Origin of the sequence: Streptomyces sp. IBSBF 2435, assembly GCF_036815005.1 — a bacterium.
Lineage (GTDB): Bacteria > Actinomycetota > Actinomycetes > Streptomycetales > Streptomycetaceae > Actinacidiphila.
Window position 1 is genome coordinate 1 of record NZ_JAJSYW010000006.1, and the last position, 54,697, is coordinate 54,697.

38 protein-coding genes are annotated in these 54,697 nt (G+C 72.4%); 19 read left to right on the forward strand and 19 right to left on the reverse strand.

Annotated features, from left to right (window positions below; translation table 11 throughout):
• Nucleotides 1-939: 939 nt before the first annotated feature.
• Nucleotides 940-1,791, reverse strand: a complete 852-nt coding sequence (locus tag V7E46_RS02290) for an alpha/beta fold hydrolase (RefSeq protein ID WP_333766818.1) — start codon at nt 1,789-1,791, stop codon at nt 940-942.
• Nucleotides 1,792-1,892: 101 nt separating this feature from the next.
• Between V7E46_RS02290 and V7E46_RS02295 the strand changes: the two genes are divergently transcribed.
• Nucleotides 1,893-2,294 carry a winged helix-turn-helix transcriptional regulator gene (locus V7E46_RS02295; RefSeq protein WP_333766819.1) on the forward strand — a complete coding sequence of 134 codons (402 nt, stop codon included), beginning with the start codon at nt 1,893-1,895 and terminating at the stop codon, nt 2,292-2,294.
• Nucleotides 2,295-2,543: 249 nt separating this feature from the next.
• On the opposite strand, the gene V7E46_RS02300 is transcribed toward V7E46_RS02295, so the two are convergent.
• Together V7E46_RS02300 and V7E46_RS02305 are read right to left on the reverse strand one after the other, a co-directional pair.
• Nucleotides 2,544-3,257 (reverse strand): G1 family glutamic endopeptidase, encoded by a 714-nt coding sequence (locus V7E46_RS02300; RefSeq protein ID WP_333766820.1) that lies wholly within the window; start codon nt 3,255-3,257, stop codon nt 2,544-2,546.
• Nucleotides 3,258-3,757: 500 nt separating this feature from the next.
• On the reverse strand, nt 3,758-4,891 hold the full coding sequence (locus V7E46_RS02305) for an NADH:flavin oxidoreductase (RefSeq protein WP_333766821.1): 1,134 nt from the start codon (nt 4,889-4,891) through the stop codon (nt 3,758-3,760).
• Between the two features lie 1,222 nt (nt 4,892-6,113).
• Between V7E46_RS02305 and V7E46_RS02310 the strand changes: the two genes are divergently transcribed.
• Together V7E46_RS02310 and V7E46_RS02315 are read left to right on the forward strand one after the other, a co-directional pair.
• Nucleotides 6,114-7,469 carry a CBM35 domain-containing protein gene (locus tag V7E46_RS02310; RefSeq protein WP_333766822.1) on the forward strand — a complete coding sequence of 452 codons (1,356 nt, stop codon included), beginning with the start codon at nt 6,114-6,116 and terminating at the stop codon, nt 7,467-7,469.
• Between the two features lie 95 nt (nt 7,470-7,564).
• Entirely contained in the window at nt 7,565-8,761 is a 1,197-nt protein-coding gene (locus V7E46_RS02315) for a glycoside hydrolase family 75 protein (protein WP_333766823.1), read from the forward strand.
• A 104-nt stretch (nt 8,762-8,865) separates the two neighbouring features.
• Here the strand turns inward: V7E46_RS02315 and V7E46_RS02320 are convergent, their stop codons facing one another.
• The 3 genes from V7E46_RS02320 to V7E46_RS02330 all read right to left on the reverse strand — a co-directional run bounded on the left by V7E46_RS02320 (nt 8,866) and on the right by V7E46_RS02330 (nt 12,295).
• On the reverse strand, nt 8,866-9,927 hold the full coding sequence (locus V7E46_RS02320) for an aldo/keto reductase (protein ID WP_333766824.1): 1,062 nt from the start codon (nt 9,925-9,927) through the stop codon (nt 8,866-8,868).
• Nucleotides 9,928-10,193: 266 nt separating this feature from the next.
• Nucleotides 10,194-10,970 (reverse strand): polysaccharide lyase family 7 protein, encoded by a 777-nt coding sequence (locus tag V7E46_RS02325; protein ID WP_333766825.1) that lies wholly within the window; start codon nt 10,968-10,970, stop codon nt 10,194-10,196.
• Nucleotides 10,971-11,053: 83 nt separating this feature from the next.
• Nucleotides 11,054-12,295 carry an alginate lyase family protein gene (locus V7E46_RS02330; protein WP_333766826.1) on the reverse strand — a complete coding sequence of 414 codons (1,242 nt, stop codon included), beginning with the start codon at nt 12,293-12,295 and terminating at the stop codon, nt 11,054-11,056.
• A gap of 367 nt (nt 12,296-12,662) precedes the next feature.
• Here V7E46_RS02330 and V7E46_RS02335 point away from each other — a divergent pair, with 367 nt between their 5' ends.
• Nucleotides 12,663-14,363 (forward strand): serine/threonine-protein kinase, encoded by a 1,701-nt coding sequence (locus V7E46_RS02335; protein WP_333766827.1) that lies wholly within the window; start codon nt 12,663-12,665, stop codon nt 14,361-14,363.
• A gap of 499 nt (nt 14,364-14,862) precedes the next feature.
• Nucleotides 14,863-16,056, forward strand: coding sequence for a spore photoproduct lyase family protein (locus V7E46_RS02340; RefSeq protein ID WP_333766828.1), 1,194 nt, complete (start codon nt 14,863-14,865; stop codon nt 16,054-16,056).
• Between the two features lie 288 nt (nt 16,057-16,344).
• Here the strand turns inward: V7E46_RS02340 and V7E46_RS02345 are convergent, their stop codons facing one another.
• From V7E46_RS02345 to V7E46_RS02365, 5 genes are all read right to left on the reverse strand, one after another.
• The gene (locus tag V7E46_RS02345) at nt 16,345-17,406 is read right to left on the reverse strand and encodes an LLM class flavin-dependent oxidoreductase (RefSeq protein ID WP_333766829.1); all 1,062 of its coding nucleotides are present in this window, start codon (nt 17,404-17,406) and stop codon (nt 16,345-16,347) included.
• A gap of 62 nt (nt 17,407-17,468) precedes the next feature.
• Nucleotides 17,469-18,581 carry an ABC transporter substrate-binding protein gene (locus tag V7E46_RS02350; RefSeq protein WP_333766830.1) on the reverse strand — a complete coding sequence of 371 codons (1,113 nt, stop codon included), beginning with the start codon at nt 18,579-18,581 and terminating at the stop codon, nt 17,469-17,471.
• 117 nt (nt 18,582-18,698) lie between these two features.
• A complete protein-coding gene (locus tag V7E46_RS02355) occupies nt 18,699-19,553 on the reverse strand; it encodes an ABC transporter permease (protein WP_333766831.1) in 855 nt (284 codons plus the stop codon).
• A 16-nt stretch (nt 19,554-19,569) separates the two neighbouring features.
• Complete coding sequence (locus V7E46_RS02360; RefSeq protein WP_333766859.1) at nt 19,570-20,400, reverse strand: ABC transporter ATP-binding protein; 831 nt, start codon at nt 20,398-20,400, stop codon at nt 19,570-19,572.
• A gap of 376 nt (nt 20,401-20,776) precedes the next feature.
• Nucleotides 20,777-21,310, reverse strand: coding sequence for a TerD family protein (locus tag V7E46_RS02365; protein ID WP_333766832.1), 534 nt, complete (start codon nt 21,308-21,310; stop codon nt 20,777-20,779).
• 244 nt (nt 21,311-21,554) lie between these two features.
• Here V7E46_RS02365 and V7E46_RS02370 point away from each other — a divergent pair, with 244 nt between their 5' ends.
• Nucleotides 21,555-22,172, forward strand: a complete 618-nt coding sequence (locus tag V7E46_RS02370) for a TOPRIM nucleotidyl transferase/hydrolase domain-containing protein (protein ID WP_333766833.1) — start codon at nt 21,555-21,557, stop codon at nt 22,170-22,172.
• 102 nt (nt 22,173-22,274) lie between these two features.
• On the opposite strand, the gene V7E46_RS02375 is transcribed toward V7E46_RS02370, so the two are convergent.
• Nucleotides 22,275-23,156, reverse strand: a complete 882-nt coding sequence (locus tag V7E46_RS02375; protein ID WP_333766834.1) for an LLM class F420-dependent oxidoreductase — start codon at nt 23,154-23,156, stop codon at nt 22,275-22,277.
• A gap of 256 nt (nt 23,157-23,412) precedes the next feature.
• The gene (locus V7E46_RS02380) at nt 23,413-24,249 is read right to left on the reverse strand and encodes a PHP domain-containing protein (protein WP_333766835.1); all 837 of its coding nucleotides are present in this window, start codon (nt 24,247-24,249) and stop codon (nt 23,413-23,415) included.
• A 234-nt stretch (nt 24,250-24,483) separates the two neighbouring features.
• Between V7E46_RS02380 and V7E46_RS02385 the strand changes: the two genes are divergently transcribed.
• Nucleotides 24,484-25,320 carry a macrolide 2'-phosphotransferase gene (locus tag V7E46_RS02385; RefSeq protein ID WP_333766836.1) on the forward strand — a complete coding sequence of 279 codons (837 nt, stop codon included), beginning with the start codon at nt 24,484-24,486 and terminating at the stop codon, nt 25,318-25,320.
• Nucleotides 25,321-25,340: 20 nt separating this feature from the next.
• Here the strand turns inward: V7E46_RS02385 and V7E46_RS02390 are convergent, their stop codons facing one another.
• The 4 genes from V7E46_RS02390 to V7E46_RS02405 are packed head-to-tail and all read right to left on the reverse strand — an operon-like array spanning nt 25,341 to nt 33,613.
• Nucleotides 25,341-26,156 (reverse strand): hypothetical protein, encoded by an 816-nt coding sequence (locus V7E46_RS02390; RefSeq protein ID WP_333766837.1) that lies wholly within the window; start codon nt 26,154-26,156, stop codon nt 25,341-25,343.
• 6 nt (nt 26,157-26,162) lie between these two features.
• Complete coding sequence (locus V7E46_RS02395) at nt 26,163-27,809, reverse strand: hypothetical protein (RefSeq protein WP_333766838.1); 1,647 nt, start codon at nt 27,807-27,809, stop codon at nt 26,163-26,165.
• A complete protein-coding gene (locus V7E46_RS02400) occupies nt 27,802-30,516 on the reverse strand; it encodes a helix-turn-helix transcriptional regulator (RefSeq protein WP_333766839.1) in 2,715 nt (904 codons plus the stop codon). Before V7E46_RS02400 ends, V7E46_RS02395 begins: the two co-directional genes overlap by 8 nt.
• Nucleotides 30,517-30,562: 46 nt before the next feature.
• A complete protein-coding gene (locus V7E46_RS02405; RefSeq protein WP_333766840.1) occupies nt 30,563-33,613 on the reverse strand; it encodes a CHAT domain-containing protein in 3,051 nt (1,016 codons plus the stop codon).
• A 158-nt stretch (nt 33,614-33,771) separates the two neighbouring features.
• Between V7E46_RS02405 and V7E46_RS02410 the strand changes: the two genes are divergently transcribed.
• From V7E46_RS02410 to V7E46_RS02435, 6 genes are read left to right on the forward strand one after another with little or no spacing between them, the layout of a single operon-like run.
• Nucleotides 33,772-34,839, forward strand: a complete 1,068-nt coding sequence (locus V7E46_RS02410; RefSeq protein WP_333766841.1) for a lysine-2,3-aminomutase-like protein — start codon at nt 33,772-33,774, stop codon at nt 34,837-34,839.
• Nucleotides 34,836-36,020, forward strand: a complete 1,185-nt coding sequence (locus V7E46_RS02415) for a hypothetical protein (protein ID WP_333766842.1) — start codon at nt 34,836-34,838, stop codon at nt 36,018-36,020. Before V7E46_RS02410 ends, V7E46_RS02415 begins: the two co-directional genes overlap by 4 nt.
• Nucleotides 36,017-36,754 carry a class I SAM-dependent methyltransferase gene (locus V7E46_RS02420; protein ID WP_333766843.1) on the forward strand — a complete coding sequence of 246 codons (738 nt, stop codon included), beginning with the start codon at nt 36,017-36,019 and terminating at the stop codon, nt 36,752-36,754. The genes V7E46_RS02415 and V7E46_RS02420 overlap by 4 nt, the downstream gene beginning before the upstream one ends.
• Nucleotides 36,751-38,016, forward strand: a complete 1,266-nt coding sequence (locus V7E46_RS02425; protein ID WP_333766844.1) for a hypothetical protein — start codon at nt 36,751-36,753, stop codon at nt 38,014-38,016. Before V7E46_RS02420 ends, V7E46_RS02425 begins: the two co-directional genes overlap by 4 nt.
• Nucleotides 38,016-38,579, forward strand: coding sequence for an SET domain-containing protein-lysine N-methyltransferase (locus V7E46_RS02430; protein WP_329172997.1), 564 nt, complete (start codon nt 38,016-38,018; stop codon nt 38,577-38,579). Before V7E46_RS02425 ends, V7E46_RS02430 begins: the two co-directional genes overlap by 1 nt.
• A 10-nt stretch (nt 38,580-38,589) precedes the next feature.
• Nucleotides 38,590-40,374, forward strand: coding sequence for a hypothetical protein (locus tag V7E46_RS02435; RefSeq protein ID WP_333766845.1), 1,785 nt, complete (start codon nt 38,590-38,592; stop codon nt 40,372-40,374).
• Here the strand turns inward: V7E46_RS02435 and V7E46_RS02440 are convergent.
• Nucleotides 40,337-41,062, reverse strand: a complete 726-nt coding sequence (locus V7E46_RS02440) for an alpha/beta fold hydrolase (RefSeq protein ID WP_333766846.1) — start codon at nt 41,060-41,062, stop codon at nt 40,337-40,339. The genes V7E46_RS02435 and V7E46_RS02440 overlap by 38 nt on opposite strands.
• A gap of 112 nt (nt 41,063-41,174) precedes the next feature.
• On the opposite strand from V7E46_RS02440, the gene V7E46_RS02445 reads away from it, so the two are divergent.
• Nucleotides 41,175-41,639, forward strand: a complete 465-nt coding sequence (locus V7E46_RS02445; protein ID WP_333766847.1) for a hypothetical protein — start codon at nt 41,175-41,177, stop codon at nt 41,637-41,639.
• A gap of 50 nt (nt 41,640-41,689) precedes the next feature.
• On the opposite strand, the gene V7E46_RS02450 is transcribed toward V7E46_RS02445, so the two are convergent.
• Nucleotides 41,690-42,337: a TetR/AcrR family transcriptional regulator gene (locus V7E46_RS02450; RefSeq protein WP_333766860.1), complete on the reverse strand. Its 648-nt coding sequence runs from the start codon at nt 42,335-42,337 to the stop codon at nt 41,690-41,692.
• Nucleotides 42,338-42,493: 156 nt separating this feature from the next.
• On the opposite strand from V7E46_RS02450, the gene V7E46_RS02455 reads away from it, so the two are divergent.
• From V7E46_RS02455 to V7E46_RS02475, 5 genes are all read left to right on the forward strand, one after another.
• On the forward strand, nt 42,494-44,011 hold the full coding sequence (locus V7E46_RS02455) for an MFS transporter (protein WP_333766848.1): 1,518 nt from the start codon (nt 42,494-42,496) through the stop codon (nt 44,009-44,011).
• A gap of 1,002 nt (nt 44,012-45,013) precedes the next feature.
• Nucleotides 45,014-48,967, forward strand: coding sequence for a type VII secretion protein EccCa (eccCa, locus tag V7E46_RS02460; RefSeq protein WP_333766861.1), 3,954 nt, complete (start codon nt 45,014-45,016; stop codon nt 48,965-48,967).
• A 196-nt stretch (nt 48,968-49,163) separates the two neighbouring features.
• Entirely contained in the window at nt 49,164-50,564 is a 1,401-nt protein-coding gene (gene eccD, locus V7E46_RS02465) for a type VII secretion integral membrane protein EccD (protein ID WP_333766849.1), read from the forward strand.
• A gap of 28 nt (nt 50,565-50,592) precedes the next feature.
• A complete protein-coding gene (gene eccB / locus V7E46_RS02470) occupies nt 50,593-51,933 on the forward strand; it encodes a type VII secretion protein EccB (RefSeq protein WP_333766850.1) in 1,341 nt (446 codons plus the stop codon).
• On the forward strand, nt 51,926-54,697 hold a 2,772-nt coding region (locus V7E46_RS02475), incomplete at its 3' end, for a hypothetical protein (protein ID WP_333766851.1). The genes eccB and V7E46_RS02475, both read left to right, overlap by 8 nt.

Below are 54,697 nucleotides of genomic sequence, written 5' to 3' on the forward strand. Positions count from 1 at the left end.
CTATCGATGTCCTGCGGTACCCGGGCTCAAGACGTCCGCCCGGGCGATCCTGATGGCGCTTGGGCTCCTCCGTTCTTCCCTCTGGGATCACTCACTTGTCCAACTCGTACTGTTCGGTGGCCTGTGGAAGCACCACTCTCCGGCAGCCAGCCCCGTCGCCCGTCCTGCGTCTGCTCTGGCTTGGAACCCCACTGCCGAACCTCCCGGTGCGCGCGTCCGCAGCCGACGCCTTCACCGAGGTGCTGCTCACGTGACTTCACTGCTGGGTACTGCGCACTGCACTTGCGGATACTGCACCTGCGGTACTGCTCACGGCGGCCCCTGATCACTGCGGGCCACCCGGTCCGGTCGTCAGTCCCGTCGCCGTCCTGCAACAACCCTGGCTCCGCAACTCCACCACCGTACCGCCCTGCGAACTGCGACTACCTGTACTGCTGCCCGGCAGTTCGTCTCTGCCAGGCCCTGCTGTCCTTCTGGCTACGAGAGAAACCATACCCACACCAGAACCCAATGTCTACTCCAGTCGACATAGATTTCCGCGCGCTGGAGACGGAGGTAACCTCCACCGAAAGCTGAGGGGAGGTGCCCTCTCCTCCAGGACCCGGCCCTCCTCCCACAGGCAGCCGGGCGGCGATCCGCCAGCTTTCGAATTCGTCACGCGCCGGCAACCCCCTGGTCGGCTATCAGGGACGGTGCCGGGATCTGCCCGCCGCCGCCAACAGCGACGCCACCCCTCTCGACGCAGTTCGTCGCATGGTCGCTGGACAGGGCGAACACGCCGGCGGCCAGCGCCGACGGCGGGAAGAGGACGGCGGACAGGACGCCCCATGACCCGACCCGCCGTCGGACTGCGGCAACGCCAGCGACCCCGACGGCACGCAGAGCGCCGGCCGCATGGCCGACCTCAACTTCGCCGCCGACGCCCGGCGGCCGGCCCGGTCACGCTGCCATCGCGTCCCCACTGGCCAGGAACGGATGCAACAGCGTGAGCAGGGCGCGCGGTCGGTGCAGGGGAATGATGTGGCCGCAGTCCTCGATGACGTGTCCTGTGAGGTCGTCGGCGACGGGGCGGAGCTGGCGTTCCAGCGCAGCGCCGACAGGGTGTGCGCCCAGCGCCATTGTCGGCACCGCCAGGCGGGCGGTGGTGACGGCCCGCGAGATCTGCAGCGCGCTTTCGGGCAGAGCCCGGTAGTACGAGAACGCGCGGCTCAACGCGTGAGTGCCCGTGTACGCGTGGACAAAGGCGTCCCGGATGGCGGGGGGCACTCCGTCGCCGAGCGTGCCGGTGTGCAGGAACCAGTCGATGTAGGCGGCCTCGTGGCCTTCCAGCACGGTCTCGGCGAGGCCGGGCGCGGCGGTATGGAAGCCGAACCACCACGGCGGCCCGCCGGCAAGGAAGTCCTCGGCCCCGGGCAGTCCGCCCAGCACGGACTCCATGAGGACCAGGCGTCGGACGAGGCCGGGGTGGCGCAGGGCGAGGAGGAAGGCCGCCGGGGCACCCGCGTCGATACCCACGACGGCGGCCGGGGACACGCCGAGTTCGGTGAGAAGCGCTGCGGCATCCTCGGCCAGGGTGCCGGCGTCGTACCCGGAGGCAGCCGGGCTGCTCGCGCCGAATCCGCGCAGGTCCGGCGCGATGACGCGGTAGCGGTCGGACAGGTCGGCCATGATGTCCGTCCACAGCTCCCAGGTGTGCGGAAAGCCGTGCAGCAGCAAGACGGCCGGGCCGGATCCGGCGAGGGCGACGTTGAGTTCGACACCGTTGAGGGGGACACGCCGCAGTTCGGGCACGGAAGGACTCCGGGAGTGGTGAGGAATGGTGACAGGGTCACGCTAGGGAACTAGCCTGGTCCTTCCAAGACGGCACTTTCCCCTCAGGTGGTGAGCCCCGGGTGACCACGTCCGTGCCCGGCGAACCCGGTCGGCGGCCGGGTGAGCGCGGTGATCTGCTGGACCCGAGCTGCCCGACCCGCCGGTTGCTCGACCGTATCGGCACCAAGTGGACGTCGATGGTGGTCAAGGTGCTGGCCGAGACGGATCCCGGCGAACTCCGGTTCGCGGAACTTCGGCGACGCGTTCCGGGCATCTCGCAGAAGATGCTGTCTGTCACGCTGCAGAGTCTGGTCCGTGACGGCCTGGTCGCGCGCCGCGTGGAGCCCACGGTGCCGCCCGCCGTCCACTATCGGCTCACCGAGCTCGGCCTGTCCCTCGAGAGCCCGCTCTCCGCCCTGCGGGTCTGGGCCGAGACGCACATGCCCGAGATCGACCGCAACAACCGGCTCGCCGGGGCCTGACTTCCTCGCCGGGAGGAGCGACGGTCACGGCCGCTTGCCGAATGCGGGACACGCGAACATCCTCAGCACGGGTCCGAACCGCGCGAGTCGCCGCCCTGCCGCCACCACGATCGACCCGGCCTGCTGGCCCTGCTCACCAGCATGGTGCGGCTCGGTGGTGAATCCGCCGCGCCCCCCGGCCGTCCCGGCCGCCGTGCGGTACGGAGCCCGCGTGCGCTGGGGCGTGCGGGCGCCCCAGCGCCGGTGCGGCTACTCCCGCAGGTACGTTTCGCTGAAGCTGGTGCCGCCGGAGCCGAGCGCGCCGGTCCGGGCCTCGTAGGCGCCGTTCGACGGGTCGAGCGCGACCGGGCCGAAGGATCCGAGAGAGCTTCCGTTGATAGTGGCCGAGGTGAAGTTGAGGGTGCCGAAGTTCGGGTAGGCCCCGGTCGGCGACTCGATGATGACCTCGGCGCTGGTCCGCTGGGAGGAGAGGGACTTGGACGTGCTGTAGGTCCAGCCACGCGAGGAGGTCAGTTTCAGGGTGTACTTGCTGCTTCCGGCGTAGGTCACCGAGGCGGTGATGCGGTCGCCGGCCGACACCGGGTACGAACTGCGGCTCAGGTAGACCGGGTTCGCCGGGTACATCTCGTACCAGGCCTGGTGCACGGGACTGCCGCTGGAGCAGTCGGTCGCCACCCCGGTCTGCTCCACGGTAGACGAGCCGTACCCGTCGATGCCGACCCAGGGCGCGTAGAGGTCGTCGGTGGAGTTGCAGGTCGCGTTCGCTTCGGTCCAGGCCGCCGAGACCGAGGTGAAGCCGCTGCCCGTGGCGGCGTACCCGCCCCAGTTGTAGCCGTTGGTGTTGTAGTGCAGAGGGCGGAAGGACAGTCCCGGTGCAGCCGCCGCGCCGGCCGGCACGGCGGGAGCGGCAAGGGCCGCCACCGCTACCGCAACGGGGGCGACACGGGTCAGGAATCTGCGCATGCTGGCTCCTTCGTGGGGGAACAGAATGCTCGATGCGCCGACCCTGGCCCGTGTGGGGAACTTGGGGCGGCAGTACAGAATCACTGACCGCCATGAACCTGTCAATAAGGCGATGCGGGGCGGCGCGCGCGCAGCTGAACCGCCGTGCCCGAAAGAGACCTTGACACCGACCCCGGACGCTGTCGGTGCCGGACACGGCATCCGGGCGGGGGTGGATGGACGGGACTTCCCCGTCAAACGGGCTCAACCCTCCGGCCGTACCGACCACTTACGCGAATAGCGCTCGTGAACGTCCGCGCAGCGCGGGCCCCGGATGGCCCCCGACGCTCACGGGACCCTCGCCCGAATCGACGCCCCGGCGGGGACCGCCCGCCCCACGGTACGGAAACGCGACCGGGACGATGGCATGATCCACGGGTATCAACATGCCACATGCCCTGCCCGGATGGGGCGTTCGGCCCCCGCCGGATTGCCCGCGGAGGAGGGAGGGGGCCGCCCGCTCAGGTCAGGGTCTTCAGGGCGGAGCCGTCGTAGGGCTGGAGCTCGTCGAAGCGGCCGGCGAGGACCTTCGCCGCCCACTGGGGGTCCTGGAGGAGGGCGCGGCCGACAGCGACGAGATCGAACTCGTCGGATTCGAGGCGGTCCAGGAGGTCGTCGATGCCCTTGACGGGGGCGCCCTCGCCCGCGAAGGCGCGGATGAACTCGCCGTCGAGGCCGACGGAGCCGACGGTGATGGAGGTCTTCCCGGTGAGCTTCTTGGTCCAGCCCGCGAGGTTGAGGCCGGAGCCGGCGAACTCGGAGAGCCAGTAGCGGCGGGTGGAGGCGTGGAAGGCGTCGACGCCGGCGTCGGCGAGCGGGGTGAGGACGGCCGCGAGCTGCTCGGGGGTGTCGGCGAGCCGTGCGTCGTAAGCGCCCGACTTCCACTGGGAGTAGCGGAAGATGACGGGGAAGGCCGGAGAGACCGCGTCCCGCACGGCCGCGACGATCTCGGCGGCGAACTTCGTGCGGGCGACCGGGTCGCCGCCGTACGCGTCGGTGCGTCGGTTGGTGCCGGACCACAGGAACTGGTCAATCAAGTAGCCGTGGGCACCGTGGAGTTCGACGCCGTCGAAGCCGATCCGCTCGGCAGCGGCCGCCGCTCGGGCGAAGGCGGCGATCACGTCGTCGAGGTCTCCCCGCGTCATGGCCGTACCGTGCTCCTCGTCGCCGTCGAGTCGGACGCTCGGGCCGACGGAGGGCGCGTCGGCGAACGGCGGCTCGCCGGCCCTGCGTACGAGGCCGATGTGCCACAGCTGGGGCACGATGGTCCCGCCCGCCGCGTGCACCCCCTCTGCGACCTTCGCCCAGCCCGCCAGCTGCTGTTCGCCGTCGAAGCGCGGCACCCGGTCGCTGTTGCCCGCCGACGCGTGCCCGACGTATGTCCCCTCGGTGACGATCAGTCCCACGCCGGCCGCCGCCCGCCGTGCGTAGTACGAGACCACGTCCTCGCCCGGCACCCCGCCCGGTGAGAACTGCCGGGTCATCGGGGCCATCGCGATGCGGTTCGGCACGGTCAGCCCGTTGATCGCGACCGGCCGCGACAGGATCTGCGCGGCGCGTGACGCAGAGGGAGACTGGGATGCGGCGGGGACCATACGCGGAGCTCCTGGACGTTGACAGACGGGACCCATTGACACATGCACGCGCATTGAACAGCGCGCGTGCGTCAACCCCTCGCGCCGCCGTCGCATTCCGCCGGCGCACCGCGCCGTGGTGTGATCCCGGCCACTCCGCCGTAAAGGCCGCGCCCACGGCGAAGACGGCGGCGGGCACCCCGCCCCGCCCGATGTCGGTGCGTACCAGCAGGCTGCCCGGACCTGACCACGGACAGGACGAGGCTGCCGTCGGTCTGCGTGGTCGGCCGGACGCCGCTGGGGGCCAGGCCTGCCCCGACTTCAGACCGGCGCGGGAGGCGAGGATCCCGGCGGCCCGCGGCACCAGGTCGACGACTTCGAAGTCGCCTGGGACGGCTGGGAGGCGACCGGCTCACCCGGGCTCCACGGCTACGGGATCGCAGTCATGCCCGACACCCAGTGCGCATGGGCGCATGACCCTGTCACAGGCTGTGTCAGCTCCTCGGGGTAGGAGGTGGGATCGCGATTGGCCCCGCACGTGCCCCGGACGAGACGCCCGGGCAACGGTAAGGAAACTTTCCTGTCGTGTTCGCCGCCCAGGATCTTCCCGAGCCCCTGGTGCGGTCAAGGGGCTGAGTGAACTTCATCCGCATGAACGAACTCTCCGCGGTGCTCGCCGGTCGTCCTGCCGTGGATGCGACTCCCGCCGGAGGTTCTGTGGCGGACGCGGGAGCCGGACCCAGGTCGAGGATCAGCCGCCCGGAGTCCCGGCCGGCCGACCGGCGCTTTCCGTACGCCCTCCTGCCTGCGGAATCCGGGGAGCCGCGGCGTACTCCCGGCGACCACAGGCATCCGCCCTCAAGGGCCGCGTCGGGTCGAGGCGCCCTCGGGTCGCAGTGGTGGGGCAAAGACTATTAGGAAACTTTCCTTCCCAACTTCTTGACGGGTGCTGCCCGGGAGGGATTGACTGCGGGCGCCGCGGGGTCAACTCCGCAACGCCCGGCCCCGCGTTGCTTCCTGCGCACACGTCAGCTCGACTCGGCTCAAGACGCTCTCCCGAACTCCGTGCGACAGCTCAACGGCTCCGTCGAGGCGCCGGATCCTGCAGTTCCCCCCACGTCGGCACACTGCCTCCCGCCGGCTCCCCCGGATCGTCCGCACCGCACAGCTCCGGACCCCGCGACACGCCCCGGGAGCCGGCCCCCGGGGCGTGCCCCGTCCCGACCTCACCTGGAGGACATCTGTGAGATGGTCACGACTCACCAAGGGGCTTGTCGCCACCGCGCTGCCGGTAGCAGCGGTGGCGATGGGCATCAACGCGACCGCCAGCGCCAGTTCACAGGCAGCGAACGCGTTCCCGGCCCACTACGCCGCACCGTACCTGGAGCTTTCCAGCGGCACCGCCGGTGACATGGCGGCCGACATGAAGGCCACCGGGCTGAAGGACTACACCCTGGCCTTCCTCATCCCCAAGTCCGGCTGTACTCCGCAGTGGGAGGCCGGCAACAGCGCCCTGGGGGCATTCACCTCTCAGGTCAACACCCTGAAGGCCGCCGGCGGCAACGTCATCATCTCCTTCGGCGGCGCGGAGGGCGGAGAACTGGCCCAGACGTGCACGTCCGTCTCGTCGCTGACCGCCGCCTACGCCAGTGTGGTCGACACCTACGGCATCACCCGGCTCGACTTCGACATCGAAGGCGGCACTCTCGGCAACACCGCGGCCAACGCCCGGCGCAACCAGGCTCTGGCGGCCCTCCAGGCCCAGAACCCGAACGTCGAAGTCGACTACACCCTCGCCGTCGACCCGTCCGGCCTGGAATCCGACACGCTGAACCTGCTCAAGGACGCCAAGAGCAAGGGCGTCAAGGTCAACCTCGTCAACATCATGACCATGGACTTCGGGGACGGCGAGAACGCCCTCAACGACGCCCTGTCCGCGGCCAAGGGCACCGCGACGCAGCTCGCGAGCCTGTACGGCATCTCCACCGCACAGGCGTACGCACGCATCGGCCTCACCCCGATCGCCGGCAAGAACGACGACAACGAGAACTTCACCCAGGCCAACGCCACCACGCTGGAGACCTTCGCCGCCGCCAACGGGGTCCAGGAGCTGTCCTTCTGGGAGGTCGACAGCTACGACAAGGGCACCGGATACGCCTACTCCCGGATCTTCAACAAGATCACCGGCGGTACGACCACGCCGCCGACGACGCCTCCGCCGAGTGGCGGGAACACGTCGTACGAGGCCGAGGCGGCGACTCTGGCCGGTGGTACGACGGTCACCAGTTGCGCGCACTGCTCGGGTGGTAAGAAGCTCAGCTATCTGGGCAACGGTGGTACGGCGACGTTCACCAACGTCTCCGAGCCGGCGGCGGGCAGCTACACCATGAGCGTCTCCTTCATGAGTGTGGGCCAGGCCCGTACCGCCGTCGTCACCGTCAACGGCACCGCGCAGACCGTCAGCTTCCCCGAGACACCGGACTACAACACCGTCGTGACCAAGGCGGTCACCGTCACCCTCAAGGCCGGCTCCGGGAACACCATCCAGTTCTCCAACCCGTCCGCCGGAGCGCCCAATCTGGACCGCATCGTCGTCTGACAACGACGTCGGCCTCGGCTCCGCGCCACGCGGGTCATCGCCGCGTCGATCTGTTAAGAAGCTTTACTAACGACAAAAGGAGAACCCCGCCCACCATGAGATCGAACCACGTGCGCCTCGCCATGGCAGCCGCCGCGGCTCTCGCGCTCGCCGTCCCGCTCGCCATAGGGAACGCCGACGCCGCAACGAAGCCCGCCGCTGCCACGCCGGGTTCGGCTGCCGCGACCTCGTACACGCCCGCCCAGGTACTGGCCGGCATCCAGGCGAAATCCACGGCCGCGAACCAGGTCAACACCAAACCCCACATCAACACCATGACGCGCGCGCAGAACGTCAACGTGTACCAGGTCGCGCCGGGCGTCTACTCCTACAGCTCCGGTATGGCCATCGACACCGACGGCAGCGACTCCGATCCCGATCCCGACCACCAGGGCGAGACGACCTGGGAAGACAGCAACGGCAAGGCCCTGGGCGCGCACCATGTGCCGTTCTACGTGCTGGGCGACGACTGCTGGGACCGTACGTCGCCCTGCCCGCACTTCTTCTACAAGGAACACGGCATGTCCGGCCGGCAGTTCGCGCTGATGTTCTACAACGGCAACGTCATCGGCTCGATCTTCGGCGACACGCAGACCGCGAACGACCAGACCACCTCGGACAACGACTCCCGTGAACTGGGCGAGGCGTCCGTGAAGGCGGCCCAGCTGCTCGGCATCCCCAGCAGCGGCACCACCGGCGGCGTGGACAACGGCGTGACCGTGGTGATGTTCTCCGGTTCGTCCTGGGTCGTGAACGGCACGAACGCCAACCTCAACGACAACACCCAGGCCCTGGTCCAGACGGCCCTGGACAGCCTCGGCGCAAGCCTGAACGGGGGCACTCCTCCGACGAGTCCGCCGCCGACGACGCCTCCGCCGAGTGGCGGGAACACGTCGTACGAGGCCGAGGCGGCGACTCTGGCCGGTGGTACGACGGTCACCAGTTGCGCGCACTGCTCGGGTGGTAAGAAGCTCAGCTATCTGGGCAACGGTGGTACGGCGACGTTCACCAACGTCTCCGAGCCGGCGGCGGGCAGCTACACCATGAGCGTCTCCTTCATGAGTGTGGGCCAGGCCCGTACCGCCGTCGTCACCGTCAACGGCACCGCGCAGACCGTCAGCTTCCCCGAGACACCGGACTACAACACCGTGGTCACCAAGAACGTCACCGTCAAGCTCAAGGCCGGCAGCAACACCATCAAGTTCTCCAACCCCTCGGCCGGAGCGCCCAACCTCGACCGCATCGTCCTCTGAGGACCGACTGCCCGGGGGGGGGGGGGGGGGGGGGGGGGGGGGGGGGGGGGGGGGGGGGGGGGGGGGGGCCCCCCCCCCCCCCCCCATCACCCCGGAGGCGCCGGTCAGGGGCGCGCGAACGGCTCGGACGCGACGCCGTTGACAGTCGTTCCGCCCTGCTGCCACGAGACCGCGACGCCGCTGACGAAATCGGCGGGGAAGTCGAGCTTCGGCGCGGTCAGCGCGGTGAGTTCGGTGAGCTGCTCGTCCGGGACGGTGACATCCAGGGACGCCAGGTTGGCGTCGAGCTGCTCGACCGTGCGGGCGCCGATGATGGTGGACGTGACCTCCGCCCGAGCCCGTACCCATGCGAGCGCCACGGCGGCGACGGAGGCCTTCAGGTCGGAGGCGATGCGCTGCAGGACGTCCAGCAGCGAGAAGGTGGACTCGTTGAGGTGGGCGGCGGCCGATTGCGCGCGGCCCGATCCCTCCGGCGCGGAATTCTCACGCGAGTACTTGCCCGAGAGCACTCCGCCGGCCAGCGGGCTCCAGGGGGTGACGCCGAGGCCCAGCTCGCGGGCGACGCCGAAGAGTTCGCCTTCGACGGTGCGCTGCAGCAGGGAGTACTCGACCTGGATGGCGGCCACCGGTGACCAGCCGCGGAATTCGGCGATGGTGCCGGCCCGGGCGACCTCCCAGGCGAAGGTGTCGGAGAGCCCGATGTAGCGGATCTTGCCCGCGCGCACCAGGTCGTCCAGGGTCGACATCGTCTCCTCGATCGAGGTGTGACGGTCGAAGTTGTGCTGCCAGTAGAGGTCGATGTAGTCGGTGCCGAGACGGCGCAGTGACGCCTCGACCTGCTGCATGATCGCTTTGCGGCCGGCGCCGCCGCCGTTGGGGTCGCCGGGGAACATGTTCCCCCCGAACTTCGTGGCCAGGACCAGGCGGTCCCGCAGGCCGGGGTGCAGGGCGAGGTAGCCGGCGATGGTCTCCTCGGACTTGCCCTCGTTGTACCCGTTGGCGCTGTCGAGGAAGTTCCCGCCCGCTTCCAGGTAGCGGTCGATGATGCTGTGCGAGGTCTCGGTGTCGGCGCCCCAGCTGGCGTCGCCGAACGTCATCGCGCCCAAGGCGAGCGGGCTGACCCGCAGACCGGAACGGCCCAGGGTGCGGTAGGAGTCGAGTCCCACGTCTTCTGCCTTCTTCCGTATACCGACTGATCCCTGGGAAACCTACCTCTGACGCCCCGTCGAATCATGACCGCCCACCGGCGAGCCGTGGCCCGGGCGGCGGAGAGCACCGTCGGCCGCGTGCCCGGCGGGGAGAGTTGCCTGCCGCATCACGCCGGGGCTCGTTCTGCGGGCAGGGGCGCTCGCCAGGCCCGAACCGGCTGAGGGGACGGACGTCCCAGGGCCCTTGTGCGCGGGGACGTCCGTCCGTGGCGGCGGCTGGTCGTTCAGCTGTGGGCGACCGTCAGACCGTAGAAGGCGACGCGCGCGCCCTTGGTGGTGCTGTCCGAGGAGGACTGGTTGTACGAGCCGGCCTTGAAGTACTGCTTGTAGGCCTTGAAGCCCGACGCGATCGGGTAGTGCGTGACGCTGCCGTTGACCGTCACGTCGATCGACGCGCCGGCCGAGACGGCAATCGTGTACGTCCACGTCTTGCCGATCGCGACGTGGCCCACGGTGTGGGTGGTCTGGCCGCCGTCCGGCGAGTTTTCGACGCCCGCGACGATGTCGCCGTTGGAGTGGTAGTACAGCTCGATCAGCGGCTTGGTGGAGGAGCCGCCCGAGCCCAGGTGGATCTGGCCGACACAGACGTTGGAGGTCACCGACACCACGCGCAGGGTCGCGCTCATCTTGTGGCTGCCGCTGAGCGACCAGTCGGCCGCGCTGCCGCTGCGGTTCATCTCCCGCAGTTCGGACCGCGCGTAGTTGGAGTTGGGCGTGGTGACGCCCTTCTCGGGTGCCCAGAACGTCATCGCGCCGTCGCGGGTGTCGGTGTAGAAGTACGAGTCCTGGAAGCCGTCGGCGCCCTGGAGGCGGGACGAGGAGATCGTGGTGGGCGAGCCGGGGGAGCCGACCGGCTCCTGCAACTGCCACACGCCGAGGTCGAAGTTCCCGCCGGGCGCCTTCGTCGGATCGGCGGCCTGGGCGGTGCCGCCCAGCAGGCCGACCGTGGCGGATATGCCCACCGCGGTGGCGGCCGCGAGCACTTTGGAACGGATCTTCATGGGGGTGCCCTTCCGATCTGAGTTCACCAGTGTGAACCAGACCTGCGTCAGATGAGTGCGGGATCGTGCCGGCTGGTCGCGGATCAGTTGGGGTTCTGCGCGTTGGTGAGGGTCTCCCAGGCGACGAACAGGTTGTTGCTGCCCGAAGGGCGCTGCTGTTCGGTCAGCGTCTGGGTGTTGGCCATCGCGACCCCGTGCAGGGTGTTGAGGGTGTTGAACCCGACCTCGGTGATCGGGCCGAGTCCGCGCGTGACGCTCCCGCCGCACACGCTGGACGGGACGGCCGCGCCGAGCTCGTACTTCGACTGGAAGCCCAGCGCCTGCCGCAGTCGTTCGCCGACCTGGGGGTAGAGGTCCTGGCCTTGGATGCGGGCGGTCTCCAGTACGTGCGAGATGGAGGAGATGCCGTATCCGGTGTGGGTGAAGTCCCGGCAGGTCTCCTGGGTGATGCCGGTGGTGAACGTGCCGGCGCCGAACCAGAAGCCGACGATCTGGTCCCTCGTGGTGAGGTGCTGGCTGGCCACGGTCTTGGGCAGTGCCCCGTCCGAGGAGAGGTAGACGAAGGCGGGTACGCGCTCCAGGTAGTGGCCGATCGCCGTGTCGTAGCCGGCGTGGTCGTCCAGGAAGACGGAGATGCTGACCGCCGCCTCCAGCATGGTGAGATCCCAGTTGCCGGTCCGGTTGGACCCGTTGACGACCAGCGGGAGGTAGACGGTGCGGAGCATGGTCGAAAAGCGGGCGGACTCGGCCCAGTTGCCGTGCACGGTTTTGATGATCTCCGCGGCCTTGGGCCACGAGGAGCCCGACCAGCCGGTCTGGAGCGGGGCGTTGTCGTTGGTGTGGTTCTTGATGGTCGCGGACCAGGCGTCCATGATCTGAATGGACTTCTGGGCGTAGCGGTCGTCGCGGTTGATGTACCAGGCGAGCGCGTCGGTGTACGCGGCGATGGCGTCCTCGCGCTCGTCCGTGCAGCCGAGGTTCGGGTTGGAGGTGGGGCCGCACTCGACGGTCGCGCGGGGCTTGGGGGTTCGGGACAGTGAGGCGTACGAGCTCGCCGTCATCGCGTCGTACGCGGCCTTCCAGGGCTGCGCGCCGGCCTGGACCTTGGCGCGTACGAAGTCGAGTTGCGCGGTGCTGAGGTTCACCCCCGGGTGGCTGAAGACGGCGGGTGAGGGGGCGACGGCCGCGGCCTTTGCGGTGGACCGGACAGCGGCATTCGGCGTGGGGGCCGGTGAAGCGGACGCCGGCGCCGTGACGACAGCGGCGCTCACCGCACCGAGGGCGGCGGACAGGCTTACTAGACGGGGTAGGGCTCCAAGGCGCATGGGGGGATGCCTTCCGTTGGTCGATCTTCACGCGGAATCGCATATGTGAACGACGGTCCAGGTTGTGAAGACGTTGGTCCGGACGGTACGGTCACAGCTGAGCGCTCGTCAAGGTCTAGACCAGAGATGGCAAGCACCCACCGGTACTCGGCCGGAGCAGGCGAGCGGCCCGCCGGAGGAACCGGCGGGCCGTCGAGCGGGGCCGGGGCTGGCGGAGGGCCCGCCGGTGGCCTGAGGGTGCGCCGCTGCTCGCAGGCGGCCCGGATCATCCGGCCCAGCCCCGTCAGGAGAGGAGTCGTCCTCCCGGCGAGCCGCCGGATGCGGGTAGCGGGCTCCTCGGCAGGGCCGGCCCTCGTAGACTTCGGCCATGGAGAGCCTGGAGGCGACCGATCCTGCGTCGGTCGGGGGGTACCCGCTGCTGCGACGGCTGGGGGCCGGGGGCATGGGCCAGGTGTACCTGTCGCATACCCGGGCCGGACGGCCGATCGCCCTGAAGACCGTGCGGTCCGAGTTAGGGCTCGACCCGGCTTTCGGGGAGCGCTTCGCCCGCGAGATCCGGCACGCCGACCGGGTGCGCTCGCCCTGGACGGTCACAGTGGTCGACTTCTCGCCGGCCGGCGCCCGCCCGCCGTGGCTGGCCACCGAGTACGTGGCCGCGCCGTCGCTGGCCGATTGGGTGGCCGGGCACGGACCGCTGCCCCCGGAGAGCCTGACGGCACTGGCCGCCGAGCTGTGCGGGGCGCTCCAGGCGGTGCACCAGACGGGCCTGGCCCACCGGGACGTCAAGCCCTCCAACGTGCTGCTGGCTGCAACCCGGCCGCTGCTCATCGACTTCGGCATCGCCCGCGCCGCGGAGGACTCCCGGCTCACCAGTACCGGCGGCGTGATCGGCTCGCCGGGCTACATGGCGCCCGAGCAGGCCACCGAGGGCATGTCGACGGAGTCCGGTGACGTCTTCGCGCTGGGCGCCGTCCTGGTCTACGCGGCCACCGGACGCGGTCCGTTCAGCCGGCCTGGTGAGAACGCCTCGGCGGCGCTGCTGTACCGCGTGGTCCACGAGGAACCCGGCCTGGACGGGGTGCCTGAGGCGCTGCTGCCGTTGATGCGGGCCTGTCTGGCCAAACGGCCCGAGGACCGCCCGACGGCCCGGGCTGCCGCGGAGCTGCTCGCCGGGCCGAACCTGTCGGCGGCACTCTGGGCGCAACGGCAGCCTCCGGGCCTCCCGGCGGAACTGGCGCTGCGGGAGGCGGACATGTTGGCGGCGCTGGGCGACACGGGCGTCGTGTCCCCGGCACCTTCCGCCAGGGTCGTCACCCGGCACGACACGCCGCGTCGGCCAACCGGCGTCCCGCTGGTTCCGTCCCCGGACGCCGTGACACGGACCGCCCGCGACTCCCCGGCCCGCCGGGGAGGACCCGTTCCGACAGCGGGTCCGGATCCTGCGTCGGAGGACGACCTCGCCGGCCGGGACACGGCAGGGCCGGTGCTGCCGCCGAAGCTGCGGTGGCCGGCCCGGCGCGGGATCGTGCCGTTCGCCGCGGTGGGTGTGCTGGCCGCTGCCGCGCTGACGGGGCTCCTGGTACATCTGCTGGGAGCCGGCTCGGACCACGCCGGTTCGAGCGGCGGCACCGGGGCCTCGGGTTCCCCGTCCGCTGACGGCCGGAACAGCGATCCGAGTGCACTGCCCGCCTCCTGGGTGGGCACCTGGGCCGGGACCGGCCCGGGCAACCCGAACGGCAACTACTCCCTCGCACAGCACACTGACAGCTACAAGATCACCCTGACGCTGCACGCGGGCCGGCTCAACGAATTGGTCGGCCGGCAGGTGAGCGACGTCCACGATCAGGACACCGGCGAGAACGACGGCTGCACGGAGGACCTGTGGCTGAAGACGATGGACGCAGGCACCATGACGTTCGCCGCGGGCAACCCGCGCCCGACGGACCCGGACTCCTCGCAGGTCTGCCGGATCAACCACTCCTATGTACTGAGCATGGCCGGCGGCACGCTCCAGCTCCTCCCCGGCTCGCAGGGCCTCGGGGCTCCCACCACCCTCACCCGGCGGTAGCAGACGGGCGGAGGTCACCGAGGACGCGGTCCGTCGTCTTCCGGCCACCTGGCCACAGGGGCAGGACGGCCGGCGCAGCTCCTGTCAGGCCACCGGCCCGCGGCAGCAGCCGCTGCAACCGGCCCGGGAACGCCTCCCGGCCCGCCCTCGGGGCGACTTCCTCCCCGCGGAGCCGCTGGCCGCAGCTTGGGGCGGATGGGCCGGTTTCCGGGTGCGAGCGGACGAACCACTGGAACTGCTCCAGGTCGCGGAGCGGCCCGATCAGATCAGGAGACTCTCCGGTCGACACGGTCGACACGGCCGGCGACGTAAGGTGATCACGTGAGGGCATCCGTGTACAGGGCAGGAGTGCTTTTCGCGCCTGCGCAGGCCGGTCAGCGCGACCAGGCAGTCGCGAGCGGCGGGCAGGCGTCGTGAGCGGCGCAGGGGCACCGGTCGGTGGGAAACCGGACGGTCGGCCCACGCGCGTCCCCGCTCGTTCCGCACCTGCGGGCATGGCATGCGAACTACTCAACCGGCCTCGGGGTCTCGTGTGAAGCCCAGCTCTGATGAGCCGCAGCCCGACGCGCTCTTCGGCCCGGATGATCTCGACCCGGCAGCCCGGCATCCTGCGCCGCTCCCGCATTTTTCGCCCGCTCGCGGACTGCTGGACGTGCGCGAGATCCACACGGAGCCCGAGGCCGCGGCCTCGGTGCGGGGTAGCGAGATCCTGGCCCGCTTCCCGCGAGCCCGGGTCGTCGAGGTCGCCTCGCACTGGCGGATTCCGCACCTGCACGGCAACGAGGGGAACATCGGCCGCTGGGTACGGGTGAAGGCCGAGGTGCTGGTGCTGGGGGTGCGCAAGACGTTCACCGTCCGCCCCAACGGGCGCTCCGCCGACTGGATCGCTCCCGGCCTTTCCAACGGCTGCACGATGGCCTGCGCGTATTGCTACGTGCCGCGGCGCAAAGGGTACGCGAACCCGATCACCGTCTTCACGAATCCCGGGGATGTCATCGGCCATCTCGGCCGCCACATCGCGCGCCAGGGCCACAAACGGGACGCCAACCAGTGCGACCCACGGGCGTGGGTCTACGACATCGGCGAGAACGGCGACTGCTCCGCCGATGCCCTGATCTGCGACAACACCCTCGACCTCGTCGCCGCTTTCCGCCACTGGCCCACCGCGAAAGCGTCGTTCGCCACGAAGTACGTCAACCCGGCCCTGCTCGGCTACGACCCCCGCGGGCGGACGCGGGTGCGGCTGTCGGTGATGCCCCAGGACGATTCCCGCCTGCTGGACATCCGCACCAGTCCGGTGGCCGACCGCATCGCGGCGGCCGACGGCCTCCTTGAGGCGGGCTACGAGGTGCACTTCAACCTCTCACCTGTCGTCCTGCGGCCAGGCTGGGAGACCGCCTGGGGAGAGCTGCTCCGGCAGATGGACGACGTGCTACCCAGGGCTGTCAAGGCCCAGGCCGCGGCGGAGGTGATCATACTGACGCACAACGAGGATCTCCACGAGGTCAACCTGGGATGGCATCCACGCGCCGAGGACGTCCTGTGGCAGCCGTCCGCCCAGGAGGCCAAACGCTCGCAGAACGGCGCCACCAACCTCCGCTACCGCGCTCCGGTGAAGCAGGCCGCGGTCACCCGGCTCGGCGAACTCATCGCCGCCCGCGCCCCCTGGCTCCGCGTCCGCTACGCCTTCTAGGAGATTCATGACGGTCATGGTGAGTCCTCCACCAACCCCTGTGGGAGCGGGCAGCCCGCGGCGGTGGAGCGCCAGGAGATCGCCCCGCACCTGCCGTCGTCGTCGTGCGCCCCGACCAGGACACCGCACACGTCCTGGTGCTGTCGGCGACCGGGAGCTCACCTCGTTCTTCACACAGTCTGTGCTGCAGGCGACGCCGCACAGCCGCTGACGCCGGCTCGCGACGTTCTTGCGGGTGCCGGTCACGGCCGGACCGGGCGAGGCGCTGATCCCCTCGGCGGTCGGACGTCAGGGCGACGCCTCGTCGTGGGCGCGCAGGGCGGGCAGTACGGTCTCGCCGAACAGCAGCATGTCCTCGTCGTACTCCGGGAAGATCAGCATGAGCCCGTCCAGATCGGCTTCGCGCACGATGTACTCGATGTGCTCGGTGACCGTCCGCGCAGAACCGGCGACGTAGGCGGTCTGGAACGCCGCCTCGCCGGTGGCACCCGCGGCCCACGCGCGGGCCTGGTCCTCGGGTACTCCCCAGGTCCTGCGCATGAGGGCGAGGGCCTCGCGGTCGACTCCCTCGCCCCACGCCTTCACCTTCCTCGCGGCCAGCTCGTCGGTCGTGTCCTGGACGACGGTGAGCATCGAGTAGGTCTTGCAGACGCGGCCGTTGGCCTTCGCCCGGGCATGGACGTCCGCCGAGAGGGTCCTCATCTCGTCGAGACTCTCGGCGGCGAGGAAGGCGCCGTCGGCGTGCCGGGCCTGGAAGCGGCGCGCGTCCGCGGACTTGCCCGCGCTGATCAGGGTCGGACGGATCGCCGGATGCGGGCGCGACGCGCAGTCGACAAGGTCGAAGTACGGCGTGCGCATGGTGACCGAGGGCTCGGTCCACAGCCGGCAGACCGCCTCCGTCCACAGTTCCGTCATCCGGTAGCGGTCCGCGTGGCCGAGGTCGGGATCCCAGACGCCGAACTGCTCGAACTCCCCCGCGTAGGAGCCGTTGACGATGTTCAGGCCGGCCCTGCCGCCGGAGATGTCCTGGAGAGTGGTGAGCATCTTCGCCGCGATCGCGGGATTGTGCACGTTCGCGTGCAGGGTGGCCCAGATCCTGACCCGGGTGGTGGCCTCGGCGAGGGCCGACATCATCGTCAGCGACTCCAGCGAGCGGCCCCAGTGGTCGGTGGTCCCGCCGAAGCCGCGCCACTTCGCCATCGACATGATGAAGTCGAGACCGATGCTCTCCGCGTGCAGGGCCGCGCGTCTGTTCCACGCGTAGCTCGCCTCGGGGTGCGGCGCCGTCGTGGACAGCATCCATCCCCCGTTCCCGATGGGCAGGAAGATTCCGTAGTCTTTCGCGGACACGTCGTGGGCCTTTCCGTGAGATTCCTGAGACCTCTTCGGCGGGCCGCCTCGCGCCGGAACGGCTACGGGGCGGGCCAGACGAGTCTGCCCGCGGCGTAGACACCGCTGACGAACGAGGTGTCGAACCACGCACGGGCCTTGTCGGCGGTCACCTCGGCGGGCACGATCGTGAACTGGTGCAGCATGTCGACGAGTTTCGCGACGTTGCCGGGGTCGACACCGCCCAGCGGCTGTCCGGGTGTCGGGTTGTCCTTGACGACCTGCGTCTCGGTCTTCCAGATGGTCTCGTTCAGGGCCTTGTCGTACGTCGGCCCTGACAGCTTCGCCGCATAGCCGACGCACTCGGTGATGTGTGCCTGGCTGGACGAGCAGTAGCCGTAGGCGTGCAGCGCCCCGCGCAGGACGTCCTCGACCGCGTCCGGATGCGCCGCGGCGAACGCCGGGTTCACGGCCATCGCGCCGATGGAGCTGGGGATGCCGTAGTCGACGGGCTGCCACACGGTGACGTCCCGGCCGGCCGCCTTGAGCTGGTTGGGCTCGTTGGAGATGAATCCGGTGAGCCCTTCGAGGCCGCCCTGCTTACGGGGCAGTACGGAGGGGTCGTACCCCTCCTTGACCAGTTTCAGCGAGTCCCACGTGACGCCGGCCTTGACGAGCATCGCCTCGACGGCGGCGGGCACGTAGCCCTTGTGACCGACCACCTTGCCGTCGAGCTGGGTGAGCCGGGTGATGTCCTTGTTCGTCATCAGGATGTCGAGGCCCGCGTCCGAGTACGAGGAGACGCCCGTGATGTCGATGCCGTTGGCCCTGGCCTGGATGATGTCCTGCTCGGCGACGGCGGACACCGTGGCCCGCCCGCTGGCCAGGAGTCTGGTGTTCTGCGCCGTGTCGCCGGTGCCGGGCTTGAGCGCGACGTCGAGGCAGAGGTCCTTGAAGTAGCCGAGCTTGGCTGCGGCGACGTATTCGAGGATCGACACCGACGACTGGTACTGGTAGCCGGACAGATAGGTGATCTTTCCTGCGGCCTTGTTCTCGGCGCAGCGCTTGGCGGAGATCGCCGAACCCGGCGGGCTCGCGGAGGAGTTGCCGTCCGAACCCGAGTGGCACCCGGCAAGGGCGGTCAGCAGGACGGCGGCAAGGCCCGCCAGTACGGACCTGACGAGGCGGTGTTGCATGGGTGACTCCCAGGGGCCGGGCGCCGGGGGCGGCGCGGACGAGGTCATGGATCACCGCTCGCCCGGGCCGCGGTCCGGGCGAGCGGTGACGGCGGGACGGCGTGATCCAGCGGTGACTCAGTCCTGGGCACTGTCGTGCCAGTGCAGGACGCGGCGCTCGACCAGCGTGACGGCGAGCAGCAGGACCACACCCATGAGCGCGAGGACGAAGATCGACGCGTACACGACCGGCAGCTGGTTCATGGACGAGGCCACGCTGATCGCCGTGCCGAGGCCGCGGGTCGACCCCGACGCCGCCATCTCGGCCACCACGGCGCCGATGATCGACAACGGGAAGACGATGCGCAGCGCGGCGAAGACGTAGGGCATCGCGTGCGGGATGCGCAGGTGCCACAGCAGTTCGACGCGGCCGGCGTCGACCGTCCGGTACACCTGGAGCACCTCCCGCGGCACCGAACGCAGACCGGCCGCGGTGTTGATCAGGATCGGGAAGAAGCAGATCAGGCCGGTGATGATCAGCTTGGGCATCGGTCCGAACCCGAAGGCCACGACCAGAGCGGGAGCGACCGCCACGATCGGAGTGACGTTGAGTACGACCGCGACCGGCATGACCGCCCGGCGCACGAACGGGAATTCGCTGGTCAGCACCGCCAGGACGAACGCGGCGGAGAATCCCAGCCCGAGCCCGGCGGTCGCCTCGCCCAGGGTGGTCAGGGCGTTGTGGACGTAGTAGCCGAGGTCCTCGGTGAGCGACCTGCCGATGTCCGGCAGCGAGGGCAGCAGATACGGCAGCCGCCGGGCGCCCCACTGCCACAGGGCCGCGAGAAGCGCCACCATCACCACGAGGGGCAGCCACATGGCGGGGCGGATCCAGGCCAGCCGGGACCGCGGATGGCGGAGGCCCAAGCGTGACGGTTCGGCCGGCGGTTCCGCCTCGGACGCCGCTGTGGTGTGCTCCCCGGCCACGGTCATGTCCTTGAACCCCCACTCAGGCGGCGCCGTCGTGCCAGGCGCGGCGCAGCCGGTCTCTGACCAGGTCCTCGTACTCGTGGAAGCGGCGCTCCCCGAGGAGTCGTTCACCGCGCGGGCGGGGGAGTTCGATCTCGATGGTCTCCACGATGCGGCCGGGCCCGGGGGCCATCACGACCACGGTGTCTGAGAGCCGGACGGCCTCGGCCACGGAATGGGTGACGAACAGCACCGTGGTCTTCAACTCGTCCCATAACGCAAGCAGTTGGTTCTGGAGGCTCTCACGGGTGAACTCGTCCAACGCCGAGAAGGGCTCGTCCATGACGAGCACGTCGGGCCGCAGGCCGAAGGCGCGTACGATCGCGACGCGCTGCCGCATACCGCCGGACAGTTGAGCGGGAAGCTTGTGCATGACCTCGCCGAGACCTGCCTTGACGAGGAGTTCCCGCAGATAGGGCGCGTCCGGCGCCGTCTGCCGCCCGCTGGAGCCGGGGATGCGCTCGCGGCGCCCGGCGGCACCGGGGTTGATCTTCTGCGGCAGCGTGACGTTCCGGAGTACGGACATCCACGGCAGCAGGGCCGGGCTCTGCGGCACGAGGCCGATCATCTTGGCGGCGCATGCCGTGGCCGGTGCGACCCCGTGCACCCTGACGTCACCGTGGTCCGGGCGTTCGAGGCCGGCGACGAGGCGCAAAAGCGTGGATTTACCGCAGCCGCTGGGGCCGATGAGGCTGACGAACCGGCCGGGCCGCACCGCCAGATGAACATCGTCGAGGGCGACCGTCGCGGAGGGCCCGAGCCCGTAGGTCCGCCGCACGGACCGCAATTCGAGCGCGGGCGTTCCTGGCATCCTCACGCTTCCCTCCATGTCGCGGGCGCGTAGGCCCGATCCCGGAAGCCGGAGAGTGTGCGCGGCGACTTCGCCCGACTGCCGGGCGGAGTTCTGCCTGAGTCCTCCGACCGTAGCCACCATGTGTCTCTGCCCAACGCCGCCGCTCATTACGCACGGTCGACGGTGGGCGCCGCAGCGTCGCGACGATGGCTGCCGCCGGCACCGTGGGTCCCGCCGCCGATTCCCGCCGCGGCGCGGTGGGCGGGGGCGGTCCGCCGCCCGGTACGCCGGCCGGGGGTGTGCCCCGAACTCACTCGTGGCAGCGGGGCCGCGCAGCCCCGCATCCGGGATCCGAGCACGACGGCGGGGCTCCGGCGCTCGGTGCGGGCGGCGCTCAGGCCGGCGGGTGGCCCATCGTCCGGCTGAGGGTGTCGGGGTCGGCGTCGTAGCCGACCAGCAGGCTGTGGAACTCCCACGCGCCCGACGCTGCGCGGGTGAACTCCGCCACCGTCGCCCCCGTGGCGGAGCCGATCGAGGTGAAGTCGCCCTCGGCCAGCACGGTGTAGCCGGTCACGAGCTGGTAGGCCGGGTTGGCCACCGCCTGGAACTCCAGCCGGCCGAAGCCCTGCTGGATCGCCACGCCCACCACGACCCGGCCGTACTCGGAACTGAGCCGGCCCAGGTCGAGGGTCATCACCTCGTCGAAGCCCAGGCCCTTGCCGTTGGTGCTGTCGCGGTTGAGCCAGATCGTGCCGTCCGGCGAGAACCGGCTGCCGAAGGCGACCACGTACGCCGGGTCGCCGTGCTCCGCCCCGACACGGTACGTCGCAGCGATCAGGTCCAGATCGCTCGGCGCAGACCCCAGCGGACTCGGATCCCATTTCAGCCGTGCCTCGGCCCGTTCGATGCCTTTGCTCAGGCCGCTCATCGGACGCCTCCCCCTCGGGCGGCCCTGTATGGGCCGCCACCTCTCATGTTCGGGTACCCCTGCACGTCCCCGTTGTCCACACCTTCCCGCCCGGGGCCGCTTTGAGCGGCGTCTTCCAGCCATCCCGGCCCGCACCGCGCCGGGAGCCCTACCGCGTGGACCGCGGCCACGGCTCCGGTCACGACGACCTGAGGGCGGCGAATAATGCCGTGCCGTGCGACCGGTGGACGGACAGACTCGCCCCATGGCGGACATGAGGGAGTTCCGGGACGCGGTCACCGGCTGGGCGGCGGGCGGCCCCGACGGGCCGGCGCGCGGTCTGGCGGAAAGCCTGGGGGCACGGACCGCGGTGCTCCTGGAAGGGCTGAGCGATCTCGCGGCCGTCGAGGCGCTGGCCGCCCGGCGCGGCCGGGACCTGGCCGCTGAGGGAGTGTGCGTGGTGCCGATGGGCGGGGCGATGAGTGTCGGCCGCTATGCCGGGCTCCTCGGGCCGCCCGGCCTCGGCCTGCGCCTGACAGGACTGTGCGACGAGGGCGAGAAGGGCTTCTACGAGCGCGGCCTGACGCGGGCCCGAGCCCCGGTCCAGGACATCCACGTCTGCGCCGCGGACCTGGAGGACGAACTCATCCGCGCGCTCGGCACGGCAGGAGCCGAGGAGATCTTCCGCGCCGAGGGCGACTTCCGTGCCTGGCAGTCGTTCCAGCGTCAGCCCGCACAGCAGGGCCGGCCCCGGCATCAGCAGGTGCGGCGCTTCCTCGGTACGAAGAAGGGCCGCAAGATCCGCTACGGCCGTCTCCTTGTCGAGGCTCTCGCACCGGACCGGACACCGCTGCCGCTCGACGGCCTCCTGGCGAGCCTGTGAGGCCGCGGACGGGTTCCTGTCGGCCCGGGAGCGCAGAAGTGCTTCCCCGGAACCCCTGGCCCGTACGCCCCTGACTCACCTGCCGCCGGGCCGTGCCCGCCGTCACGTCAGCAGCACCGCGGCCAGCCGGCGCCACGCGTCCAGCGGGAGTTCCGTCCGCGTGTCGGAGGTGACGACCTGGAGCGCCAGGTGATCGGCCCCCGCGGCCAGGAACTCCTGGGCGCGTGCCGCGACGGTGTCGGCGTCGCCGAGCGCGAACACCGCGTCCAGCAGCCGGTCGCTGCCGCCGTCGCGCAGGTCGTCCTCGGTGAAGCCGAGCCGCCGCAGGTTGGCGGTGTAGTTGGGCAGCGTGAGGTACATGGCCAGATACGCGCGGGCCGTCGCGCGGGCGCGCTCCAGGTCCGGGTCGAGTACCACCTTGAACTCCGGGGCGAGCAGCGCGTCCTGGCCGAGGATGCCGCGGGCCCGTGCGGTGTGCTCCGCGGTGACCAGGTACGGGTGGGCTCCCGCCGCCCGGTCCCTGGACAGCTCCAGCATCCTGGGGCCGAGCGCGGCCAGCACCCGTCCGGCGGCCGGCACCGGCTCCGGCGCGGAGTCCAGCGCGGTCAGGTACTCGCGCATCGCCGAGTACGGCTTCGCGTAGTCCTTGGCGAGCGCTCCGTGGCTCACCCCGAGCCCGAGCAGGAACCGCCCGGGGTGGACGCGTTCGAGCTCGGCCCGCCCCGCGGCGACCTCCTGCGCGCCGTGCTGCCAGATGCTGAGGATGCCGGTGGCCACGGTGATCCGGGGGGTGGCCGCGAGCAGGGGCGCCGCGTACGCGGTGTCCGGGCTGCCGCCGAGCCAGACCGTGCCGTAGCCCAGGGCGTCGAGTTCGGCCGCGGCGTCGTCGTGCGCACCGGAGTAGGCGGGGCCGTCGCCGTTCTGGGCGGTGGTCCAGGCGCTGCTCCAGACGCCGATCCTGCCCAGGGGGTTGTGCTGCGGCATGTGAGTCGTCCTCGGTCGAAGGGAATGCGGGATACGTACGTTGTACACGGCGCGTGGTCCGCGATCCGTGACGCCGGCTTCTTCGTGCTCCGTGGCACGCGGCGCCGATCAGGCATCAGGGATCTCCCAGGCGAGGGGAGCGAGGTCCCGCGGAGCGTGCCATCGCGGGGGGTTGGTGAGGGCGGCCGGAGCGTTTCCGACGCTCCGGCCTGAAGCTCCGGACGGGGCACCGGCGGCCGGAACCGCCAGCGGTCCCTTATCTGAGCCAGAAATCGTGGTTGTGCCGACCGGGGCGGAATCCGACGGATTCCGCCATGGCAGCCGCCCGCTGGAAATCTCTGGCGACCTCGCCGGGCTCGTGGGCGTCACTGCCGAAACTCAGGGCCGCACCGCCGCATTCGTACCACCATTGGACGATGGCGCGGTACGGGAGCCGGCTCGTGTTCACCTCGAGGACCCGGCCGCTGCGGGCCAGGGCCAGCAGCGCTGTGCGGAACTCCTCCTCGAAGAGTTCGGCACGGCACGGCCCGGCGTCCGCGGGCCAGTTCCGCAGCGGATAGTCGATATGCCCGAGGATCTCGAAGTCGTCAGAGGTCTCCACCATGAGCGTGACGTCGGTGATGTAGTCGCGAACGATGCCGGCGGCCGGGCGCAGTCCGAAGAGGCGGTCGACGGCCAGGCGTTTCCCCGCCGCTTCGAGGGAGTGCAGCGATCCGATCACCCGTCCGAAGTCGGCCGCCGCCAGCAGTTGGCGTACCTCCTCCGCGTACCAGTGGGGCTCGCCGAGTTCCACGCCCGTGATGATGTGCAGGCCGGGGAAGCGGGACCGGCATCTGTCGACGCATTCCAGATATCCCTCGACGTCGAACGGGGCCGCCCGGAAAAGTCCGTCGGCGCCGACCATCGCCTGGAAAGCGCCGGGCATGGTCGCGATCGCCGCCGCCGGGATGGTCCAGGTCGTGAAGTCGGTGTGCTCGGTGAACGCCAGGGAGCGCAGGCCGATCGACAACGCCTGCCGACAGGTCGCCTCCATCGATCCGGAAAGCGCGTCCCACGACCATTCCGTATGGATGTGATTGTCCGAAGGAAGCATGGGGATGATGCTCACCAGTGGGTCTCCGGCCCACAAGGAGTCGGGCCGACCGGCATCGTACGGAGTCGTACGAGGAAGGCCGGACGCAGTCGTACGCGATTCCCGGGCAACGGCCGTGGTCCGCCGGGTGAGCGGCGCCTAGCATCCGGTGCTGTGGACACATCTGCGCAGACTGTTGACGCGCTCTTGAGAACAGCGCGGAGCCGAGGCCTCGGCCTTCGCCGTGAATCGGCGGTGCTCGACGAGACGGGCTGGGATTTCCTGGTTCTGCACGGCACCGACGACGACGGCGTCCGGTGGATTCTGCGGAAGCCGCGGCGTCCCGGCGTCGCCGCCTCGGTGGCCGCGGAAGGACGCCTCCTCGCACTGGTACGTGACCGCTTCCCCGTTCCCGTTCCGCGGTGGCGGTTCGCGGACCCCGAACTCATCGCCTATCCACGGCTGGCCGGAGAGCCCGCGGCGAGCGAGAACGTGCTGACGTTCCAGCTGCACTGGCGGATCGACCGTGGGAACCCGCCGCACTCCTACGTCGAGGCGCTGGGCCAATGCATGGCGGTCCTGCACGCCACAACGGTCGCGTCGGCGGCGCAGTGCGGTATCCCGGTGCGCCGCCCGGACGAGGTCCGCACGCGATTCGCCGAACATCTGGCTCTCGGGCGGGCAGAGTTGGGGATGCATTCCACGTGGTGGGAGCGGGGCAGGCGGTGGCTCGACAATGACGGGCTCTGGTCGGAACGCACGGTATTGGTCCACGGCGACCTGCACCCCGGGCACACGCTGGTCGACGACGCAGGACATCTCGTCGGAGTCCTCGACTGGACCGACGCCGAAGTCGGCGATCCGGGGACAGAGTTCATCGAGGCTGCCCGGAAGTTCGGGCCGCCTGTACTGGACGGGCTGCTGGCGGCCTACGCGGCACACGGCGGCCCCGCCTGGCCGGGGCTGCGGCAGCACGTGCAGGAGGGCATCGCCTTCGCGCCGCTGAGCCTGGGCGTCCTGGGCCTGACGTCCGAGCAGGAACGGTACGTGCACGCGGCCCGGACGCGTCTGGGGGTCCCCACGACCGGCTGAGCGGGACGCCGCCGGCCGCCTCACACGCCCTTGCGCAGCCGCATGGTGATGAGGCGTCCGACCGAGGGATCCACCCGGCCGTCCGGGGCCGCGATGCCCAGTTCCGCCGCCAGGTCCTTGGCGTAGAGGTCGACCACCGCCTCCGCGAGGTCGGTGGCGGCCTCCACGGCGCCGCGGGCCGAGCGCACGGCCCACAGCAGCGTCACGCCCATGAGCAGCACCAGCGGCCACCACACCACCGCCAGCACCCCGTAGAGCAGCGCCCACGCGCCCCAGCACGTCGCCCGGCGCCACGACGCGGAAGCCGAGCGCAGCTCGGCCCGGCAGGATTCCGGGACGACCAGCCACAGCCGCGGCCAGGCGGAGAGGAAGTCCAGACCGTATTCGTTGAACACCCGCGTCTCCAGCGCCAGGAGGCGGTCTCCCATCCAGGTCGCCGACTCCGGCCGGGCCAGCGCGACGCGGTTGCGCAGCACGGTGTGGCGTAGCCGCTCCTCCGGACTCCCGGCCGATGCCGCGGCGTCGTGCGCCGCCCAGCGCTCGCGGCGACGGGCCAGCAGGACACGCAGCGCCGCACGGTGCCGCCTGCCGAGCCACAGGCTGCCCAGCCAGCCGCTCAGGAGGCCGTTGGCCAGACCGGCCAGGGCCACAGCGCCGGCCAGGTGCACCGAGGCGACGGCCCAGCCGCGGCCACCGGCCGGCCACCCCTGCCCGCCGTGCCACCAGCCCGCAGGAGCGGCGGCCCCGGCGATCAGCGCGGCCAGCGCCCAGACGGCCGCGCCGAAGGTGAGGAACGCGGGCCGCCGTTCGCCGCCGCCGAAGTCGTAGAAGGGCACGGCGGGTTACCGCGGGTCCGCATCGAGGCGCTGTGGCCGGCTGCGGGGAAGGCGGCAGACCGGAACCGGTCCTCCCGGCTCCCGGCCCTCCCGCCGGTCGCACAGGCTCAGCGGGCAGACGTACGCCTCGTCCTCGACCGGCCGGCCGTCGGAGCCCTCGGTTCCGAACCGGGTGTCCGGGTCCGGCCCGCCGATCTGCCGTATGAACTCCCGGTAGTCCGCGTCGCGGTCCAACCCTCCCAGCGCCGCGGTGCGCAGGTCGTCGAACCGGCCCGGGAGGGATCCGCCGGCGTCCTCCCCGGCCTCCTGGGCGACCGCCCGCGCCACCGCGCCGGTGATCTCCGGCAGGTCCCGGCACATACGACCGATCCACGCGGTCCGCCGGGTCGCCTCGTCCGGCGCCGGCCCGGCCGCCGCCGGCGTCGCCGCGCGGCCGGCCTCCGGATGGGTCAGCTCGAAACGCTCGGCGGCGCGGGCGGCCAGCCGCAGGAACCAGGCCCTGTCCTCCTCGCGGATGGAGGTGCGTCCGACGAACATCAGCGCGCAGGCGAGCAGCGACAGCACGGTCTGCGCGCGCCATTCGGGCGCCAGCCCGGAGTGCTCGACCCAGGAGTGGCATGCGCTGTCGACCTCCCGGACCACGTCGACCAGCCATCCCGGGAGGCGGTGGGACTGATTTCCGTGCGGCGAGAGCAGGAGATCGATGAGAGCGTTCTGCTGCGACGCCGACAGTTCGTCCATCGTCCGGGCGATGATGTACAGCAGCAGGTGGACCGGGTCCCGGGTGAGCGGACCCCGTGACTCGTACAGCGCGTTGTCGATCAGGTAGTAGCCGCTGGTGTCGATCGTGGGCCGTACCCTGATGAGCGCGTTGTCGGTGTGCAGGTCGCCGTGCGTCTTGCCGAGCAGCGGCCGGATCAGGCCCGTGTCGGAGAAGTACCGGCCCTGCGCGACGGCGAAGGGGTTCGGCAGGTCCCGCCCGTCGGGTTCGCTGTGCGTCCGGTCGCCCTGGTGGAGCAGGGCGTACGGGTGGAGCCGGCCGCCCGGCGCGAACTGGCCGGCCAGATGCAGGTCGAGGAACGCGGCGACCGTCAGCGGCGGCTGCTTCTCGTCCATGTCCGGATGGACCGCCCAATCGCCCAGGACCCCGGCGACGACCTGGCCGCAGGCCGCCGTGAAGGTGGCGGAGTCGCTCCGCACGGGCTCGACGCCCGGCTGCTCGGCGATTCCCGGGCGGTCGAGCATGCGGTACAGCAGAACGGTCAGCACCTCGGTGTCCTCGAAGGTCCGGCCGGCCACCTTCTGGAACGTGATCCACGATCCGTCACCCACCCGGATCGGGGTGTGGACGGTGGTCGAGAGGTGCCGGCCGGCGAATGCCGGGGACTCCTTGACGGCGGCGCGGTGGCGCGCGAACTCGATCCTGCGGAGGTCCTCACCATCTCCCATGGGGACCTTCAGGATCAGCTTCGCGGCCTTCTCCTCGTACCGGTCGATCTCCTTCACCACCGCCACCGGAGCCCGGCTCCTGCCGTTGACCAGCCACCGGACGAGTTCGTAGTGGCACTGGTGCATCACGGCGAACTCCGACAGGGCCTGCGCCGCCGCCGGGCCGATGCCGTCCGCGAGCGCGGGGTCGACGTTGTCATACATGGGCGTTGGTCCGCCGATCGCTGTGAGGGTGGGTGTCGTGGTGCTGCCCGTCCGCCGAGGGCTGCCCGTGTGCCTGCCGGCGGACGGCCTCAAGGGTGGCGCGGGAGGTCCGGGTCTGCGGGTGGTCCGTGCCGAGGACGCGCTGCCGGTCGATCAGGACCGCTTCGAGCTCGGCCTCGGCCTCACCGGTCGTGCCGAGGTCGAGTCTGATGAGCCCCAGCCGGTGCCGGCTGCGCAGGGTCGCGGGGTGCGCGTCGCCCAGGAGCTGACGGCGGGAGGCGACGAGAGGGAGCGCCAGGTCCTCCGCCTCCTGCACGCGCCCCATGTCGTGCAGGGCGTCGACCAGGGACTGCAGGACAGCCAGGGTGCGGGGATGGTCGGCGCCGCGGATCTCGCGGCTGGCCGCCGCCAGCCGGCGCAGCTGCGCCTCGGCGGCTTCGGGCCGGTCGAGCTCCTGGCGCACCTCGGCCAGGTACTGCCCGGTCACCAGGGTGGCCGGGTGCCGCTCGCCCAGTACGTCCGTGCGCAGGCCGAGAACCTTCTCGTACGTGCTCAGGGCCTCGGCGAAGCGGCCGCGGGCGCGCAGCATGTCGGCTACTCCGTTGCTGCTGGTCAGCGTGTCCGGATGCCGGGGTCCCAGCAGCTCGGTCCTGCTCCGGAGCGTGTCGGCGAAGAGGGTCTCCGCCTGGTCGAGCAGCCCCCGGTCCCGCAGCGCTCTGGCCAGGTAGTGCTGGGTGGTGAGGGTGTCCGGGTGCCGCGGGCCGAGGCCGGCCAGCCGGTCGGCGAGCACCTCGCGGAAGAGGGACTCGGCGGACGCCAACTGCCCCCGGTCGTAGCGCGTCCGGGCGAGATCGTGCCGGATGCCGAGCACCAGCGGATGGTCCTCGGGCAGCCGGTGCCGCGCCGCGGCGAGCGCGCGGACACCGGCGGCCTCGGCCTGGGCCAGGTGCCCGGCCGCTCTGAGATAGTTCGCCGCCCGGCTCGCCAGGCCCAGCGCGGCGGGAAAGGCCGCGGACGGCTCGGGGTGCCGGTTCCCGTCCCTGTCCTCGATGAGGTCGAGCGGCGCGGCGCAGTGGTCGGCCAGCAGCCGCCACCGTGCCCAGGCACTCGGCGCCTTGGGGTCGGTGGCCTCCACCACCTGGGTGAGCAGGGCAGTGGTCAGGGCGAGGTAGTCGTCGATCTGCCGCAGCACCTGCGGGTGGCGGCGCGACATGTCCCGTACCAGCGGGTGGAGGGTGAGCGTGCCCGGCGTGCCGGTGCGCGGCAGGGTGACCAGGCCGAGGCCGTCCAGGCCGCGCAGCGAGTCCCAGGCGCCCCATGCCGGGACGGAGGCGAACAGCGGCGACGCGGCGAGCAGGTCCGCGCGCAGCAGTAACTCGTGCGGGATCGGGGCCTGGCCCAGGCAGGCGAGGGTCTGCAGCAGCGGCCTCGCGGCAGTGAAGCCCCGCTCGGCGAGCAGGTCGAGGGACAGCTCCCAGGTCTGGCCGACGGCGGCGTGGGCGCGCCTGGCCGGAGGGGCGCCGTCGGGCGGCAGCGCGAACAGCTCGTCGTGCTTGCCGCGTTCGAGGGCCTCCCGGTAGCCGCGGAAGTCACGCGGCAGGTCCCGCGGGGCCAATCCCCCCGGTATCTCCCGCGATTCGGCCAGATACCGCCCCGCGAAGGCGAGCGCCAGGGGGAGTCCGCCGAGGCGGGCCGACAGCGCCGACGCCTCGGCCGGGGTGCCTGCCGGGGAGCCGGCGAGTTCCAGCAGCACCTGCGCGCCGTGGTCGGGGGCGAGGACGCCCACCGCGTGCAGGCGCAGCCAGGCCGGCCGCGGCCTTCCCCAGGTGGTCCGGTTCCCGTCGCGGCTGGTGATGACGACGGTGCCGGTGGTCCGCCCGGCCGGCCGGAGCCATCCGGTGCCGTCGGTGACCCCGCCGCCCGCGGCGGCCAGGGTGCCGGGCGGGTCGTCCGCGTTGTCGAGCACCAGCAGCCACGGCTCGTCCAGATCCTCCAGCAGGTGCCACACGATGTCCGGCAGGCTGCCCAGCCGCAGGTGGTCGGGCGACGCGCCCAGCTCGACGGCGAGGGCGAGCATGCCCGCGGTGACCGCGGCGGCGTCCTCCGCCGGTATCCACCAGGTGGTGATACCGGCGTCGGCGGCGCGCTGGACGGCGCTCAGCGCCACCGTGCTCTTGCCGCACCCGCCGAGCCCGTGCAGGACGTGGACGCGCGGGTTGTCGTGGGCGTGCCCGGACTCCGCGACGACCGTGGCCAGTGTGTCGAGCAGCCGGTCCCGGCCGCGTACTCGCGGTCCGCCGCCGAGCCGGTCGAACGGGGGACGGGTCGATACGGCCACCGGCGCGACGCCCGGGGCGGTGTGCAGCGGGCTACGGTCGGCGGCCGGTGCGGCGGCGTCCGTGCTCCCGGCGCCGTGTCTGACCCGCCAGTACGCCTGCCGCCAGTCCTCCAGGACGGCCGGATCGGTGATCCCGGCGGCCCGCAGGATGCGGTTCAGCAGGTCCGGCGGCTGGAGCGCGGGAAGGTGCGTACCGGCGAAGTAGCCGCCGAGGGTGCTCACCGGGACGCCCACCGCCTTGGCGACCTGCCGCACGCTCAGGCCGGAGTCCTGCCGTGCGAGGGTCAGCTCCCGGCCGAAGTCCTGCCGGGTGGCGACGCGTTGCGGGTCCGGGTGCGAGAGTTCGCCGGACCGGGGTCGGTCGGTCATGAATGCCTCCAGGAGAGCAGGTGGGCGCGGCTCCGTCAGACGGCTCTCAGGCCGGTCCGCTGTGTACGAACGCCGCCCACTCGTACGGATTCATCCGGTAGTTCCTGCGCATCTCACGGGCGGCCAGGTTGACCGCCCGGGCCGGCGGGTGATCCGCCAGCGCGGTGTAGGTGATCCGGGCAGTCTCCTGCGAGGCCAGATCGGGGACGCGCCAGAGCGTGCCGATGGCGGTGGAGAACCCCGCGAGCTGGAAGGCCGAGGAGATGTGGATCGTCTCGTCCGGGAGGTGTCCGCCGCTCAGCGCCGTGGTGCAGGCCGACAGATAGGCGACGCTCGCGGAGGGCAGCCGCAGCGCCGCGATGTCGCGCACTCGCAGGTCTCCGTCGGACAGCCGCAGGCAGCTGTCCGAGGGGTGTTCGGCGTCGCTGATCGAGTGGCACGCGAAATGCGCCCAGGCCGACGTCCCCAAGCCGTCCAGCACCGCCTGCTTGGTGGCGCGGCCCCCGGCCAGGCGGACGACCCGGCCGGCGAACTCGGCCGCCACCAGTTCCGCCTCCACCTCGGCCATGGCCAGCGGAGCAGCGACGGTCCCCACAGCCACCACCAGCGCGGACTCCGGCTCCCCGGCGGTCGGCCGGTCCTGGATGTGCCGCAGGAAGCGGAGCGTCGGCGTGTAGGAGCTGGCCACCCGGTGCAGCGCGCAGTTGCGGTCGCCGTCGCGCCCGGTGTGCAGGCCCGCGGCGTGAAGGGGCAGCACGCTCAGCGGCCCGGTCGGCACCCACCACAGGTGCGGCAGTGTCGGGCTGTCCGAGGCGGTCAGGCCGAGATGACGGAAGACCGGTTCGGTGACCGCCTCCCACAGCCAGGCGAGCACGTCCCGTATCGCGTCGTTGGTGCCCCAGCTGTTCGCGTTGACCGCGGCGACGAAAGTGCCCGCGCGCTCGGCGGCGTCCTGTGCGGTGAGGCTTTCGAGCGGAACGACCTCGGTTCCGTCCCCGGTCGTCACCAGGGCGTCGCAGCGCCACGGGGACACGTTCACCGTCACCGTCGGTCCGGAGCCCGCCGCCGGCCGCAGTGCCGCCGCGTCGGGTGCGAGCAGGAAGCGCGCGAACCGGGGCCGCCGGCGAATGCGCGCCAGCAGATCGTCGCGCCGCGCGGCCCAGCGCCGCCGGTCCGGCGGCGGCCCGGTCCCGCCGGGCCGGTCGCGGTCCGGTGCCACCGCGGCGACCGGGGGCTCCGGCGCGGTGGCACCGGTCGCGGCGGCCTCGATCGCGGCGTGCACCTCGGCGAGTTCGGCCGCGAGCCCCGGTTCGTGCGCCCGGAGCTCGTCGTGGTCGGTCCGCACGTCCAGGACCTGGCCGAGCAGTACGCCGCGGCCCTGCTCCAGGACCCCGAGCGCCCGCTGCTGGTCGCCGGCCGTGAGCGCACAGGCGGCGGCGGCACTGCCCAGTCCGCGGAAGTCCGCCAGGTAGCGTTCCTGGTCGTCGCGCTCCAGACCGTGCCAGGCGACCAGGTCGAGCAGCTCCAGTGCCGTGGTCAGGGCGGTCAGACCGGCCTCGACGTCACCGGCCGCGACATGGAGCCGGCCGAGGTGCTGGGCGGCGCGGGCCCGGGTGCGTCCCGCCGCCGTCGAGGCACCGGCGGCCGCGCCGAAGGCGTGGACCGCGTCGCGGTAGGCGCCGGGCGACCCCTCGCGCAGAAACAGCGTCCGGTGGGCCAGCCCCAGCGAGAGGTGGATCTCGGCGGACGGCATGTCCTTGCGAACCGCCTTGTCCAGCGCGCGCCCCAGGACCTCGACGGCCTCGCTCTGCAGAGCCGGCTCCCAGCGGAGTTCGACCCGGCTGACCAGTGCCCCGCCGAGGTTCGCCAAGTGCATCGCCACGTCCGGGTGCGTCGCGTCGGCGCTCGCCGCCGCCTGCCGCAGAGCTGCCGCCGCCCGGTCCAGGACGTCCGCGTCCCCTTCGTGGACACCGAGCCGGTACAGGCAGTTGCCGAGGTCCGCCTCCCACTTGACGCGCTCGGGAAGGTCGTCCTCGGCAGCGGCGAGCACCTCTTCCAGAAGGCCGACCGCCTCGCGCAGGACGGCGAGGTCCTGGGTGTACTCGAAGCTGCTGCGCAGTGACAGCGCCAGGTTCGCCGTGAGGAGCAGCCGGTCGGGACCCGCTGGGGTGCGGGCGAGCGCGGCGCGCCGCCACGTGACGGCCTCCTCCAGGGCGAGCGTGTCGCCCGTCCTGACGAAGACGGCGCGCAGCGCGTTGGCGAACTGGTTGAGGAAGAGCGGGGCGTCCGGATCGTCAGGGCTGAGCCCGTCGACCACGGTCCGCAGCTCCTCCATCGCGTCGAGGTGGAGCGCGACGTCGCCGCCGGCGACCGCGGCCGCGGTGAGGGCGTCCCCGAGACCGGCGTAGCAGCCGGGCGCGTTGCCGTCGCCCGGCGGCACGGCCAGCACCGCCTTCCGGTACGCGTCCACCGCCGCCAGCAGGTGTTCCTTGTCGCCGGTGGCGCGGAAAAGGACCATCAGCGCCATGCCGAGGTTCGCCAGCCGCGCCGCGACGTCCGAGGGGGTGCCGTCCGCGGTCCCGACGGCCTCGGTGTGCACGTCGACGGCTTCCTGGGCCGCCGAGGGGTCGCCGGTCCGCTCGCTCCAACGGGTCAGCGCCAAACCCAGGTTGGACTGGTACGAGGCGTACCGCGAGTCGTCCGCACCGGCCGCGGCCGCCGCGTCGCGCAGCACGGATATCCCTTCGGCGAGCCGGTCCGTCTCCCCGGTCCGTTCGAACCACCGGGTCAGGGACAGACCCAGGTTCGAGAGCCTGGACGGACTGCCCGGGGCCGCGTCGACCGCGACGCGGTGCGCGGCCAGCGCTCCGCGTAACGACCCGAGGTCACCGGTCAGTTCGAAGCGGCAGGTCAGCGCAACACCGAGGTCGGCCGCGTAGCGCCCCCGCCGCCCAGGGTCGGCCGCCGCCGCCTTCGCGAGCAGTTCCGCGGCCTCCGCGAGCCGTTCCGCCCGCCGGTCGCGGATCCCGCCGCGGATCAGCTCACCGGCTCGGCGGTGCCATGCCCGGCCGGCCTCCGTCCCCTTTTCCTCGGTCAATGGCCCCCACCTCTTCCCGTTCCACCCTAGCCGTCCGACGCCGACGCGTTCGTACGAACTTGTCCGAGCTTCACCGGCGGTCCTTCCGGGTGCGGCAGGCCGTGGGGTTGTCTCGTCCGGGTCAGCTCGGCGTCCACTGCCAGGAGGTCCGCAACCCCATGCCCGACAAGCGCAGCACTGTGAGAACCGTCCAGGGACTGGTCCGGGAGGGGTTGGTCGCGGCGGACGAGCAGCAGCGGATCGAGCGGGTCGCGGACCGGTACGCGATCAGCCTGACGGCCGCCATGCGCGAGCGGATCACCGGCGGGGACGACGACCCGGTCGCCCTGCAGTTCGTTCCCGATCCGCGGGAGCTGGAGACGACCCCGCAGGAGCGGGACGACCCGATCGGCGACGGCCCGTTCACCCCGATTCCCGGTATCACCCACCGCTATCCGGACCGGGTGCTGCTCAAGCCGCTGCACCTGTGCCCGGTCTACTGCCGGTTCTGCTTCCGGCGCGAGGTGGTCGGCCCGGGACACGGTGTGCTCGCGGAGGACGATCTGAGCCGGGCGATCACGTACATCAGGGAGCGCCCCGAGATCTGGGAGGTCATCCTCACGGGCGGCGACCCGCTCATGCTCTCGCCCGCCCGGCTGCGCCGCATCGTCGGCGAACTGGACGCCATCGCGCATGTCGGGGTCGTCCGCGTCCACACCCGGGTACCGGTGGTCGCCCCTGACCGGATCACCGGGGAACTGCTGGACGCCCTGTCAGCGGACACACCGGTCTGGACGGTCGTGCACTGCAACCACCGCCAGGAGCTGGGCGGGGAAGCGCTGCTCGCGTTGAAGCGCCTGACGGACCGGGGCTTCCCGCTGCTCAGCCAGACCGTTCTGCTCAAGGGCGTCAACGACTCGGCGGACGCGCTCGAAGACCTCTTCCGCACCCTCGTGCGGCACCGCGTCAAGCCGTACTACCTGCACCAGGCCGATCTGGCCCCGGGCACAGGCCACTTCCGTACCACCATCACGGCCGGGCAGGACCTGGTGGCCGGACTGCGCGGGACGGTGTCCGGGCTCTGCCAGCCGACCTATGTGCTGGACATCCCCGGCGGGCACGGGAAGGTCCCGATCGGCCGCGGCTACCTCGGCGGACATCCCGGCGGCTATCTGGTCACGGATCCCAACGGCCGGGTCCACCGGTACCCGCCGGCCGGAGACCGGCCCGCCGAAGGTGAAGCGTGAGCGTGCACCCGGGGCCGGAGCGGCCGCCGACCGCCCTGGTGAGGGAGCGCGACGGCGCGTCCTGCTCACCCGTCCGGTGGACCGTTCCCGGTGTCGGCGTCGGCAGTGCGTGGCGGGCGATGTGCGCCGCCTTCGCCGCGCAGGCGTCCGGCACGCCGGGGCAACGGGCGAAGCTCCTGGTCCAGGGCGTGCCCGAGGAGCGGACGGCCTGGTGGCCGCACCGCTGGGGCGGGGACGAAGCCGGTCCGCAGCGCTGGCTGGCGGCGCTCGCCCCGCTCGTCGGGGACGGCGGATGCTTCGCCTACGCCCGCGATGTGCAGCGCTACCACCGTCCGCTCTTCGAGGCGCTGGTCGGCGCGTTGGCCCCCTACCTGGCACGGCTCGGCATGCCGGGCGGACCGGTCGAGGCCGAGGTCTTCTTCGGCGACTACCGCTGCACACCGGGCGGAATCCACCGCGAGCGCTGCGCCAACGTCCACCTCGTGCTGGCGGGCACCAAGAGCATGCACTTCTGGCCGGACAGCGGGTGGCCGCCGCCGGGCACGCCGGTGCGTGCCGACGGCGCTCCGGACAGCGGGGCACCCGAGGAATACCTGCCCGGCCTCGATCCGGCGGCGGTGATGGGCGGCGCGCAGACGCTGACGGCGGGGAAGGGCGGCGGTTTCTCGTGGACCGCCGGCACATGGCACGTCGGCGAGACGCACGGCCCCGCCCTGGCCCTGAACATCGCGGCGTACGAGCGGACGACCGGCGCGGACCCGCTACCGCTGTGGGGGGAGCGCCTGCACGGCGAAGTACCGCCCGCGTGGCTGACGGCCTACGGCGAGCACACCGGCAGCCGTGACACCGAGTGGGGTCCGCTCGCGCGGCTGTCCGCCCTGGGCATGCGCCCCGCGCCGCCCGGCCCGCCCCGGTGGCCGGAAGGCGGCAAGGGCGGGCCGGGCGACCGGGTGCGCTGCCGCACCGCCGCGCCCGTGCTGTGGGCCGAGGACCGCCGCGGGCACCTGTCGGTCGCCGCGATGGGGGCGCTGACCACGGTGCCGCACACGGCGGAGGTCCGTGACTGGCTGGCGCCGGCGACCCGGCCGGACGGCGTCCCCCGCGCCGTGCCGCCGTCGTGCCGCACCCTCGCCGCCTGGCTGTGCCGCCAGGGAATCCTCGACCACCGGGAGAGCGCATGACCGTACCACCGCACCACTGGGCCGACTCCGACGACGACCTCTTCATCCGGCACGGCGATGTCTTCGTCCCCCGGCGGGGGGAGCAGATCGAGACCGTCCGCGACCTGGTCGCCCCCCTCCCCGGCCCGGACATCCTGGAACTCGGCTGCGGCGAGGGCCGGCTGACCGCGGCACTGCTGCTGCGGTACCCCGAAGCCCGGGTGACCGGCATCGACAACTCGGCCCGGATGCTGGCCGCGGCGGCCGACCGGCTCGCTCCTTTCGGCAGCCGGGTCAAGCTGGTCAAGGCGCCGCTGGAGGACGGGGGATGGCGGCACGGGACGTACGCCGCGGTCGTCTCGTCGCTGGCGGTGCACCATCTCGACGATGCCGCCAAGCAGGTCCTCTACCGGGACCTGCACGGCATGCTGCTGCCGGACGGCCGGCTGGTGCTGGCCGACCTGGTGCGGCCCCCCACCGCCACCGCGACCGCCTGGGCTGCGGGCCGTTGGGACGCCGAGGTCGACAGGCAGGCCGCCGGGCCGCACGGCGGTCCGGACGCGGCCGGCGCCTTTCGCGCGACCCGGTGGAACACCTTCCGGTTCCCCGACCCGGTGGACAAGCCCTCGACGCTGCTCCAGCACCTGCGCTGGCTGGCCGAGGCCGGCTTCGACGGCACGGACGTCTGCTGGGCGCTCGCCGGACACATGGTGATCGCCGCGACCAAGCCGCACCCGGAAGGGAGCACCCGATGACCTCGGCAACCGGCAGAACCCTGCTCGCCAACATCGTCAACGACGTCATGATCGAGGCGGCACCGCCCTCCTACGCACGGGCGATGGCCGCCGTCACCCCGAGGAAACTGTGGCTGGCCGCACCGGGGGACTGCGTGGTGACCCTGGCGCCCTGCCCGCCGGCGTTCCGCGACTACGTCGCGCGCACGCTCGCCCTCGACCTCGGCGGCGTCGACATCGTCGCCCCGGACACGATCCGCGGCATCCACGCCCTCGATGTCGTGGCGGCGCTCGGCGCGACCGCCCGGGTCACGGCGCGCCCGTCGCTCGTACCGTTCGTCGTGGACACGCGCGTCACCGCCTTCGCCCGCGCCACCGGCATGCGCCTGTACCCGTACGACACCGTCCCGGACGACGGGACGGTGGCCGCCGTCCGCCGGATCAACACCAAACAGGGCTTCCGGCGGATCGCGGCCGGCCTCGGCCTGCCCGTAGCTGACGGCGGGTACGCGGACCAGCCGGAGTCGCTGACCGCGGGGCTGGAACAGCTCCTGGCCGGCCGCCGGGCCGCGATCGTCAAGGTGAACCGCTCCTCCAACGGGCACGGCACCTTCGTCGTGCGCAATGACGCCGGCTCGCCCCCGGTGGCACAGCAGGTCCGGCGGGCGATCGCCGAACAGGGCGCGCCGCGCTGCGGCTGGGTGTACGAGGAGCTGCTGCCCTTCGACAGCGTGCCGAGCGTCGAGATGAACGTCACGGCCACCGGGGTCAGCGAGTTCTACAGCTGTGACCAGCGCAGCGTGGACAACGCCTGGACCGGGATGACCACGCCCGCCGCCCGGGGCCGCCTGAGCGGGGCGCTGACCGAGGCGGCCCAGCGGATCGGCGGCTGGCTGCTCGCCCACGGGTACCGCGGGATCTTCGACCTCGACTGCGGGGTGTTCGAGGGCCGGTACGTCGTCACCGAGGCCAATGTGCGCAGGACCGGCGGGACGTACCTGGAGGAACTCGTCGGCCGGCTCAGGCGCCTGGCCGGCGTGGAGCACAAGCCGTCGTACTGGCACGCGGACGTGCGGCGCGGTACCACCCGGCTGGACTTCGCGGCCGCGGTCGGCGCGCTGGAACGGGCGGGCCTCACCGACCCGGCGGCCGGCGCCCGGGTGCTCCTGCCGGTGGACACCCTCAGGACCGACGGCAAATGGCGCTATCTGGTGTGCGGTACGGATGCCGGGTCCGTCGCGGACGCCGAACGGGAACTCACCGGACTACTGGAGTTGGTCTAGTGCTGCACTCCGCCCTGCACCCGGGTTTCAGCGGCGTCGACGGCGTCGGTGTCTTCGCGCTGCGCGACCTCCCGCTCGGAACCGCCCTGTGGTGGCCCTGCCCCAAGTGCCCGGTCGTTCCGCTCGGCGGCCAGCGGGAGACACCGGCCCCCGTCGTCCACTGGCTCACCGAGTTCGGCTACCGGCGTGCCGACGGCAGCCTCATCTCGCCGTGCCGCGGCGCGCACCTGCTCAACCACTCCTGTGACGCGTCGGTGCTCGACGCGGGCCTCGCGGTGGGCGTCGCCGTACGGGACATCCGGCGCGGCGAGGAAGTGACGTGCGACTACCGCACGTTCCGCTACGACGACGGATGGAGCTTCCCGTGCCGGTGCGCCGCCGACTCCTGCGTCGGCACGCTGACCTCCACGGCGGGAGAGATCCCCGCCGAGCTGAGCCGGACCTGGCGGCGCCGCTTGCGGCCGGCGCTGGAAGCCGCGGCGGTCGTCGCGCAGGAGACCACGGTGAGAGCCGGGGACGTCAACGGCCGGCCGCCGGCTCCCAGGAGGATACGTGTGCGCTGACCGAGCATCCGTGACCGGCCCCCGCGCCCGCGACCTCATCACGAGGGCGCGCGACGAGGCACTCGCCGACCGCCCGGCCTACACGACGCTGCTCAGGCTTCTGACACTGGGCGGCCGGGTGCCGTACCCCGACGCCGTGGACAGCCTCACCGTCAAGGAGCGCTCCGTGCTCCAGCAGACCATCGGGGACGAGGAACTGCGCCTGCTCCCGGCGGACCCGCACGGACCGGACGGCTCCGACAGCCGTGACCTGCTCGTCGCGTACTCCCCGCAGGGCAAACTCTCGCTGCTCGAAGCGTCCGAGGGCCGGCCGGCCGGCGTCGGCGACGTCCTCGCGCTGCTACGGGTGAGCCGGTCCGTACTGGAGCGCGCCGAGGAGGAGCACGCCGCGTGGCAGGTCGCGGAAGACCGGGAACAGGCCCGGCTCGACCGCGTCCTGCGCGGCTGGGAGGCGGCCGGCTCCCTGCCCGCCCGCGTCCGCCAGGCAGCGGACTGGGCCGACCATGTCGAGACGGTCCTGATCTACTGCGGGCGACAGGTCTTCTCCCGGTCCGACGCCGGTACCAGCACCCTCCTCCGTGAACGCCCGCTGCGGGAACTGGCCGCCGAACCGCCGGCGGCGTGGAGCCCGGCCGAACGGCTCCTCGTCATGGCCGTGCACGTCCTGTTCGCCACCGGCCGGTCGATCCGGTTCGAGGAGTTCAACGGCCGCCAACTCAGCGCGACCGCACTGCGGACGTGGCTGGTGTCCACCTGGCACAGGTACGCGCACGCCCTGGGGCGGCACATCCCCGCGGACCTGCCCACCCGACCGCTCCTTCCGCTGGCCGCCGAGGTCGCCGAACTCGCCCGTGCGGTCGACCGGTCCGACTGGATCCGATTCCGGCGCATCACCGGCACGACCTTCGGCAAACGCGAGGTGCTTGCCATGCTCCCGCAGCGGGAGCGCAGCCACTGCCCGGCGCCCGACACGCTCGCCGCACTGGCCGAGCGGTCACTCGGCCGCCGACACGCTCGGGAGCTGCCCGGTGAGGAGCTGGTCGCCCGGATGGTGCGGGAGGCCGTCACCGGTACCGCGGCGGAACAGGTCCCGCTGCTGGAACGGATCCTGGCCACCATCGTGGAGAGCGCCGTGCAGGACCTGGACGCCGACTACGCGATGTCCAGCGCCGTGCGGGACCTGCGGCGGCTGGGCAGGTCGGGCCCCGTCCGCGCCGCCTCGCCACTCACCTTGCGCAAGCCGGACTTCTTCTGCTGCGTCCTGCCCCACCCCGGCCGGCTGGGCGGACTGCGCGATGTGGAGATCCGCCGGATCCTGTGGCTGGTCGCCCAGCGGATGCAGTACAACCGCTGGCATTTCGTCCCCGGCAACTTCGACCGCGCCGAGGTGCCCGCCGAGCGGCACTACTTCTTCCCGCCCGCTCTGCCCGACCTGGCCGAGTCAGCCGACATGTGGCACGGCGGCCACGTCGCGGCGGGCGTCCGGTACTCCCTGCGGGCGCCCGGGGCGCAGCTCTGGCGGGGCTCGCTGGTGGCGGGCGGCAATGAATACCGCGGCGGGTACGACCTGCGGGCGGTCCGGATGAGCGGCGAACCGTTCGTCCGCGCCGACCTGTGGCTGGCGACCCGTTACAGCGGCCTGATCGACGCCTTCTGGCGGGCGATGGCCGCCTGCGTCCCGCAGGACCCGGGAGAACCGTATCCGGTGATCACCGCGTTCGACCGTCACTGGTACGAGAACGACGAGTGGAAGGCCTTCACGGGTCGGACCGCTGCCGTCGGGAGCCGCAGGTGAGCCGGCGCAGCAGGAGCGCGTTCACCGCGTCGGGCGCTTCGAGGCCGGCCATGTGCCCCACGCCCGGCAGCACGGTGCGGTGCGCCCCGGGTATGCGCGTCGCCAGAGTGCGGCTGACGCGGTGGAAGTCGGTGAGGTCCAGGGCGCCGACGACGACGTCGACCGGCGCGCGGATCTCCGCCAGCCGCGTGACGGCCCCGGTGTCCGGCGGGAGGCGGGGGTCGCGGTTGCGCCAGTGCCAACCGGAGTAGTCCGCGACCATCGCGCGCACCAGCTCCCACGCCTGCGGATGGCGCCGGACGGTCCAGAACAGCTCGTGCCGGAGCCACACCGCCTTCGCGGCAGCCGGGTCGAGGGCGGCGAGGCCCGCGTCCCAGTCGAAGCCGTACCGGTGGCCGCCGACATCGCTGCCGATCAACGTGAGCGACCGGGCCGAACCGGGCCTGGCCAGAGCAAAGTTCAGCGCGATGCGTCCGCCCATCGACAGACCGGCCAGGTGCGGGCGCGCGACCCCGAGATGACGGAGCAGCCGGTGGAGATCGTCGTGGTGACTGTACGGGCCTGCCGGAGCCGATGAGCGGCCGAACCCTCGGCAGTCATAGGTGATGACCCGGAAATGCGCGCTGAGCGACCGGACCTGGGGCCGCCATACCCGGCGGTCGAGCGTGAATCCGTGGATCAGCACCACCGGCGGTCCTGAGCCGACGTCCTCGTAGTGCAGGGACCCGCCGTTGTACTCGAAGAACCCCGTACGACCACCCGCCTCACCCCGACTGGATCAGTACGATGATAGGTCCGACATGAGCTGGAGTTTCTTCATCAGTACCGCCCTGGGTGCGCTGATCGCCGTTCTGTCCAACCTCGTGGCCGACCGCACCCGCTGGAAGCACGAGGAGCAGGGAAGGCAGCAGGAGATCAAGCGCCAGGTGTACGCCGAATACCTCTCCGCCCTTTCGCGGACGGACAACGCGCTGCGGGACACGGCCCGGCACATGGAGGCTTCGCAGGCCGACCGCGCCAGGACGGCGACGGAGACCTTCAGGAACAGCGGCTGCTACGAGCTGCGCTACCAGCTGGGAATCATCGCGCCGGACGGGGTAGTGGACGTGGCCACCGCCGCCCTGCACAGACTCCGCGACTTCCGCGACGCGATCGAATCCGGAATCGCCTGGCAGGACGAGGCGTACCGGGAACAGCGGGACCAGTGGTATTCCGTCTTTCCCGCGCTGCGCCAGTGCATGCGCCAGGACCTCACCCGGAAATGAGCGGGCGCGCCTGACAGCGGTACGGGAATGGGCAGCCGTACCCGACCCGCTCAGGCGCCGGCCTGTAGACGCAGGCCGGTCAGGGTCAGCTCCAGCGCGGAGCGGAACTGGTCGATGTCGTCGTGGCCCTCGAACTCGTCGACGATCTCGTGCACGAACGGGAATTCCCCGGGGTCCAGCTCCCGCCAGGTCCGGGCGAAGCGGCCGAGGAATTCCTCGCGGTTCACGGCGCCGTCGAGGATCTCCTGCGGCGGCTCCTGCCCCAGGTCGACGGCGGAGCCGACGACGACCCCCACGATCGCGGACACGGCGTGGAAGCGCTGGCGCGCGGTGAGATCGAGGCGGAGGGTCTGCCGGCCGAGCCTCTCGTACAGGCGCAGGGCGTTGCCCTGGACGTCGGTGTTGCGCATGAAGTAGGCGCCCAGCCAGGGCCGGTCCATGATCGCGTCGAACAGCGTCACGGCCATCGCGCGAAGGTCGTCGATCGGGTCGTCGCTGACCGGAAGTGCTTCGACGTCGGCCAGCACCCCGCCGATCACGTGGTCGGTGGCGCGGTCGAGCAGCTCGTCCTTGCTCGCGACGTACCAGTAGATGCTGGCGACGCCGCCGCCGAGGCGCTGCGCGAGCGCGCGGAAGGTCAGGGCCGGCGCCCCGGCCTCGTCGAGCAGGGCCACCGCCTCGGTGAGCACGGACTCCATCGAGTGCGAAGCCCGTCGGCGTCCCTCGCCCGGGCGGTTTTGCAGGCGTGCCATGGCTCACATCCCTACCCGTCTTGCGCAACTATCGAACGTTGTTCTATCGTACCGTATCGTACGTTGTTCGATAGCCGAACGGTGTTCGATCGGAGGACCGCCATGACTGCCACCGCTACGCCTCACAACCCGTCCCGTACCTATCCGTCCCTGCGCGCGGCGTGGATTCCGCTGGCTGCCCTCTGCCTGGCCTTCTTCGTCGAGATGGTCGACAACACCCTGCTGTCGATCGCGCTGCCCACGATCGGCCGCGACCTCGGCAGCGGGACGACCGCGCTGCAGTGGGTCACCGGTGCGTACTCGCTGACCTTCGGCGGCCTGCTGCTCACGGCCGGGTCGATGGCCGACCGGCTCGGCCGCCGCCGGGTGCTGCTGGTCGGCCTCGCCGTGTTCGGCTCGCTGAGCCTGTGCGTCGTCCTCGTCACCACGGCGGGCGAGCTCATCGCCCTGCGGGCCGCGCTCGGCGTCGCCGCCGCGGCGATGGCCCCGATCACGAACTCGCTGGTCTTCCGCCTGTTCGACGACAAGGCCCTGCGGATGCGGGCCATGACGGTGATGATCATCGTCGGCATGTCCGGCTTCGTCCTCGGGCCGCTGCTCGGCGGCACCGCGCTGGCCCATGTGCGCTGGGAGTGGCTGCTGGTCGTCAACGCTCCGATCGCGGTGATCGCGTGCATCGGCGTCCGGCTCGGCGTCCCGGCCGACCGGCCGGAGGACCTGACCAAGGACACGCTCGACCTGCCGGGCGCCGTCCTGAGCGTCAGCGCCATCGGGTTCGCCTGCTACTCGCTGACCAGCGGTGTCGAGCACGGCTGGCTCTCCGGGATCACCCTCGCGTCGATCGCGGGCGCCGTCGCCGCCGCCGTCGCGTTCGTGCGGCACGAGCGCCGCAGCGCGGCACCCATGCTCGATCTGACCCTCTTCTCCAACGGCACCGTCCGCGGCGCCGCCATCGCCCAGATCGGGACGTCCATCGCGATGGCCAGCGTGATGTTCGGGCTGATCCTCCACTTCCAGTACGCCTACGGATGGAGCCCGGTGCGGGCCGGCCTGGCGAACCTGCCGATCATCGTGACGATGATCGCCGCGACGCCTCTGTCCGAGTGGCTCGCCCGCCGGTTCGGCCACCGCATCGCGTGCCTGGTCGGCGCGGCCTGCCTGGCCGGCTCGCTGGCAGGCCTGTCCTGGGGCGTCAGCCACGGGTACGCCGCCATCGCCGTCTGCATGGTGCTCATGACCGTGGGACTGCGCACCGTGATGACGATCTGCGCGGTCGCACTCGTCGACGCCATGCCGAGCAACCGCACCTCCATCGGTACGGCCCTCAACGACACCGCCCAGGAGGTCGGCTCCAGCGTCGGTACCGCCGTGGTCGGCACCCTGATCGCCGCGTTGGTCACCACCCGGCTGCCGGCCGGCACCTGGAGCAGCGACCTCGTCGCGTCGTTCTTCCACGGCGAACAAATCACCTACGCGGTGCTCGCCGCCGTCGTCGGACTGATCGCCGCGGGCGGCGCGCTGAGCCTGACCGACTCCCACACGGTCGAGGAAGCCCCTGGCGAGGAGCCCGGCGTCGGGGAGTCCGCTGCCGCGAAGCCCGCTGTCGAGGAACCCGCCTGACGCCGGTCGTTCCGGCCCGGGTGCGGAACACCGCCGCGGGCGGCCGGACCCCGCTTTGTTCCTGACGCTTTTTCGGAGGAAAACAAAAGCTTTGCCGGGAAAAGTGTTATCGCCCGGCCGTGATCGCGTCGCGCGCTATGCGGGGGGCGCGTGGCGGGCGGCAAGTGCCGGAAGTCGAACCCGATGGCTTCGACGGTCCAAGGCGGTGGCGCGGAGACGTCGCCGGGAGTCCGTTCCGGTCATGGGCGGCGGCCCCGACCTCGTGACGTGTCACGCCCTGCGGGCCTCGCCCGGACCGCTTCGGTCGTGATCGAGCGGAATGCCTTCTTCGTCCCGGGTGCGGCTCTGTCAAGGGGAAATGGCATTCCGGGGGTTCTTCCTTACCGCCGCGATAGCGGGGGGAGCGGCGACAGACGCCCGGGGGCTGTTACCCGTTTCGGACGCGAGGCTGCCCGGTGTGCCTTCTCGGCTGCCCGGTTGCAGGCTGAAACGATCGGCGCCGGTGCTCGGCGCGGCAGTCGTCATTCACAGCAGGCCGGCCCCGGCCGCGCGGCGCGGGCGTCGGCGGTCTCGGCGTCGTGCTCGGCCTCTCCATCCCGTCCACCTGCAAAAACGTGCCGTGCGGCGCCGCGGACGGCGGGCCGGGTCCGCTTCGCGGCCGGGAGATTCCAGGGAAGACGGACGCGCAGAGGATTAAAGGTGAATGGCTGGGGAACAGTTTTCCGCCGGAAACGGCTGTCCGTCCCTTCGTGCCGCTTGCGGCGCTGTTCCCTCACGGCCCGTTGCTCCCCGGAGTCAGCGCGGTCCGGCAATCCGCGTTACCGGTCGTGCGGCCGGTTGCGGCGGCCGGGAGCGGCAAGCGGGAAAGGGAATGGGGGCTGTTGCAACAGAGGGGCGATTCCCTATAGTCGCTGCCGTAACCAGTGACATGCACACTGCATGGGAGTCACCGCTTTGAGCACTAAGCCGGTGAAGCGTTCACCCCGCCGCGACGGGCCGCCGATGCCCGACGGGCAGGTGGAGCTCGCCGAGCCGCCGGTACTGGGTGAGCCCGCGGGCGCGGACTTCGGCTCCGCGCTGATGTATCTGCCCATGGGCCTCGGCGCCGGCGCCATGGTGCTCATGTTCAGCATCCGCAGCATGGGACCGACCACCTACATGATGTCCGGCATGATGGGCGTCGCCATGGTCAGCATGACGCTGACCCAGGTGGGCCGGAGCAGTTCGGAGCGCCGCCGCCGCATGCGGGCCGAACGCCGCGACTACCTGCGGTACTTGGCGCAGAAGCGGCGTCAGGCCAGGACCGCCGCGGCCGAGCAGCGCGCCGCCCTGCTGTGGGACAGCCCCGATCCGCGCGACCTGTGGGCGTTCGCGGGGGGACCGCGGCTGTGGGAACGCCGCCCCAGCCACGAGGACTTCGGCCGGGTCCGCATCGGCATGGGCATCCGCCGCGCGGAACTGGCCTTCCTGCCGCCGCAGACCAAGCCCGTCGAGGACCTCGAACCGCTCACCGCGATCTCGCTGCGCCGCTTCACCAAGGCCCACCAGACCGTCCCCGATCTGCCCATCCCGGTGGCGCTGCGCCGCTTCACCCGGGTGGAGTTCGCCGGCGACGGCGGGGAGGCGCTGGCCCTGATGCGGGCGATGGTCGCCCAGCTCGCCGTCCTGCACGCCCCCGACGAGCTCCGGGTCGCGGTGCTCGGCAACCCGGCCGCCCGCGACGAGTGGGACTGGGTCAAGTGGCTGCCGCACAACGCCCACCCCGACGAGCAGGACGACGCCGGCGCGGTACGGCTGGCTGCGGGCGACCACGACGAGCTGATGGCGCTGCTCGGCTCCGAGGTGCGCGACCGCCCCGACCACGACCCGGACGCCTCGCCGAACGTCACCGAGCCCTACCTGGTGGTCATCGCCCAGGGCGCCCACCTGCCGGAGAGCTCCCGGCTGGCGGGCGACGGCCTGCGCAACGCGCTGCTGCTGGACGCCACCGGCACCCTGCGCGGCGGCGAGAACGTCCTGCGGCTCACCGTCCGCGACGGCACCGTCAGCTTCCCGGCCGGTGACGACGCCTCCGCCGCCGCCACCGCCGACGCGCTCAGCGCCGTCGCAGCCGAGGCGCTGGCCCGCGGCTTGGCCCCGCTGCGTACCGGCGGCAGCGTCGACCTCACCGAACGCCCGCTGGAGTCGGACTTCGACCTGACGTCGCTGCTCGCCATCCGCGACCCCCGCACCTTCGACGTGGCCGCCAAGTGGCGCCCCCGGCAGGCACAGTCGGCCCGGCTGCGGGTACCGCTCGGCGTCACCGACGAGGGCGAGGTCGTCGAGCTGGACCTCAAGGAGTCCGCGCAGGGCGGCATGGGACCGCACGGCCTGCTCATCGGCGCCACCGGCTCGGGCAAGAGCGAACTGCTGCGCACCCTGGTGATGGGACTGGCCGCCACCCACTCCTCCGAGGTCCTCAACCTCGTCCTGGTCGACTTCAAGGGCGGCGCGACCTTCCTCAACATGGACCGGCTGCCGCACACCTCGGCGGTCATCACCAACCTCGCGGACGAGATCCACCTCGTGGACCGGATGCGGGACTCCATCAACGGCGAGATGATCCGCCGCCAGGAACTCCTGCGCGAGTCCGGCCACTCCTCGCTCTTCGACTACGAGAAGGCCCGCGCCGCCGGAGCCACCCTCGCCCCGCTTCCCTCGCTGCTCATCATCGTCGACGAGTTCTCCGAACTGCTGGCCAGCAAGCCGGAGTTCGTGGACCTGTTCGTCTCTGTCGGGCGGCTCGGGCGCAGCCTGGGCGTGCACCTGCTGCTCGCCTCGCAGCGCCTGGACGAGAGCCGTATCCACAAGGTCGAGGGCCACCTGTCCTACCGGCTGGCCCTGCGCACCTTCTCCTCGATGGAGTCCCGCAGCGTCATCGGCGTCTCGCACGCGTACGAGCTGCCGCCGACCCCCGGCAACGGCTACCTGAAGGTCGACACCACCAACCTCGTCCGCTTCAAGGCCGCCTACGTCTCCGGCGCGGCCCCCGAACCGGCCGCCGAGAGCGAACCCGCCGAGCGGCAGCGCGCCGCCCAGGAGGTCACCGTCTTCGGGCTCGACCGCAGCGGCGAGCTGCTCTCCGAGCGCGTCCAGGAGCCCGCGGCGCCCGCCGAGGCGGCCAGGACCGCGGCGCAGGCGCCAGGGCCGGTCGCCGCGACCGGCCCCGACGGCGAACCGCTGAGCGAGGAGAGCCTGTTGGAGGTGCTGGTCGCCCGCTTGGAGGACGCAGGGCCGCCGGCCCGCCAGGTGTGGCTGCCGCCGCTGGACTCCTCCGCCAGCCTCGACCAGGTGCTGCCCGCCATCGTGCCGGACCCCGACCGCGGCATGAGCGCGGCGGACTACCCCAGGCTGGGCTCGCTGCGCTTCCCGCTGGGCATGGTGGACAAGCCCTACGAGCAGTCCCGCGACCTGCTGACCGCGGACCTGTCGAGCGCCGACGGGCACATCGGCCTGGTCGGCGCGCCGAGAACCGGCAAGTCCACGATGCTGCGCACCCTGATGCTGTCCCTGGCGCTGACCCACACCCCGCAGGAGATCCAGTTCTACTGCCTGGACTTCGGCGGCGGCGGCCTGGTGTCCACCTCCGGGCTCCCGCACGTCGGCTCGGTCGCCACCCGGCTCGACCGGGACCGGGTGCAGCGCACCATCGCCGAGCTGACGCAGCTGCTGGAGCGCCGCGAGGCCGAATTCGGCGCGCGCGGCCTGGAGTCCATGGCCGGCTACCGGGCGCAGCGCGCCTCCGGCGAGCTGGACGACCCGTACGGCGACGTCTTCCTCGTGGTGGACGGCTGGGGCACGCTGCGGCAGGACTACGAGGACATCGAGCCGCGCGTCATCGACCTGGCCGCCCGCGGACTGTCCTTCGGCATCCACGTCATCGGTTCCGCGGTGCGCTGGTCGGAGTACCGGCCGCGGCTGCGGGACCTGCTGGGCACCAAGTTCGAACTCCGGCTCGGCGACACGCTGGAGTCCGAGGTCGGCGCGCGGGCGGCGGCGGCCGTACCGCACCAGCCAGGGCGCGGCCTGACCTCCACCGGCCACCACTTCCTGGCCGCCCTGCCCCGGCTGGACAGCTCCCCGCACACCGAGGACCTCACCGCGGCGACCAAGGAGGCCGTCGCGGAGATCGGCACCTTCTGGACCGGCCGCCCCGCCCCCGGCGTCCGGCTGCTGCCCAGCCGGCTGCCGACCGCCCGGCTCCCGGCGGCCGAGGGCGACCTGAGGGTCTGCCTGGGCTGGGACGAGCAGCGGCTGGAACCCGCCTGGCACGACTTCTCCGTCAACCCGCACCTGATGGTGTTCGGCGACAACGAGACCGGCAAGACCAACGTGCTGCGGCTGATGGTCGACGCCGTCACCTCCCGCTACACCCCCGAGGAAGCCCGCATCATGGTCGCCGACCCCGGCCGCGGCCTGCTCACCGCGGTCCCCGAGGCCTACCGGGTCGGTTACGTCGTGGACAGCGACGCGCTCGGCCAACTCGCCGCAAGTGCCGCGGTGTCGGTCGGCAAGCGAGTGCCGGGTGCCGACATCTCGCCGGAGAACCTGGCCCGCCGCGACTGGTGGAGCGGCCCGCTGCTCTTCGTCCTCATCGACGACTACGACCTGTTCTCCGGGGCGCCGGGCTCCCCGTCCCCGATGGCGCCGCTCGTGCCGCTGCTGGTCCAGGCCCCGCACATCGGACTCCACCTGGTCCTGTCCCGCAGCACCTCGGGGGCGATGCGGGCGATGATGGACCCGGTCCTGCGCCGCCTGTGGGAGCTGGGCAACCCGGCCCTGCTCTTCTCCTACCCGAAGGAGGAGGGCAAGTTCATCGGCGAGGCGAAACCGCGCACCCTGCCGCCCGGCCGCGCCCAGCTCGTCACCCGCCGCTCGGTCAGGCTCATGCAGACCGGTCTGGTGGCCGCCGAATGAGCCGCACCGGTTCCGCGCCCGTCGCCCGTACACCGGTCGCCCGTTCCGCGCCCGCTGCCTGTACGCCCGCTGCCTGTACGACCGCTGCCCGTACGGCTCCCGCCCGTACGACCGTCCGTATTACCGCCCGTAGCGCCGCCGTCGTCGTCCGCGGTGCCGCGGACAGCGGCGTCCCCCACCGCACAGGAGCGTCCCGATGACCACTGCCTCCGTGGTTCCCGGAGCCGGGACCGGCACCGAGGTGTGCCGGGTGACCGTCGTCGGTCCCGGCGGCCGGGCCGATCTCGCGATCCCGGTGACGGTGCCGCTGTCGGCGCTGCTGCCCGTCCTCGTCGAGCACGTGGTCCCCGACGTGCGCGAGCGCGGCACCCCCTGGGCGCTGCAACGCCTCGGCGAGGCTCCGCTCGACCCGGACGGCACGCCCGCCGGGCTCGGCCTGCACCACGGCGACGTGCTCCACCTCCGGCCGGTCGCCGACCCGCTGCCCACCCTGCACTTCGACGACGTCGCCGACGGTGTCGCCCACGTGGTCGGCTCGCTGCCCGGCCGCTGGCGGCCGGAGCTGACCCGCGCGCTGGCCCTGACCATGGCCGCCGTCGCTGTCGCCGCCCTCGCGCTGGCCCTGGTCAGCGGCGGCCCCGGCGGCTTCGCCGGCTACGGCTCGGGCATCGCCGCGGTGCTGTTCACCGCGGCCTGCGCCGCCGGCAGGCGGCTGGGTGCCGACCGGGGCGCGGTGCTGACCGGCGGCATCGCGGCGATGGCGATGGCCGGACTGGCCGGACTCGCCTTCCGCGAAGGCCCCGACGGCGGCTTCGACCCCGGTGTGCCGGGTCTGCTGGTCGCCGCCGGCTGCGTGGCGGTCGTCGCCACCTCGCTGCTCGCGCTGCGGGCCATACCGTTCCTGCTGCCCGGCACCGCGATCGTCGTCGCGGCGGCGGCAGCGGCCGCCATCGGACTGCGCTCCGCCTTCGACTGGCGGCCCGGCCAGGCCGTCGCGGTGGTCGGCGTCGCGCTGTTCGTCCTCGGCCACTTCGCCCCCCGGCTTGCACTGCGCGCCTCCCGGCTGCGGGTGCCCCAACTGCCCCACAACGCGGCCGAGTTGCAGGAGGACGTCGACCCCGAGCCGCAGGAGCGGGTGGAGCGCCGGGTGCGGGCCGCCACCTCCTACCTGGACTCGCTCAGCCTCGGCTTCTCCCTGTCCTTCGGCGTCGTCTTCTGGTTCATGGTCCGCGAGCACGGCTGGATCGGCTGGGCGCTGCCCCTGGTGCTCGGCGCCGCGGTGCTGCTGCGCTCCCGCGGCCTGACCGGCACCCTCCAGCGGGTGCCCACCGTCATCGCGGCCGGCGGCGGCCTCGGACTGCTGCTCCTGGAGCAGTGGACCACGGGCGGCCCCGGCCAGCGCGGCACGGCCGCCGCGCTCCTGCTGCTCACCGCCGTCGCCCTGCTGGCCGCCGCCTGGCGGCTGCCCTCCAGCCGCCTGCTGCCCATGTGGGGCCACAGCGGCGACATCGCCGAGATGCTCGTGGCGATCGCGCTGCTGCCGCTGCTGCTCCAACTCCTGCACGTCTACTCGCACGTGCGCGAACTGACCAGCTGAAGGACCGGAACCGAGAGGAGGACCGCACATGCAGACCCGACGGGACCACGTCCAGGCCTACCAGTTCGCCGTCGGCCGGCTGGCCACCGCGCTCGTCAGCGGCGACCCCGGCCGCGGCGAGAGCCCCACCCGCCGCGCGTCGCTTGGCACCTTCTTCGGCGTGGGCGTCGTCATCCTGCTGTGCGTGGGCTTCGGCGTCTACGGCCTGGTCGCGCCGGCCGCCGACCACTCCTGGCGCGCCTCGGGCGCGTACATCGTGGAGAAGGAGACCGGCAACCGCTACCTGTACGTCGACGGTGTGCTGCGCCCGGTCCGCAACTACGCCTCGGTGCGGCTGTTCGCCCCGAGCCCCGCCGCGCACGACGTCTCCCGCAAGGACCTCGAAGGCATCCCGCACGGCCCGGCCGTCGGCATCCCCGGTGCGCCCGACGAGGTCCCGACCCCCGCCGGGATCCTCGGCAACTCCTGGACCCGCTGCCTGCGGCCGCAGTTCGCCGGCGGCCAGAGCGTCGACTTCAGCCCCGCCGGCCGGACGACCGCCGTGCCCGAGGACCGCCAGGCGCTGCTCGCCGCCGCGGACGGCACCCGCTACCTGCTCTGGAAGGGCGCCAAATACCGCGTCCCCGACCAGTCGACGCTGGTCGCCCTCGGCCTCGACACCGACCGGCAGACCACCGCCCCCGCCGACTGGCTCGCCGCGGTGCCCGACGGCGTCGCGCTGAAGGCGATCCGCCCCGCCGGGCAGGGCGGGCCGGCCGGCACGGTCGCCGGACACCCCGTCACCGTGGGCCAGTTGTTCAGCACGGACACCGCGGCCGGTGAGCGCCACTACTACGTGATGACCCAGCACGGTGTGGCCCGTACCAACGCCACCGAATACGCGCTGCTCTCCGCCGAGCCGCACGCCCCCGCGCCCATGAGCGTGCCCTCCTCCGCGCTGGCCGCCGTACGGCTCGCCGACGACCCCGGCATGGCCGGCACGCTGCCCGACGTGGCGGGCGCTCCCGCGGTCTCCACCGACGGGCAGGCGGTGTGCCTGGCCCAGCGCGTCGACGGCAGCGCCCTGGACACCCGGGTCGTCCTCGAACGGGGCGAGGCCGCCACCGGCAGCCGCGCCGTCCTCGTCCCGCCCGGCCACGGCCTGCTGGTCAGCAGCCGCGAGGAGGCGCTGCGCAAGGCCACCCGCCCCAGGACGTACCTCGTCACCGACGACGGCACCGCCTATCCGCTGGCCGGCGACGACGTCACCGCCGCCCTCGGACTGTCGGGACTGGTGTCCCTGCTGTCCGACGACGTGATCAGCCTGCTGCCGGCCGGCCCCGTCCTGGCGATGCCCGGCTCGACGGGCGGAGGGGGCGCCGGTGTTTAAGGGCATCCGTTCGCTGCTGCCGCCCGGCCGGCCGCTCCAGTGCCGCGCCGCCGGCGACGCCCTGCTGATCCAGCCCAAGGGCAGGACCGACCAGGCCGCGTGGCGGTTCGCCAGAGCCCTGGCCCGCGACGAGCAGCACACCGTCGTCGTCGTGGACGTGCCCGGCGTCGCCCCCGACACCGCGGCCGACGCGCTGGCCCACGCCCTGGCCGACACCGAGGGCAGCCTGCGCCTGGTCTTCGGCGGCGGCACCTCCGCCGAGATCCGCGCGGCGGGGCAGCGGATCGCCGAAGCGCTGGGCACGGTCGTGGTGGTCCCCGACGGCGAGGTGCTGCCCACCGCGGGCGGCGGCCTCTACATCCCCGGCGGCCACGGCTCCGGCTGGCTGCGGCTGCGGCCCGGCCGCCCCTCCGAGCACGACTCCATGGGCTTCCCCAAGCCCCGCTGGCAGTTCTCGATGATGGACCGTCCCTGGGCGGCCAGCCCTTACGCCGTGGTCGAGCCACTGCCCTGCGGCGTGTGGGTGCGCGGCGCGCTGCCGGAGTCGGCGGACGACAACCGCCGCTGGCTCTTCGGCAGCCTCGCCGCCGATCCCGACGTCATGACCGTCGTCCTGGGCTGCCCGGGCGGGCCGGCCGTGCCGCTGGCGGACGTCGTACGGTTCTGGGGGACGGTGATGCCGTCGGCACGCTCGCGCATCCGCTTCGTGCACTTCGGCCCCGTGGTGCTGTCCCAGGAGGGCGAGGCGCTCGGCCAGCAGCTCGCCGACGCGCTGGAGCACCAGGTCGTCCTCTACACCGGGATGTCCATGTCCATGTCCATGTCCGAGGACGGCCGCGCCGAGGGCGACGGCGCCACGGCCGTCCCGTCCGGCGTCCTCCCGTCCGGCGCCGCCCCAGACGGGGCCGACCGCACCGCCGGCCGCGCGGGCTTCGTGCGGGAACTCCGCTACAGCCCGCGCGGCACGGAAGACGCCCCGCCGCCCGCCCTGGCCGGTGTGCGCGAGCCGCTGCCCGGCTTCCGGCCGGTCGCCCCGGGCGTCTACGAATACGCCTTCGACGCCGTGCTCGAGGTCGTCCAGAGCGGGCTGTGGATGCGCCCGCAGACCGAACCCGCCGATGGTGACGACGTCCGCCGCATCCCGGCCGCCCCCGGTGAACGGCTCTTCCTCTACCACCGCGGCTCCCCGGACGTGGCCGCGCGCATGCAGGCGCTCGCCGAGGACGCGCTGTGGCGGCTCGGCGCCGACGCCCGCGGCGAGTTCGCCCTGCGGCCCGCCGACGATCCGGCCGTCGACACGGGCGTCTGGTACGCCGAGCCGGTCGCCGTCCCCGACCCGCACGAAGCGGTGACGGCGGCGATCCCGCCGATGACCCGGCCCGCGGGCATTGCGCCCTGGGCGCCCGCCCCCGCTGCCGAGGACGTTCCGGCGCCGGAGAGCGCGGCCCCGGCCGCCCCGGCGCGGTCCGCGCCCGCCGCAGCGGCCACCCCCTTCCAGGCAGAGGCATGGGCGTCCGCCGCCGACGACCTGTCCGCTCCGGCCCGCCGAGCCGCCGCCGCGCCGCCGCCGAGCCTGCGCCCGCTGAGCGGACTGACCGCGGGACCCGCACCGGCCCTGCCCGACGGCTGGGCCCCTTCGTGCCCCACCGAATCCGTCATGCCCCAGGCCCCCGCGGCTGTCAGCGGGCCGTTCGTGGCGGCGGGTCCTGCCGCGGGTGCGGTGGGCGTTCCGGAGTCCAGGCCGGTGGAGGGCTCGGCGGCTGGCGCGTCGGGGGCTGCTTCGGGGGCTCCGGGTTCTCCGGCTGCGGAGGGCTCCGCGGCGGTCGGCGGGCCGTTCGTGGCGGCGGGTCCCGCTGCCGGCGCCGCCTGGTCTTCGCCCTCGTCCCCGCCCCGCCGGCCCGCGCCCGCCGCCGCCACCGGTCCGGAGGGAGCGGGGCCGTCGCACAACAGCGGTACGCCGTCCGGCGGTTCGGACGCCTCGGTGTCACCTCGGTCGGCGGATGACGCGGGGGCCGCGTCCGAGGGCACGGAGGACGCCGGTTCTGCGGCGCCGGTCGCCCCGGTGTCCGGCGCGGGTGGCGCCGGTTCGGGATGGCTGCGATCCGCGGTCCGCGCGGTGGGCGGCCTCACGTTCGCGGGGTCGCCGCGTGCGGCCGGTGCGGACGCGGCTCCGGAGGAACCCGTCGCGGCTGGACCGACTGCACGTGCGGGCGCGGCCCCGGGTGCGGACGGCGACGCGGAGCCGACGGCAGCCGAGGCCGCGCCCGGCCCACCGTCCACGGATTCCGGCCTGGCCCCGGTCGGCCTCCCGGCGTTGCGTCCGCTCCCGCTCGCCCACCCGACGGCGATCTTCCCGCCGTCGAACAGCGTCCCGTCGCCTGTCGCGCCGACCGGGCCGACTGCCGTGTCGCCGACCGCAGCCGGCCCGGTCTCTTCCCCCGAACCGCCGACGACGCAGCCTCCGGCCCCCCTGCCGCCCGAGCCGAGCGCGTCGCCCGCGCCTGCGTCCGTGCCGCTGTCCGTGGCCCCGATTGCCGCGACGCCGCGCCCGTCCGTATCGCCGTCTGCGTCCCCGGCCGCCGCAGCGCCGCCTGTGCCCGTATCGCCCGCGTTCGCCCCGCCCTCGCCCGTGACCCCGGCCGCCGCAGTGCCGCCTGTGCCCGTACCGCCTGCCGCTGCGACCCCGCCTGCGTCCGTATCGTCGTCCGTGTCCCCGGCCGCCGCGACGCCGCGCCCGTCCGTACCGCCGTCTGCGTCCCCGGCC

Bases quoted from the DNA above. Each gene is read 5' to 3' on its own strand.
- V7E46_RS02300 (WP_333766820.1), bottom strand. From the start codon at position 3,257: ATGCGCAGATTCCTGACCCGTGTCGCCCCCGTTGCGGTAGCGGTGGCG.
- V7E46_RS02305 (WP_333766821.1), bottom strand. From the start codon at position 4,891: ATGGTCCCCGCCGCATCCCAGTCTCCCTCTGCGTCACGCGCCGCGCAG.
- V7E46_RS02315 (WP_333766823.1), top strand. From the start codon at position 7,565: ATGAGATCGAACCACGTGCGCCTCGCCATGGCAGCCGCCGCGGCTCTC.
- V7E46_RS02325 (WP_333766825.1), bottom strand. From the start codon at position 10,970: ATGAAGATCCGTTCCAAAGTGCTCGCGGCCGCCACCGCGGTGGGCATA.
- V7E46_RS02330 (WP_333766826.1), bottom strand. From the start codon at position 12,295: ATGCGCCTTGGAGCCCTACCCCGTCTAGTAAGCCTGTCCGCCGCCCTC.
- V7E46_RS02335 (WP_333766827.1), top strand. From the start codon at position 12,663: ATGGAGAGCCTGGAGGCGACCGATCCTGCGTCGGTCGGGGGGTACCCG.
- V7E46_RS02340 (WP_333766828.1), top strand. From the start codon at position 14,863: ATGCGAACTACTCAACCGGCCTCGGGGTCTCGTGTGAAGCCCAGCTCT.
- V7E46_RS02350 (WP_333766830.1), bottom strand. From the start codon at position 18,581: ATGCAACACCGCCTCGTCAGGTCCGTACTGGCGGGCCTTGCCGCCGTC.
- V7E46_RS02355 (WP_333766831.1), bottom strand. From the start codon at position 19,553: ATGACCGTGGCCGGGGAGCACACCACAGCGGCGTCCGAGGCGGAACCG.
- V7E46_RS02360 (WP_333766859.1), bottom strand. From the start codon at position 20,400: ATGCCAGGAACGCCCGCGCTCGAATTGCGGTCCGTGCGGCGGACCTAC.
- V7E46_RS02365 (WP_333766832.1), bottom strand. From the start codon at position 21,310: ATGAGCGGCCTGAGCAAAGGCATCGAACGGGCCGAGGCACGGCTGAAA.
- V7E46_RS02370 (WP_333766833.1), top strand. From the start codon at position 21,555: ATGGCGGACATGAGGGAGTTCCGGGACGCGGTCACCGGCTGGGCGGCG.
- V7E46_RS02375 (WP_333766834.1), bottom strand. From the start codon at position 23,156: ATGCCGCAGCACAACCCCCTGGGCAGGATCGGCGTCTGGAGCAGCGCC.
- V7E46_RS02380 (WP_333766835.1), bottom strand. From the start codon at position 24,249: ATGCTTCCTTCGGACAATCACATCCATACGGAATGGTCGTGGGACGCG.
- V7E46_RS02395 (WP_333766838.1), bottom strand. From the start codon at position 27,809: ATGTATGACAACGTCGACCCCGCGCTCGCGGACGGCATCGGCCCGGCG.
- V7E46_RS02400 (WP_333766839.1), bottom strand. From the start codon at position 30,516: ATGACCGACCGACCCCGGTCCGGCGAACTCTCGCACCCGGACCCGCAA.
- V7E46_RS02410 (WP_333766841.1), top strand. From the start codon at position 33,772: ATGCCCGACAAGCGCAGCACTGTGAGAACCGTCCAGGGACTGGTCCGG.
- V7E46_RS02420 (WP_333766843.1), top strand. From the start codon at position 36,017: ATGACCGTACCACCGCACCACTGGGCCGACTCCGACGACGACCTCTTC.
- V7E46_RS02425 (WP_333766844.1), top strand. From the start codon at position 36,751: ATGACCTCGGCAACCGGCAGAACCCTGCTCGCCAACATCGTCAACGAC.
- V7E46_RS02445 (WP_333766847.1), top strand. From the start codon at position 41,175: ATGAGCTGGAGTTTCTTCATCAGTACCGCCCTGGGTGCGCTGATCGCC.
- V7E46_RS02450 (WP_333766860.1), bottom strand. From the start codon at position 42,337: ATGGAGTCCGTGCTCACCGAGGCGGTGGCCCTGCTCGACGAGGCCGGG.
- V7E46_RS02455 (WP_333766848.1), top strand. From the start codon at position 42,494: ATGACTGCCACCGCTACGCCTCACAACCCGTCCCGTACCTATCCGTCC.
- eccCa (WP_333766861.1), top strand. From the start codon at position 45,014: ATGCCCGACGGGCAGGTGGAGCTCGCCGAGCCGCCGGTACTGGGTGAG.
- eccD (WP_333766849.1), top strand. From the start codon at position 49,164: ATGACCACTGCCTCCGTGGTTCCCGGAGCCGGGACCGGCACCGAGGTG.
- eccB (WP_333766850.1), top strand. From the start codon at position 50,593: ATGCAGACCCGACGGGACCACGTCCAGGCCTACCAGTTCGCCGTCGGC.